Below are 55,333 nucleotides of genomic sequence, written 5' to 3' on the forward strand. Positions count from 1 at the left end.
AATCAACAGGATACGCCACCCTTCCTACCTCCTCCCATACACCAGACTTGAGCTTAACTCGGCCAGCCACCCAGAGCTCGCCGAAATTCTGATCACGGAGCACGGTGCGAAAGCAGGCCTGTGCCTGCTCCAGAATCTCCTTGCGGTGGGCGACTAACAGCAGCGGCACCCGACGTCCCTCCTGCTCGCAGCACCGTTGATAGTCCAGCGCCGAGATAACGGTTTTCCCGGTGCCGGTCGCCGCTACCACGAGGTTGCGCCAGGAGTCACGCTGACGCGCTGCCTCTAAGGCCTCCAGGATGCGCAACTGGAAAGGCCGCGGCGTGATCTCGGCGAAGAAAGCCGCCCCGCGGCGGTCGCGCTCCTTGTGGGCCGCGATCGCCTGCCTAAAGCGCGCGAAGTCGTCCAGAGTGTAGGGCTCGAACTCGTCGCTTTCCCAGTAGGCGGAGAATTCGGCGGCAAATCGGTCAAGGATATGTCCCATATCCTGCTCGGTGACCTTGACCGTCCATTCCAGGCCTTGGGTCATCGCCGAGTGGGACATGTTTGCCGAGCCGATATAGGCAGTGGAAAACCGGCTCGCACGCCGGAAGTGGTAGGCCTTGGCATGCAGCCGGGTGCCACCGGTGTCGTAGGAGACGCGCACGCTGACGTTGGGCTGATGAGCCAACCACTCCAGCGCCGTCGGATCACTGGCGCCCATGTAGCTCGTGGAGATCAGCCGCACCGGCACGTCGCGCTCGACCAAGCGCTCGAAGGCCGGCATCAAGAGCCTCAGGCCCGACCACTTGATAAAGGAGACCAGAATATCGACGCCGTCCGCCGTCGCCATTTCCGCTCGCAGCTCATGCTCCAGCGGCGGGTCATGGCCCAGGCCCGTCAGCAGCGTGCTAGTGGAGAGCGGGGTGGCGGGGCGCGGCAAGGAGCGGCTACCCTGCCCCACCTCAGTGAGCAGTGGTTTATCCGTGCTGAGCAGCCGCTTGCGGCTCACATAGTCGAGCCCATCCGTCGCCGATACCAGCTCGATGATGCGATTCAAGAGAGGAAGTCGCTGCTGGGCGTCAACGATGCGCAGCGCACGGTGCAGTAGCTGGCCGACAAACTGGGCGTAGGCATGGGGTGCCGTTTCATCATCCAGTGAGCGGAGCATTGGCTTCAGCTCGGGGTGCGCATCCAACTGCGCTTTCAGCTCTTCATCGAGTAGCCGTTCGTAAAGGCCTTCCGGTAGCCGATCCATGCCGTACCCTGATTTTCCTTTCGGATGCCGACCACGGTAGCAGCAATTGGCGAGTTATGGGGGCCTTTCGCTCAGCACAGCAGTGCTCCTTCAACGGAGGGCTCAGGCTCCAGAAAGCACACGGCCCCGCCTCTGGCGAGGCGGGGCCGTGGTGATGCCAGTCGTGACTGGGCGAGGAACGTCAGCTCAGCGAGATGGTGCTGTTGATGCCGCTGGAGACGTTCTCCGGCTCGTACCAGCGCGCGGTGACCGTCTTGGTCTGGGTCCAGAAGGCGATGGCCTGCTTGCCGTTGGGGCCCAGGTCGCCGAGCTTGGAGCCGCGCGAGCCGGTGAAGCTGAAGTAAGCCACCGGCACCGGAATCGGCACATTGATGCCCACCTGACCGACGTCGATGTCGGTCTCGAAGCGGCGCGCCACCCAGCCGGAGTTGGTGAAGATCGAGGTGCCGTTACCGTTGGGGTTGGCGTTGATGAACTCGATCGCCTCGTCCAGGGTGTCGACGCTGACCACGCAGAGTACCGGGCCGAAAACCTCTTCCTGGTAGATGGTCATCTCTGGCTTGACGTCGGCGAACACGGTGGGGCCGACGAAGTTGCCGTTCGGGTAGCCCTCCACCTCGCAGCCCCGGCCATCGACCAGCAGCTTGGCACCTTCCTGCTCGCCGGCTCCGATCAGGCGCTCCACCCGCTCCTTGGCCTGTGGCGAAACCAGCGGGCCGAGGTCGGCATCGGCCTGGGTGCCGGGGCCCACCTTCATGTTGCGGGCGCCCTCGACGATGTCGTCGAGCCACTCGCGGGCCTCGCCCACCAGCACCACCACGGAGTTGGCCATGCAGCGCTGGCCGGCGGCGCCGAAGGCCGAGCCCAGCAGGTTGTTGATGGCCTGGCTGCGGTTGGCATCGGGCATGACCACGCAGTGGTTCTTGGCCCCCATCATCGACTGCATGCGCTTGCCGGCGGCAGCGGCGCGGTTGTAGAGCAGCGAACCGACGTGGGTGGAGCCGATGAAGGAGAGCGCCTTGATGTCCTGGTGATCGGCAATCTGGTTGGCCACATCGGGACCGCCGTGCACCACGTTGAGCACCCCGGCGGGAATGCCCGCCTCGTGGGCCAGCTCGACGAGGCGAATGGTGGAGCTGGGGTCCTGCTCGGAGGGCTTGAGCACGAAGGTGTTGCCGGTGGCGATGGCCAGCGGGAACATGAAGCAGGGCAGCATGATCGGGAAGTTGAAGGCGGTGATGCCGGCGCCCACGCCCAGCGGCTGGTTGAGGGTGTAGACATCCACCTCGCTCGCCGCATTCTCGGCCAGCTCGCCGAGCTGCAGGGAGGTGATCGAGCAGGCGTGCTCCACCACCTCCAGGCCACGACCCACCTCGCCGGCGGCGTCGGGCAGCGTCTTGCCGTGCTCTTCGGTGATCAGGGCGGCCAGCTCGTCGGTGTTTTCGCGGATCAGCGCCTGGAACTTGAGCATGATGCGCTGACGCTTGGCCAGCGGCACCTTGCGCCACTCCTTGAAGGCTGCCTTGGCGCTGGCCACGGCGCGCTCGACCTCCTCGGCAGTGCAGAACGGCACCCGGGCGACCACTTCCTGGGTCGCCGGATTGACCACGTCGCGCCACTCCTGGCTCTGGGACGGGACGGCCTGGCCGTCGATGTATAGGGGAATCTCGCGAACGGACATGGTGGCGTGCTCCTCTCTCGAAAGGACTTGCTGTTGTTGTGGAACCTGTTGTGGAAACGGTTGTAGCGACTGTTGCGCTGACACGGCGTGCGATTAGACTTTATGTGTATAAAAACACGAACTTCGTTACCATCGAGTCTATCCAGAGGTCGGATGGCGTGACAACGGGCAGTCGGGCACATTGCTTGTGCGCCATTGCACAATAACGCCATGGGAGCCATGACATGCTCGACTGGCAGGATATTCACATCTTTCTCGAGGTGGCGCGCAGCCAGCGCCTCACCGATGCCGCCCGCCGCCTGGGGCTGGATCACTCCACGCTCTCCCGACGCACGCGCCGTTTCGAGCAGCAGCTCAACACCCAGCTCTTCGAGCGTAGCACCCACGGCTATCACCTGACCGAGGCGGGCCAGCAGCTGCTCGCCCATGCCGAAGAGATGGCCCGCCACGCCTTCGAGGCGAGCGAAAGCCTCACCGACAAGAACCATCAGATCAGCGGCCAGATCCGCCTGGGGGTGACCGAGGGTTTCGGCACCTGGGTGATCGCCCCGCTGCTCTCCGCCTTCTGCGCCCGCCACCCCGGCGTGACCCTGGACCTGCTCGCCCTGCCACGGGTGGTCAACCTGAGCCGCCACGAGGCGGATCTTGCCATCACCGTGGAGCGGCCGGCGAGTCCCGGCCTGGTCATCTCGCGGCTGTGCGACTACCGGCTGCGCCTCTACGGCAGCCGCGACTATCTCGCCCGCCACGGCAGGCCCGAGACCCTGGCCGCGCTGGGTCGGCATCGGCTGATCGGCTACGTGGACGACCTCATCTTCAGCGAGCAGCTCAACTACCTCGACCCGCTGCTCGACCCGGCGGTGGTCGGGCATCCCGGCCCGCACTTCGCCATGCGCAGCACCAGCGTGACCACCCAGCACGCCGCTTGCCTGCACGGCGCAGGGCTCGCCGTGCTGCCCTGCTTCATGGCGGAAACCAGTGCGCCGCTGGCCAGGGTGCTGGCCGACGAGGTGGCCATCGACCGCCAGTTCTGGATCACCGCCCGCCAGGAGCAGCGTCGCCTGGCGCGGGTACGGCTGCTGTGGGACTTCCTGCGCGATGCGCTGGACGCCAACCGCGCCTTCCTGATGGGCGAGGCACGCACCCTGGCGATGCCGGCTCTCGCTTCCAATAAACGATAGCTATCGACACGGTCGGTAATGTCACATTGAGCTAATGGACTGCCGAGGAGTAACTTGAAGTCACAGACCAAGACGCCCCAACCGTCACGCCGTTGGGTGACCGATGGTTGATCGGGCTCATTGTCCCGCAGGACTGCCATCGTCTATACACAGGTAGCAGTTCCCACAACGCAGCCAGATTGGAGAGCGATATGGGTGATCAGCAGAACGCCGGCAAGTGCCCTGTGATGCACGGCGCCATCACGTCGGAAAGTCGCGACAACATGGACTGGTGGCCGGAGGCGCTGAACCTCGACATCCTGCATCAGCACGACCGCAAGACCAACCCGATGGGCGAGGACTTCGACTATCGGCAAGAGGTCAAGAAGCTCGACTTCGACGCCCTCAAGAAGGACCTGCACGCCCTGATGACCGACAGCCAGGCGTGGTGGCCGGCCGACTGGGGCCACTACGGTGGCCTGATGATCCGCATGTCCTGGCACGCGGCGGGCACCTACCGCGTGGCCGACGGCCGCGGCGGCGGCGGCACCGGCAACCAGCGCTTCGCGCCGATCAGCTCCTGGCCGGACAACGCCAGCCTGGACAAGGCGCGTCGCCTGCTGTGGCCGATCAAGAAGAAGTACGGCAACAAGCTCAGCTGGGCCGACCTGATCATCCTGGCCGGCAACGTGGCCTACGAGTCCATGGGCTTGAAGACCTTCGGCTTCTCCTTCGGCCGCGAGGACATCTGGCACCCCGAGAAGGACACCTACTGGGGCGCCGAGAAGGAGTGGCTGGCCCCCTCCGACGAGCGCTACGGCAACGTCGACAAGCCCGACACCATGGAGAACCCCCTGGCCGCGGTGCAGATGGGCCTGATCTACGTCAACCCGGAAGGCGTGAACGGCAACCCCGATCCGCTCAAGACCGCCGAGCAGGTGCGCGAGACCTTCAAGCGGATGGCGATGAACGACGAGGAGACCGCGGCCCTGACCGCCGGCGGCCATACCGTGGGCAAGACCCACGGCAACGGCGATGCCGAAGCCCTCGGCCCGGAGCCCGAGGCGGCCGACGTCGAGGAGCAGGGCTTGGGCTGGAAGAACCCCAACATGCAGGGCAAGGCCGCCAACGCGGTGACCTCCGGCATCGAGGGCGCCTGGACCAAGTACCCGACGAAGTTCGACATGGGCTACTTCGACATGCTGCTCGACCACGAGTGGGAGCTGAAGAAGAGCCCCGCCGGTGCCAACCAGTGGGAGCCCGTCGACATCAAGGAGGAGGACAAGCCGGTCGATGCCAGCGACCCCTCCATTCGCCACAATCCCATCATGACCGATGCGGACATGGCGATGAAGATGGATCCCATCTACCGGGAGTACATGGAAGAGTTCCGCAAGGATCCCGAGTACTTCCAGGACGCCTTCGCCCGGGCGTGGTTCAAGCTGATCCACCGCGACATGGGGCCCAAGTCGCGCTACATCGGCCCGGAGGCCCCGGAGGAGGACCTGATCTGGCAGGATCCGGTGCCGGCCGGCAGCAGCGATTACTCCGTCGAGGCGGTCAAGAAGAAGATCGCCGAGAGCGGTCTGACCATCGGCGAGATGGTCGCTACCGCCTGGGACAGCGCGCGCACCTTCCGTGGCTCCGACATGCGCGGCGGCGCCAATGGCGCGCGCATCCGCCTGGCCCCGCAGAAGGACTGGGAAGGCAACGAGCCGGAGCGCCTGGCCAAGGTGCTGAATGTCTACGAGCAGATCGCCGCCGAGAGCGGTGCCAGCGTAGCCGATGTCATCGTGCTGGGCGGCAGCGTGGGCATCGAGCAGGCCGCTAAGGCCGCCGGCCACGACATCCTCGTGCCCTTCTCGCCGGGCCGCGGCGACGCCAGCGACGCAATGACCGACGCCGACTCCTTCCAGTACCTGGAGCCGCTGGCCGATGGCTTCCGCAACTGGCAGAAGAAGGAGTACGTGGTCAAGCCGGAGGAGCTGCTGCTCGACCGCGCTCAGCTGTTGGGCCTCACCGCCCCGGAGATGACCGTGCTGATCGGTGGCATGCGCATGCTGGGCACCAACCATGGCGGCACCCAGCACGGCGTGCTCACCGACCGGGAAGGTCAGCTGACCAACGACTTCTTCGTCAACCTGACCGACATGGGCAACGCCTGGAAGTCGGTGGGCAACAATCTCTACGAGATCCGCGACCGCCGGACCGACCAGGTGAAGTGGACCGCCAGCCGCATCGACCTGGTGTTCGGCTCCAACTCCATCCTGCGCTCCTACGCCGAGGTGTACGCCCAGGACGACAACCAGGAGAAGTTCGTCAAGGACTTCGTCGCCGCCTGGACCAAGGTGATGAACGCCGACCGCTTCGACCTGGAGAAGCTCCAGGGGTGATGACGGGCCAGGCCAGACGTCCCGCCTGGCCAAGCTGGCGAGACAAGCGAGACGCCCGGGTTTTCCCGGGCGTCTTTTTTTGCTTCATTGCAGAATTCAGGTGCCGCAGAAGGTGCGCAGCACCCGCTCCTTCGGCGCGGCCGGGCGGGTATACGCCTCTCGGCCGGGCTGCTCGGTGAAGGGGGCGGCCAGCACCTCGCGCAGTGTCTCGAAGGGGCCGAAGTCGTCCTCTTCGGCGGCAGTGATCGCCGCCTGCACCTGGTGGTTGCGGGGTATGTAGAGCGGATTGGCGGCCTCGAGGCGAGCGGCGATCTCGCTTGCCGCCACGTCTTCGCTTGCCAGGCGCCGGCGCCAGCGCACGAGCCACTCGCGGATGCCTTCCTCATCCGGAAAGAGCGTCAGCAGCGCCGGGGCATCCTCGCCCACCGCCTGGGCCAGGTAGCGGAAGCTCTGGGTGAAATCGGCCCGGGCGGTGTGCATCGTTTCCAGCAGCGCCTCGACCAGCTCGCGGTCGCCCTCCTCTTCACGCACGAGCCCCAGCTTGCGGCGCATCACCGCCAGCCACGCTGCCTCGTACTGCCCCTCATAGGCCTTGATCACCGCAGTGGCGCGTTCGATGGCGCGCTCCTGATCGCGGTCGATCAGCGGCAGCAGCGTCTCGGCAAAGCGCGCCAGGTTCCACTGGGTGATCCAGGGCTGATTGCGGTAGGCGTAGCGCCCGCCCTCGTCGATGGAGCTGAACACCGTCTGCGGATCGTAGCCCTCCATGAAGGCGCAGGGGCCGTAGTCGAGGGTCTCGCCGGCAATCGAGCAGTTGTCGGTGTTCATCACCCCGTGAATGAAGCCGAGCCCCATCCACTGGGCCGCGAGCGCCGCCTGGCGCTCGGCCACCGCCTCCAGCAGCGCCAGGTAGCGCTCGCCCTCCTCCCTGCCAGCCAACTCGGACTCGAGAAGGTGTGGAAAATGACGCTCGATGGCGTGGTCGGCCAGGGTGCGAATCGCCTCCTCGTCGCCCCGCGCGGCGAAGTACTGGAAGGTGCCCACCCGCAGGTGGCTCGCCGCCACCCGGGTGAGAATCGCCCCGGGCTCGGGCAAGGTGCGGAAGACCCGCTCGCCAGTGGTCACCGCCGCCAGGGCGCGGGTGGTGGGCACGCCCAGGGCGTGCATCCCCTCGCTGACCAGGTACTCACGCAGCACCGGCCCCAGCGGCGCCCGGCCGTCAGCGCCCCGCGAGAAGGGCGTGGCCCCGGCGCCCTTGAGCTGGATATCGCGCAGCCGCCCGTGGCGGTCGGTCACCTCGCCGAGCAGCACGGCGCGGCCGTCGCCCAGGCGCGGCACGAAATTGCCGAACTGATGGCCGGCATACGCCTGGGCGACGGGCTCGGCCCCGCGTGGAACCACGTTGCCGGCGAACCACACCGCCGCCTCCTCGGCATCGAAAGCCGCTAGATCGAAGCCCAGTTCCTCGGCCAGCGGGCGGTTGAAGGCGATCAGGCGCGGCTCGGGCACCGGCAGCGGCGTGAAGGGCGCGTAGAAGCGTTCAGGCAAGCGGGCATAGCGCAGGGTGAACTCGGGGAACATGATGGCTCCAGTCGGCAGCTGAGCGACAATCGATGGCTGAATAACCGAGTATATCGCTCGGGTTTGTCCCTATCGACCCATGACCCGGGGCTGCGGGTTCCCCGGCATGGTGCTCAGCCTTCGGGCGAGAGCTGCTCGCGGATCAGCTCGGCGAGCCGCCGGGCCGGCTCGGTGGGCCGGCGCGCCGCGCGGTGCAGGGCCAGTTCCACCGCCGGCAACGGCGGCAAGCCGCTGCTCTCGTCCAGGGCCCGCAGCGGCGGGCTGAGCATGTTGCGCGTCACCACCACGATGGCCAGCCCCGCCTGCACCACCGGGGCCAGGCCGGCCATGGACTGGCTGGTATAGGCCACCCGCCAGTCGCGGCCCGCGGCAGCCAGCGCCTGCTCGGCCACCTCGCGGAACAGGTCGGCGCCCGGGGAGTAGAGCGCCAGCGGCAGCGGGTCGGAGAGGGCGGGTTGACGCTCCAGCCCCACCGCCCAGGCCAGCGGCTCGCGGCGGATCATCTCGCCGCCCGGCGAGTGACGCTGGCGGGTCACCAGGGCCAGGTCCAGTTCGTCGGCGCGCACCTGCGCCACCAGGTGAGCGCTGGTGCCGCATGTCACCTGCAGGCGCACGTCGGGATAGAGCTGGTGGAACCAGGAGAAGACCGCGGTGAGCAGCGGCGCATAGTCCTCGGGAATGCCCAGATTGAGCTCGCCGGCGATCCGCCGCGCACGCATGTCGGCAAGTGCCTCGTCGTTGAGCGCCAGCAGTCTCCGGGCATGGCCCAGCAGTCGCTCCCCCTCGGCGGTGAAGCGCAGTCGTCGCCCCTCCCGCTCGTGCAGGGTCACGCCCAGCGCGCGCTCCAGCCGGCCAAGCTGCATGCTCACCGTGGACTGGGTGTAGGCGAGGCGCCGAGCGGCGGCGGTGACGCTGCCGGTATCGGCAACCGCCACCAGGGTGCGCAGCAGGCTCAGGTCGAGGGTCGGAGCGCGCATCGATACATCACCAGACTTGATGGATTAGATCAATAAAGATCGATTTTGTGATGATTGTGCACCGGTTAGGCTGGCCGCGTCATCCCAAGGCAAGGAGGTCACGCCATGCAGATCCAGACGCCCCTTCTCGACCGTTCCACCCGGTTCGGCGCCGGCGCGGCGGCGCTGGCGGTGGTGCTCTGGGCGCTGGTGCCGCTGCTGGTGACCGCCGCCGGAGCCGTGCCGCCCCTGCGGCTGTCGGCGCTGGTGCTGCTTGCCGGTGCGCTGGCCACCCTGCCCATGGCGCACCGCCATCGCCACGACGCCGCGCCGCTCCCCCGGACCCAGGGAGTCGTGATCTACGGGGGCGTCTCGCTGCTGGTGGCAGGGGCGGTGGGTGCCTGCTTCGCCAGCCTGTCGCTGGCGCCGGCCGCCGAGGCGGCGCTGATCACCTACACCTGGCCGGTGCTCTTCCTGCTGGCGAGCCAGTGGCTGACAGAGCGCCGCCTGACCCCGACCACCCTTGGCGGGGCCGGGCTGGCCTTCTCGGGCGCCGCCCTACTGGTGGCGCCCCAGGCGCTTGCCGGCGGGCTCTCCGGGGCCTGGGAGGGCTATCTGCTGGCGCTGGTGGCGGCGCTGTGCTGGGCGCTCTATTCGCTGGCCTGCCAGGTACCGGGGTGGCAGCTCGCCGCGCGCATGCCGCATCTGCTGCTGGTTGCCAGCCTGATCACCGGTGCGGCCAGCCTTCCGCTGGAGGGGGTGAGCGCGCTGCCCTCACCCGCGGCGCTGCTGGCCCTGGCCGCCCTGGGGCTGGGCCCCTACGGCATCGCCATGCTGGCCTGGGATCGCGCCCTGAAAGCGCCGCACGGCCAGCGCCTGGGCAACCTGGCCCACGCCGTACCGGTGCTCGCCACCCTCTTTCTGGTGCTGGCCGGGGTCGCCGCCCCCGACTGGCGACTGCCGGTGGCCGCCGGCCTGGTGGTGTGGGGCAGTCTGACGGCGACCCGGTAGGCCCCGGTTCCGCGTAAGGCCGGTTCAGCGGCCGATCAGGGCGTTGGTCAGCCACGGCTGCCAGGCCAGCAGCACCAGGGTGGCCAAGCTCGCCAGCAGGAAGGGCAGCAACGCGCGGAAGATGCGCAGCGGCGGGGTGCCGGTCATCGACGAGGCGATGTAGAGCCCCGCCCCCACCGGCGGCGTGAGCAGGCCCAGCACCAGGGTCAGGCACACCACCACGCCGAACTGGTAGGGGCTGACCCCGAACTGCTGCTCGGCGATGGGCAGCAGGATCGGCACCACCAGGATCAGCGCAGCAATGCCGTCGATGATCATGCCCACCAGCAGCAGCACGCCCACCAGCAACAGCAGGAAGAGGAAGGGGTCGGTGGTCAGGGCGGCGATCCAGGCCGCGGCGAGCTGGGGCAGCTCCTCGTAGACGATCACCCAGCCGAACACCCCGGCGGCGGCGATCAGCATGATCACCAGCCCCGCGTTCACCGCCGTGCGCTGCAGCACCGCCGGCAGGCTCGCCAGGCGCAGCTCGCCGTAGAGAAAGCGCCCCAGCAGCAGCGCGGCGAGCGAGGCCAGCGCCGCCGATTCGGTGGGGGTGGCCAGCCCCAGCAGGATGCCGCCGATGATGATCAGCGGGATGGCGAGCGCCGGCACACCCATCACCAGCGCCCGGCGCGCCTCGGCGCGGCTCGGCCAGCGCCCCTTGGGGTACTGCTGGGTGAAGCCCACCACGGCGATGGTGAGAAAGAAGGCCAGGCCGAGCAGCAACCCCGGCAGGATGCCGGCGATGAACATCTCGGCGATGGGCACCTGGGCCATCACCCCGAACAGCACGAAGAGCATCGAGGGCGGGATGATCGGCGAGAGCAGCCCGCCGGCGGCGGTGATCGCCGCGCTGTAGGGGCGGTCGTAGCCCTCCGCCTCCATGGCCGGGACCATGGCCCGCGACATGATGGCGATCTGCGAGGCCGCCGAGCCGACGATCGCCGCCATCATCATGTTGGCCACCAGGTTGATATAGGCCAGCCCGCCGCGAAAGCCGCCCACCAGCAGCCGCGCCAGGTCGATCAGCCGGCGAGTCACCCCGCCCTCGTTCATCAGCTCGCCGGCGAGCATGAACAGCGGGATCGCCAGCAGGCCGTAGCTCTCGATGGCGGCGAACAGCTGCTGGGGATACGACTCGAACAGCACCGTGTTGCCCGAGGCCTGGATGTAGACCATGGCGGTGAGCCCCAGCACCAGGGCGATGGGCACGGCGCCCAGCAGCAGCAGCACAAAGACGGCGATCGTCATGGCGTCGCTCCCGGCGGCCGGGGCGCGCGACTCGGGTCGCGCAGGCCACGCAGCGCCTCACCCAGGTTGACCAGGCCGTGGAAGGTCAGCGAGGCGGCGAACCAGGGTACCACCAGCCACACCCAGAACTTCTTGATGCCCAGGGTCTGGGTGTTCTCGGCGTAGATGAAGTTGAAAGTCTCGCCCTGGAAGGCGCCGACGTCGAAGCTCAGCCGGGCCAGGGTGAGCGGCTGGAACCAACGCCAGCACAGCCACAGCAGCAGGACGGCGAACAGTAGCACGGCGAGGTCCACGAACGCCGTCAGCAGGCGCTGACCGAAGCTCGGCAGCGCCTCGGCGAGCAGCGTCACGGCGATGCCGCGGCGCCGCTTGAGCACCGCCGCGGCGATCAGGAAGGTCATCCAGATCATGGCGTAGATGGCCAGCTCGCTGACCCAGTAGAGCGGGCTGCCCGCGGCGCGAAAGGCCACGTTGAGCAGGATCAGCAAGGTGACCGCCGCGGCCAGGGCAGCGGCGACGATCTCCTCCAGGCGCGCCAGGCGGTCGGAAAGGCGAGACAGCATCGGCTCCCCTTACTGGCGCAGCCGCTCGGCTTCCTCGCGCAGCGCCTCGAGCATCGGCGCCTTCTCGGCCCAGATGCTCTCCCACTCGGCGATGGCCTCCGAGAAGAACGCGGCGTCGGCCTCGACGATATTGAGGTCGAGCTGGCGAATCTCCGCCTCCTGGTCGGCATCCATCTGCTGGAAGCCGGCCAGCACGTTCTCCAGGTGCTCCGACATGGCGGTGTCGATCAGCTCGCGGTCGTCGTCGGAGAGCTCGCGCCATACGCGGCCGGAGACCACGCCCACCATGGGGAACATCATGTGGTTGGAGATCAGCAGGTTCTCGGCCTGCTCATAGAATTTGAGGATCAGGATGGAATCGAAGTCCATGTCGATGGCGTCCACCTGGCCGTTGGCCAGGGCGTCGTAGACCTCGAGCAGCGGCATGGGCGCCGGCGCCGCCCCAGCGGCGGTGTAGAAGTCGCGGATCGGCTCGAAGGGGGTGATGCGCAGGCGCAGCCCCTCGAGGTCCTCGGCGCGCTCGATGGGCTCGCGGGAGAGCACCTGGCGCATGCCCACCATGCCGTAGCCCAGCCCCACCAGGCCCACGCCCTGCGGCATCAACTCGAGCAGTTCACCGGCGGTGTCGGAGCGCAGCAGGGCCGCGGCGTGATCCACGTCGTCCACCAGGTAGGGGGCGTAGAGCGCACCGAAGTCGGGGATGCGGTTGGAGATTTCGGCGATGGTCAGAAAGGCCATGTCGAGCGCGCCGGTCTGCAGCTGCTGGACCATCTGCGCCTCGTTGCCCAGCTGCTGGGCGGGAAAGACGCTGACGCTGTGCTCGCCGTCGGAGCGCTCGGCGAGCGTCTCGGCGAAAGCTTCGGCCTCGGTGGACCACAGGTGCTGCGGCGGCGTGATCAGCCCCAGGCGGAAGTCCCGCGCCTGGGCGGTGAACGAAGAAGCGGCCAGGGCGGTGGCGGCCACGGCCAGGGTCAGCGTCTTGATGCGGTTCATGGCAGGAAGTCCCTTGTCGGTCCAGCTCGGCGGGCAGACATGCCCTTGTCGTTATCGGGACTTCGAGAGTACCGCAAGCCAGGCGTTGATGGCACCTGCCCCCTACGCACTCGCCCCGCCGCGAGGGCGACGGGGGCGAGTGCACCGTGTCGCGGCCCTGGCGAGCCGGACACTATTCGTCGGCGTCGTCGGCGAAGCTGGTGCAGACGGGCGCCTGCTCAGCGGGGTCGTGGCCCACCTCGAGGTCGACTGCCTCGCTGATGTCGGCCAGCGCCACGCGCCACTGGTGATCCACGTTCACCGGGTCGCAGCTGCCCTCGCTGCCGCCGCCGAAGTTGGAGTCGATCCAGTAGTGCACGTCGTAGAGCCGGCCCTCCTCGAGCACACCCTCGAAGCTGACGGAAAAGGCCGGCTCTGCGGTCTGCTCGACGGTGGTGGACTGGGTGGCCACCACCTCTCCGGCCGCCACGTCATACACCGCCACCTGGACCGTCTGGCCGCCGTGGGGCGTGTTGAAGGTGCCGTCGCCGGCGAAGGTGAGATCGTGGCCGTTGCTCGCCAGGGCCACCGGCGCCGCGCACAGCAGCGCCGCGCACAGCAGCGCGGCGGGCAGCAGGCGCCGCGCGCGGTGGCCAAGCTGGGGCAGCGGCTTCGTGGCATACGTCCTGTTCATGACATACCTCCTGTAGAAATTCCGGTGAACGGAAAGGCCGGGAAGGCCTGTTTCCTCAGCATAGTTCACAGTGCCCGCCATGCCTGACGCGCCACCAACGGCCGGAGCGATGCCCGCCCCCGGCATCACGGTCTACACTGCGAGAAGCCAATCCGGAGGCTCAACCATGACCGCGACGATCACCTACTACTACACCCACGCCTCGCCCTGGAGCTACCTGGGCCATGCGCGCCTCGGTGAGATCGCCGCCCGGCATGGCGCCCGCATCGACTACGTGCCGATCACCCTGAGCGCCATCTTCCCCAAGACCGGCGGCGTACCGCTGCCCAAGCGCGCCCCCGAGCGTCAGGCCTACCGCCTGGTGGAGCTGCGCCGCTGGGCCCCGCGCCTGGGCCTGCCCCTCAACCCGGAGCCCAAGCACTTCCCCACCGACGACCGCCCCGCGGCGCGCCTGGCGCTCACCGCCAAGGCCCGCGGCCACGACATCGCCGCGCTGTCGCTGGGCGTGATGCAGGCCTGCTGGGTCGAGGAGCGCGACATCGCCGACCCGGCCACCCTGGTCGAGATCGCCAACGCCTGCGGGCTGGAGGGCCAGGCCCTGCACGACGAGGCGGAGAGCGAGGCCGGCCAGCAGCGCCTGGACGCCGCCTGCCAGGCCGCCCTGGCCGACGGCTGCTTCGGCGCGCCCTGGTACATGGTCGACGGCGAGCCCTTCTGGGGGCAGGACCGCCTCGACATGGTGGAAGAGGCGCTGCGCACGCCTTGAACGCGGCCCGGTCGCGCGTCGGCGCTCCGGCGCGCGTCATCGCCAGGCCCGATTCCGGCGAGTGGCGGCGAGAATGCGCGATACACTGGGGACATGCCGCCCACTGCGCAGCGAGTCGTCCGCCATGCTCGACCCCGATCTCTGCCGCCGTGCCCGTCTGGCCCGCGATGCCCGCTTCGACGGCCGCTTCGTCACCGCGGTGCTCACCACCGGCATCTACTGCCGGCCGATCTGTCCGGCCACCCCGCCTCGGGAGCGCAACGTGCGCTACTACGAGAGCGCCCTCGCCGCCGCCGCGGCGGGCTTTCGCCCCTGCCTGCGCTGCCGCCCGGACAGCGCCCCGGACTCCCCGGGCTGGCGCGGCACTCAGACCACCCTGGAGCGGGCCCTGCACCTGATCGACGAGGGGGCCCTGGAAACGGGCTCGCTGGGCACGCTCTGCGAGCGGCTGGGCATCGGCGAGCGCTACCTGCGCCGGCTCTTCCAGGAACGCGTCGGCGTCTCGCCCAAAAGCTACGCCCTGCACCGGCAGTGCCTGTTCGCCAAGCAGCTGCTCCACCAGACGTGCCTGCCGATCACCGAGGTGGCCTACGCCAGCGGCTTTCGCAGCCTGCGCCGCTTCAACGACGCCTTTCGCCGCCACATCGGCCGGGCCCCGCGGGAGCTGCGACGCCGCGCCGGAACCCCGGACGAGGCGCTGACGCTGACCCTCGCCTATCGCCCGCCCTACGCCTGGGCGGCGCTGCGCGACTTCCTCGCCGGCCGGGCCATCGACGGCCTGGAGTGGGTCGGCGAGGGGCACTATGGCCGCACCCTCCGCCGGGGAGAGGCCCGCGGACACTTCACCGCCGAGCATTGCCCCGAGCATCACGCCTTTCGGGTGCGGCTCGCCCTGGATGACCTGAGCGCCCTGGCCCCGGTGGTACGCCGCATCCGCCGCCTGCTCGACCTGGATGCCGACACCGCCACCATCGAGGCCCACCTGCATCAGGCCGCTCCCTCCCTGCCGCTGATCGAGGGGCTGAGGCTGCCCGGCACCTGGAGCCCCTTCGAGGCCGGGGTGCGCGCCCTCCTCGGCCAGCAGATCTCGGTCACGGCCGCCCGGCGCCTGGTCGAGACGCTGGTGACGACCCTGGGCGAGCCGCTGGCGAATCACCGGTGCTTTCCCACGCCCGAGGTCATCGCGGCGAGCGACCTGGCCTTTCTCGGCATGCCCGAGTCCCGCCGCGCCACCCTGCGGCGCTTCGCGGCCTGGTATGCTGCCGGTGAGGCCGGCGATGACCCAGCCGCCTGGACGACGCTCAAGGGCATCGGGCTCTGGACGGCCCACTACGCCGCCCTGCGCGGCACCGGCCATCCCGACATCTGGCTGGCCGGCGACGCCGGGGTGCGTCGTGCCCTGCCGCGCCTGGGGGACGCCGACCCGACCGCGGCCGCCCCCTGGCGCAGCTACCTGACCCTGCAGCTCTGGTGTCACGATCGGGTGTCAAGAACCACCATGGAGCCAACACCATGACCACCGAGGTCTCTTTCGCCAACGCTCTCGCCAACTCTCTCGATAACCCTATCGACAATGCGCTGGACTACTACCGTCCGCCCTGTGCCGATGCCCTGGGCTGGATCCGCCTCCGCGCCAACGCGGCCGGCCTCACCGAGGTCGAGTTCGTCGCCGCCGAGGACGAAGCCCCACGCCCGAGCGCGCTCACGGCACGAGCCAGGGCGCAACTCGAGGAGTACTTCGCCGGCACTCGCCGCGCCTTCGACCTGCCGCTCGCCCCCCGGGGCACCGACTTCCAGCGCCGGGTATGGGCGGCGCTCGCCACCATCCCCTTCGGCGAGACCCGCAGCTACGCCGAGATCGCCGAGCAGCTGCGCTGCAAGGGCGGCCAGCGCGCCGTGGGCGCGGCCAACGGCAAGAACCCCATCGCCATCGTGGTGCCCTGCCACCGGGTGATCGGCAGCGACGGGCGCCTGACCGGCTACGCCGGCGGCATCGGCCGCAAGCAGTGGCTGCTGGCCCACGAGGCCGGTGAGGTGCCGCTGGGGCTGGTCTGACGATTTGTGGCACCATGCTCCTTCGCCATCGCGAAGGAACCGCTCCATGCCCCTCACCACTCTCCAGGGCCCCGAACTCGAACCCGGCTTCATGGTCATTCACGGCAACCGCCTGGAGGCCCTGCGCGGCCTGGCGGAGGAGTGGATGACCCGCCACCCGCTGGGGCCGCTGGAGAACGAGACGATCCTGGTACAGAGCAACGGCATCGCCCAGTGGCTGAAGCTGGCCCTGGCCGAGGACGCCGCCGACGGTGGCGCGGGCATCGCCGCCGCGCTGGACGTCACCCTGCCGGCGCGCTTCCTGTGGCAGGCCTACCGCGCGGTGCTGGAGCAGGCAGAAGGCAGCGCCGAGGCGGTGCCCGCCACCTCGCCCTTCGACAAGACGCGCCTGGTGTGGCGGCTGCTGCGCCTACTCCCGGGCCTGATGGATGAGCCCGCCTTCGCACCCCTGGCACGCTTCCTGGCGGACGACGCCGACCTGCGCCGCCACCACCAGCTCGCCGAGCGCCTGGCCGACCTGTTCGACCAGTACCAGGTCTACCGCGCCGACTGGCTGGACGCCTGGGCGGCGGGCGAGGACGTGGTGATCTCCGCCCGCGGCGAGGCCCGGCCGCTGGACGAGGCCCAGCGCTGGCAGCCGGCGCTATGGCGAGCCATCTGCCACGATGTGGCAGAACAACAGCGGCGCGCCATCGGCGACGACGTGGCTGCCACCCACGGGCCGGCGGGCATCGACGCCAGCCGCGCCCGGGTGCATCGGCGCTTTCTCGCCGCCGCCGAATCGCTCACGGCGGAGAATCGGCCCCGCGGACTGCCGCGTCGGGTGGTGGTGTTCGGCATCTCCTCGCTGCCCCAGCAGACCCTCGAAGCGCTGGCCGCCATCGCCCGGGTCAGTCAGGTGTTGCTGTGCGTGCACAACCCCTGCGAGCACTACTGGGCCGACATCATCGAGCACAAGGAACTGCTGCGCGCCCAGCGCCGCCGTCAACGGCGCCGTGCCGGCATGCCCGAGCGCCTCGACGTACTGGGCGACGGCGACGGAGAAGAGGCGTTGCACCTGCACGCCCAGCCGCTGCTGGCCGCCTGGGGCAAGCAGGGCCGCGACTACCTGCGCCTGCTCGACGAGCACGACGACGCCGGCGCCTACCAGGGGCTGTTCGAGCGCGAGGCGCTGCGCATCGACCTCTTCGAACCCTGCGTGCCCGACGATGGCCCGGGCCTTCTGCTGCAGCAACTGCAGGACGACATCCGCGCGCTGCGCCCGCTGGCCGAGACCCGCGACACCTGGCCGGCGGTGGACTCGAGCCGCGACGACTCCATCGTCTTTCACGTCGCCCACGGGCCACAGCGCGAAGTGGAGATCCTCCACGACCAGTTGCTCGACGCCTTCAGCAAGGATCCGACGCTCCGGCCCCGGGACGTGATCGTCATGGTGCCGGACATCGACCACTACGCCCCGCACATCCAGGCCGTCTTTGGTCAATACGGGCATGACCAGTACGCGACCGACGACCCGCGCCATATCCCCTTCACCCTCTCCGACCAGGCCGACCGCCACCGCGCGGCGCTGCTGGTGGCCCTGGAAACGCTGCTGCGCCTGCCGGAGTTGCGCTTCGCGGTGAGCGACCTGCTCGACCTGCTGGAGGTGCCGGCGCTGCGTGGGCGCTTCGAGCTCGCCGAGGCGGACCTGCCCACGCTGGCCCGCTGGATCGAAGGGGCCGGCATTCGCTGGGGCCTCGACGCCCGCCAGCGCGGCAGCCTCGACCTGCCCGAGGGCATGGAGCAGAACACCTGGGCCTTCGGCCTGCGCCGGCTGCTGCTCGGCTATGCGGTGGGCAACAGCGGCGGCGCCTGGCAGGGCATCGAGCCCTTCGACGACATCGGCGGCCTGGAGGCGAGCCTGGCCGGCCCCCTGGCGCAGTTGCTGGAGACCCTCGAAGTCCAGTGGCAGCGGCTGCGCGAACCGCACGACGTGGACGACTGGGTGGCGATACTGCGCGAACTGCTGGAGGCCTGCTTCCAGGCCGACGACGCCGCCGACAGCCTGCTGCTCTCGCGTCTCGAGCAGGGCCTGCAGACGTTCCAGGAGAGCGCCCACGAGGCCGGCCTGACCCGCAAACTGCCGCTCTCGGTGGTCCGCGAGCACTGGCTTGCGCAGATCGACGAACACAGCCTGTCGCAGCGCTTCCTGGCCGGCGCGGTCAACTTCGCCACCCTGATGCCGATGCGCGCCATCCCCTTCCAGCGGGTCTGCCTGCTGGGCATGAACGATGGCGACTACCCGCGCAGCCAGCCGCCGCTGGACATCGACCTGATGCACGGCGACTACCGCCCCGGCGACCGCTCGCGCCGCGAGGACGACCGCTACCTGTTCCTCGAGGCGCTGCTTTCGGCGCGCCGCCAGCTCTACGTCAGTTGGGTGGGGCGCAGCATCGTCGACAACGCCAAGAAGCCGCCCTCGGTGCTGGTCGGCCAGCTGCGCGACCACCTCGCCGCCGGCTGGCAGGTCGAGGGGGAAGCGGAAAGCGACGGCCTGCTCGCCGCGCTGACCACCGAGCACCCGCTGCAGCCGTTCAGCCGCGCCTATTTCCCGACCCCCGAGGAAGCGGCTCAACGCAGCGTTTCCCAGCGACGCCTGTTCACCTACGCCCACGAGTGGCGAGACGTGCATGGCGATTCCCAATCCCCTGCTGCGCCACGCGAGAAAGCCGCAAACCTGGATGACATCGAGCAGGAGAACCCGCTCACCCTGGCCCAGCTGGGCAATTTCCTGCGCGACCCCGCGAAAGCCTTCTTCAATACCCGCCTGAAGGTCTTCCTCGAACGCGAGGACATCACCAGCCTCGACCACGAACCCTTCACCCTCGACGGCCTGACCCACTGGCAGCTGCAGGACGCCCTGATTCAGGCCCAGCGCCGCGCCATCGACGCGGGCGAGCCTCGCGAGCCGGCGCTGCACGACACCCTGGCCCGCCTGGAAGGCCAGGGGGTACTCGCCATGGGCGCCTTCGCCAACCGCATGCGCGAAAGCCTCGCCGAGCCCATGGAAGCGCTGTTCCAGGCCTACCGAGAAGCGCTCGACGCCTGGCCCCATGCGGTAGAGGAGCCCGAGGCGGTGCGTCTCGACCTGCCCACTCGCACCGCCCCGCCGCTGGAAGACTGGCTGGACCAGCTGCGCAGGGACGACGCAGGCCGCCGCTGCCGCCTGCTGCTCTCCAGCAGCAGCCTGATCAGCCAGAGCCGCGGCCGGGGCCAGTACCGCTGGGCCCAGCTGGTGCGCCCCTGGGTCGCCCACCTGGCCGGCAACCTCGCTGCGCCGCTGACCACCGAGCTGCTCTCCAAGGCCGGCCACGTCACCCTGCCGCCGCTGGAAGCGGAGACGGCACGAGAACGGCTCGGCCAAGTGATCGCCGCCTGGCAGGCCGGCATGCGCCAGCCGCTGCCACTGGCCTGCGACACCGCCTTCGCCTGGCTCGGCAAGGTCGACAAGCACGACGGATCCCAGTCGGCCAACGGCCCCGACAGCGACGCCTGGCAGGCCGCCCGCAAGGCCTACGAGGGCGACGGCTTTTCCAGCGGCGAGGGCGAACGCAATGCGTATCTCGCCCGCCAGTGGCCCGACTTCGCCGCCCTGATGGCCAGCGCATCGGACGATGGCGACGACTTCGCCGCGCTCGCCGCACGGCTGCTGGCGCCGCTCTATCTGGCAGTCAAAGGGAATGGCAACCGGGGAGGTGGCCAATGAGCAGCCTGCAACGCAGTGATTCGTCCGCGCAGCCCGTAGAGCTGGATGCATTGACGTTTCCGCTCCATGGCAGCCGCCTGATCGAAGCCAGCGCCGGCACTGGCAAGACTTTCACCATCGCCCTGCTCTACGTGCGCCTGGTGCTCGGCGCCCGCTCGACCGAGGACGAGACGGCCTTCTCAAGCCCCCTGACACCGCCGGAAATCCTGGTGGTGACCTTCACCAACGCCGCCACCCAGGAGCTCCGCGAGCGCATCCGCACGCGCCTGGTGGAGGCGGCCGAGGTGTTTCTCGCCGAGACACCTAGCACAGAGATCAAGCAGAACGCAGGGGCGCCGGGGGCAGCTCCATCACCTCACGACCCGCTCTTGGTGAAGCTCCGCGACCAATATGACCCGGCCAGTTGGCCCGCCTGCGCCCGCCGCCTGCAGTTGGCCGCCGAGTGGATGGACGAGGCCGCCGTCTCCACCATCCACAGCTGGTGCTACCGCATGCTGCGCGAGCACGCCTTCGACAGCGGCAGCCTGTTCTCGCTGGAGCTGGAGACCGACCAGAGCGAACTCGAGCAGGAAGTGGTGCGCGACTATTGGCGCAGCTTCTACTACCCGCTGGACGCCGAGGCGCTGGCCGAGATCACCCAGTACTGGGATGCCCCCACCGAGGGCCGGTGCCCGCTCTACGCCGCCGTGCGCCCGCTGCTGCCCCATAGCGAAGCGCTTTATAGAAATAGAGACGACGCCCTCGATCACGACGCCCCGCCCCCCGCCGAGACCCTGGCCGCCGCCCGGGCCGAGCGCGACGCGCGCCTGGCCGAGCTCAAGGCGCACTGGGCCGCCTGGCTCGATGAACTCGAACCGGCCCTGGAAGACGCCGCCCAGCGCAAGGCCTTCAAAGGGCAGAGCTTCAACGCCAAGAGCCGCGCCAACTGGCTGGGCGCACTGCGCGAGTGGGCCGAGGGCGAGGCGATTCGCCCGGCGCTGACCCCCGCGGCCTGGAGACGCCTCACCCCCGAAGGCATGACGGAGATCTGGAAAGAAGGCACGCCGCCCGTGCCGGAGGCCTGGGAGGCGCTGGCCGCCCTGCCCGAAGCGCTGGCCACCCTGCCCGAACCTCGCGCCGACCTGCTGATCCACGCCGTGCAATGGTGCCGGACACGCCTGGAGCGCGAGCAGGAGCGCCGCGCCGAGATGGGCCCCAACGACCTGCTCATCCATCTCGACCGGGCCCTGAATGGCCCCAGCGCCGAGGCCCTGGCCCAGCGCATTCGCCAGCAGTTCCCGGTGGCGCTGGTCGACGAATTCCAGGACACCGACCCGGTGCAGTACCGCATCTTCGACCGGGTCTACCGCTTGGCCGAGAATTCGCCGGAGACCGGCGTCTTCCTGATCGGCGACCCCAAGCAGGCGATCTACGCGTTCCGCGGCGCCGACATCCACACCTACCTGCAAGCGCGCCGCGACACCGCCGGCCGCCATGTCACCCTGGGCACCAACTACCGCTCCAGCGCCGCCATGGTCGCCGCGGTGAATCGCTGCTTCGAATTCGCAGAAGCTCACCCGCCCGGCGCCTTCCTGTTCAAGGAAAGCGATGGCAACAATCCCGTTCCTTTCACAGAGGTGAAAGCCAAAGGCAGACAGGACGCCCTGGTCGTCGACGGACAGCCTCAGCCGGCCATGACCCTCTGGCAGCTGGAGGCCAACGCTCCCCTCGGCAAGGGCGCCTACATGGGAGAGATGGCCGAGCGCTGCGCCTCGCGGATGGTCGCCCTGCTGGAGCGGGGCCGACGCTTCGATGCGGGCTTCGATGACGGCGAACGCTTCCGGGCGCTGGCTCCCTCGGACATGGCGGTGCTGGTCAACGGCATCAACGAGGCCCGCGAGATCCGCCGCGCCCTGGCCCGGCGCGGGGTGAAGAACGTCTACCTCTCCGACAAGGACAAGGTGTTCGCCTCGCCCATGGCCGGCGAGCTCGAGGCCTGGCTGCGCGCCTGCGCCGACCCCGAGGACGACCGGCTGCTGCGCGCGGCCCTGGCCACCCCCAGCCTGGGGCTGGATCTCGCCGACCTGGACCGCCTGCAGCAGGACGAGCTGGCCTGGGAAGCGCGGGTGCTGCAGTTCCGCGACTACCACCGGCTGTGGCAGCGCCAGGGCGTACTGCCGCTGGTGCGCCGGCTGATGAGCGACTTCGAGGTGCCCGGTCGACTGCTGGCCGCTGAGTCGGCGGGCGACGGCGAGCGCTACCTCACGGACCTTCTGCATCTTGGCGAGTTATTGCAGCACGCCAGCCAGGAGCTGGACGGCGAACACGCGCTGATCCGTTTCCTGGCCGAGGCCATCGCCGACCCCGACGACCAGGGCGAGGCCCACAAGCTGCGCCTGGAGAGCGACGCCCACCTGGTGCAGGTGATCACCATCCACAAGTCCAAGGGGCTGGAGTACCCGCTGGTGTTCCTACCGTTCATCGGCAACCACCGCCCCACTAAACCCGACGACTCGCCGCTGCGCTGGCACGACGCCGAAGGGCAACTGCGCCTGAGCCTCACCGCCGACGAGACGACGCTCGCCATCGCCGAGCGCGAGCGCCTGGGCGAAGACCTGCGCAAGCTCTACGTGGCGCTGACCCGCGCCCGCCACGCCACCTGGCTGGGCATCGCCCCGCTCAAGGGGCTGGAAGCCAGCGCCCTGGGCCAGCTGCTCAGCAACGGCGAGTCGCTGACGCCGGAGAATCTCGGTGACAAACTGACCGCTCTCAGAGGCAACGAGCCCGCCATCGCCATTCAACCGGCACCGCCGGCCACCGCCGAGCGCTTTACCCCGGCGCAGGGCGACGGCGAGCTGGGCGAGGCACGGCTGCCCACACGCCCGGCCCGCGAGCAGTGGTGGATCGCCAGCTACTCGGCACTGCGCATCGGTGGCACCCTGCTCGAACCCCAGGCCGCCCCAGCGAGCACTGACTCACTCCACAGCGCCCCGACCATGGCGCCCGAGAGCCCCGATGAGAGCGAGACGCTCCCCGAACCCACCACCCCGCTGGAGGCTACCGCCTTCGAGGTGATGGACGAGCCCCGCGACGCCGCCGCGGCTCTGCAGCACCCGCCCCAGGTCCATAGCCTCCACCGCTTTCCGCGGGGCCCCGGGCCCGGCACCTTCCTCCACGGCCTGCTGGAATGGGCCGGCCAGCACGGCTTCGCCCGCGCCGCAGAGGACGCCACCCAGCGCGAGGACATGCTCGCCCGCCGCACCCAACTGCGCGGCTGGACCGGCTGGCTGGAAACGCTCGACGGCTGGCTGGGCGGGCTGCTTTCCACCCCGCTGCCGCTGCCCGACGCCGGCCCGATGCGGCTCAGCGAACTCACCGACTACCAGGTGGAGATGGAATTCTGGTTCGCCGCGCACCGCGTTTCGACTCAGGCGCTGGAGGCCCCCGTAAGCGCTCACACACTCGCCGGCGCCCCGCGCCCGGCGCTGGATGCCGACACCCTCAACGGCATGCTCAAGGGCTTCATCGATCTGGTCTTCGAACACCGGGGGCGCTACTACGTGCTCGACTGGAAATCCAACCACCTGGGGCCGGACGACGACGCCTACACGCCCGACGCCATGCGGGGCGCCATGGCCGAGAAGCGCTACGACCTGCAGGCCGCGCTCTACCTGCTGGCCCTGCACCGGTTGCTCGCCGCGCGCCTGCCGGACTACGACTACGACCGCCACATCGGCGGCTCGCTGACCGTCTTCCTGCGCGGCATCGGCCCCGCCACGGCCAGCGACGGCCGCGGTGTGCACGCCGAGCGCCCACCCCGCGCACTGATCGAAACGCTGAATGCGCTCTTCCAGGGCCACGGGCCAACAGCGACCGCTCACTCCACGGACGCGGAGGCGCCGGCATGAAAGAGATGAACGACCTGTTCGACGACCTGCCCGAGCCACCCGAGGCCCACCCCGCCCTGGAGGACACCGCAGCATTGCTCGCCCTGCTCGAGCGCTGGGTAGCGCGCGGCTGGCTGCGCGCCCTGGACCGCGCCCTGGCGCTGTTCCTGCAGCGCGAGGTACCCGACGCCCCCGCGCCGCTGCTGCTCGCCGCGGCACTGGCCAGCCACCAGCTCGGCCGCGGTCATGTGTGTCTCGACCTGGCGGCGACCCTGGCCGCTCCCGACCTCGCCCTCTCGATGCCGCCGGAGGGCGACGACCTCAGCGACCCGCCGCCGCTGCCAAGCGAGGTGCTCGGCGGTCTGACCCTGGAACGCTGGCAGCAAGCACTCGCTCACCCCGAACTGGTCGCCGATGCCGCCCAGGGCGCCCCCGGCCACACCCCTCTGGTGCGCGGCGCCGCCACGCCCGATCATCCACACCAAGGCCCCCGCCTCTACCTACGCCGCTACTGGCAGTACGAGCAGGAGATCCGCAGCCGCATCGCCGCCCGGCTCGGCCGCACCGAAGCTGCACCGGATGCCGACACCCTGGCCACCGCCCTGGACGCCCTCTTCTCCACCAACGTGGAGATCGACTGGCAGAAGGCCGCCTGCGCCCTGGCCGCCCGCTCGCCCTTCGCGGTGATCACCGGCGGCCCCGGCACCGGCAAGACCACCACCGTGGTCAAGCTGCTCGCCCTGCTTCAGGCGTTGGCCCTTGGCAGCCCCGAGCCGGACAGCACCCGAGCGCTGCGCATTCGCCTGGCCGCCCCCACCGGCAAGGCCGCCGCGCGCCTCAACGACTCCATCGCCGGGCAGGTCAAGGACCTCTCGCTGGTGGAACTGGCCGGCGCCGTGGGCCAACAGGGTGTGGATATCCCAACCCTGCGCAGCAGCATCCCCACTGAAGTCACCACGCTGCACCGATTATTGGGCTCGCGCCCGGACACCCGCCACTTCCGCCACCACACCGACAACCCCCTGGCGCTGGACGTGCTGGTGATCGACGAAGCCTCGATGGTAGACATCGAAATGATGGCTGCCGTGCTCAGCGCCCTGCCCAGCCGCGCGCGGCTGGTGCTGCTCGGCGACAAGGACCAGCTCGCCTCCGTGGAGGCCGGCGCCGTGCTCGGCGACCTGTGCCAGCGCGCCGAAGGCGGCCACTACACCCCGGCCACCTGCGACTGGCTGGAACGAATGACCGGCACGCCGGTTCCCGAGCGGTACGAGGACGCAGGCGGCCAGCCGCTGGACCAGGCCATCGCCATGCTGCGGGTAAGCCACCGCTTCGATGCGCAAAGCGGCATCGGCCGGCTCGCCGAAGCGGTCAACCGCCCGCTTGGCCTCCAGGATCAACAAGAGTCACAGAACGAGAAAGCGGCGCAGAAAGCGAAGAAGCGCGCGGTGCGCGAGATCTTCCAGCAGGGTTACGCCGACATCGCCCGCCTTGCCCTGGCGGACGCCGACGACCCGGCGCTGGATCGCCTGGTGGTGAGCGGCGACCCGGCCGGCTTCGCCAACAGCGGCGAAGGCCGAACCGACCGCCGCGGCGAGCCCATTGCCCCGCCGCTGGGCTACTGCCACTACCTGGAAATGCTGCGCAGCAAACGCCCCGACTCGAGCACCTTCGGCGAAGGCGAAGCGCGCCAACCCTTCGACGACTGGGCCCGCGCCGTGCTCGAAGCCCACGGCCGCTTCCAGCTGCTCTGCGCACTGAGAAAGGGCCCCTGGGGCATCGAAGGCCTGAACCCACGCATCGGCCGCGCCTTGCGCCGTGCCGGCTGGCTCCAGGCCAGCGACCAGAAACTGGAACGGGGCTGGTTCGAAGGCCGCCCGGTGCTGGTCACCCGCAACGACTATGGCCTGGGGCTGATGAACGGCGACATCGGCATCGCCCTCGCCGTGCCCGACGCCCGCCAGCCGGGCAGAAAGCTACTGCGCGTCGCCTTCCCGGCCTCCGATGGCAGCGGCAAAATCAAGTGGGTGCTGCCCAGCCGCCTGCAAGCGGTGGAGACCGTTTTCGCCATGACGGTACACAAGTCCCAGGGCACGGAATTCACCCACACCACCCTGCTGCTCCCCGACGCCCCCAATCCCATCCTCACCCGGGAGCTGGTCTACACCGGCATCACCCGCGCCCGCGACTGGCTCACCGTGGTGGAAACCGGCCGCGGTATGTTGGATGAAGCGGTGACCAGGGAAGTGATGCGGGTGAGTGGGTTGGGGAGGTTGTAGATGAGCTGACATCGCCAAGGGTTGAGATATCAGCTATCGGGCAGTGGGTGACTGTTTCGGAGGGATTCAGCAGATCCATCCGTACGTCGTCGCGGGGAATGTACTGGCGCGGCGGATAACCGCGTTCACGGAGCTCGATGGCGCGGGTGGTGTCGGCAAGCAGGGTGCCGTCGATGACGACACTCACCCGGCGGTCGTGCGGGTGCAGGGTGATGCGGGGCTCGGAGGAAGCCGGTGCCATGGTGCCATCCCTTGCGTACGGGTTGTGTCGTTATGGTGTTATGAGATTCAGCCTAGCACCGAAGGATGTTTTGCCCCATGCGTTGGATCAACGGAATGGCCGGGACAGTACACTCAGCGAGGTGACCCATGGCATGGCAAGCCGCGTCGATGAACCACACCATGGCTCCTGGAGATGCTAGGGTTCGAGTGAATCCTTCCCAATGGCTCAGCGACCATGTCCCACGTCGACATCACCGTGATCTCCGATGCCATCTGCCCATGGTGTTTCATCGGCAAGCGCCACCTCGATCTCGCCCTGGCCGAACTGCCCGAGGAAATCGGCGTATCGGTGGCCTGGCACCCCTTCGAGCTCAACCCCGACATGCCCGCCGAGGGCCTGTCGCGGCGCGACTATCGCACCGCCAAGTTCGGCTCCTGGGAGCGCTCCCAGGCTCTCGACGCCCAGGTGGAGGCCGCTGCCGCCCAGGCCGGTCTCGAGATCCATCACGAACGCATGACGCGAACGCCCAACACCTTCGATGCCCACCGGCTGATCTGGCTCGCCGGGGAACATGGCGTCCAGTCGGCCGTGGTCGACGCGCTTTTCCGGTACTACTTCGTCGAAGGGCAGGACATCGGTGACAGCGCGGTACTGGCCCACGCTGCCCGAGACGGTGGACTGGTGGATATCGACATACCCGCCTTCCTGGCGAGCGACCAGGGCCGCAGCGAGGTAAGAGCCGGCCTCGACGAGACGTGGCGACTGGGTGTGAGCGGTGTGCCCACCTTCATCATCAATGATGCAGTGGGTCTGGCGGGCGCCCAACCGCCCGAGGCCCTGTGCCAGGCGATTCTCGAGATGATCGGCAAGCGCTGAGGGCCCCGCATCCCGACGATCTCGAGGGCGACTTCCGTCGCTTATCGCGACATGGCCGCTTCGCCGTTGGGCTTCGAGAAGCCTGTTCCTGGCGGTTGGCGTTCATTGGTTCGCTTCGCTGTTGTCTTGTGAAGGGTTGCCGTCTTCGACGATCAGGTTCATCACCAGGCGCACCATCAGTTCCTTGGCCTTGGGGTCGCTCTCGGCGATCAGCAGGGTCAGGGCCGTCAGACCCTGCTCGTTCAGGGTCAGGCGCATGCCTTCCTGGCGCAGGTAGAGCAGGAAGAGGAAGGCACCGGAGCGCTTGTTGCCGTCCGAGAAGGGGTGGTTCTTGATCACGAAATACAACAGGTGGGCGGCGCGCTCCTCGCGGGTCTTGTACAGCGCCTCGCCGAACATGCTCTGTTCCAGGTTGCCCAGGATCGAGGCAAGCCCGTCGCTCCGGTCGCGTGCGAACAACTCGCTGGCCTCGCCACGGTCGCGCAGCTCACTGGCCAGGGCATCCAGGGCGCGCCGGGCTTCTTCCGCTCTCAGCACACCCCGGGCCGGCCGAGCCCCCGGAGGCATGCCCAGCGCGTCCTCGTCGTAGTCCTGCAGAAGCCGCCAGGTGCGGGCGTAGCCCAGGATCAGGCTCACCACCTCCTGGCCGAGGTCCGATACCAGTTCCTGCCGTGTGAGCGTCTGGCCGAGCAGCTCCACGGCCTGCTCCAGCTCGGTGAGGCCCTGCTGGGCCAGGCGGTACTCGTTGAGGCTGTAGCCCTGAGTCAGGTGCTCGCGGAGGACTCGGGTGGCCCACTGGCGGAAGCGCACGCCTCGGTGGGATTTGACCCGGTAGCCCACGGAAATGATGACATCGAGGTTGTAGTGCTCAATGGCGCGCTGGACCTGCCGCTTGCCCTCCTGACGAACTATCCGGAATTTCCGGATAGTTCCCTCTCGGTCCAGCTCGCCCTCTTCGTACACATTACCGATGTGCTCGCTGACGGTGCGCAGATCCTTGCCGAACAGCTCTGCCATCTGCTTCTGGGTGAGCCAGACCGTCTCGCCTTCCAGGCGGACCTCCACCGGCTGGCGGGCATCCTCGAAAATCACGATCTCACTCATACAGCCCCCTGCGGTTCATGCCGGCGCAACCGTCTCGTGCTTTCACGCCCAGGTTGCGGGTATCCACCGGGAACGGCATGCGCTTGGCTCCGGCGTGCTTGAGCAGGCGGTAGATGCTGGTGAGAGCGGTGAAGGTCTTGCCCGCGCCGATTGAACGTCAGCCTAGCACCGAAGCATGACTTGGCCCATAGGCGGTTCGGTCGAGGCGCCAGCGACGGCTCGCCATCGCACATCAGTATCCTCAGGCAGTAAACTGAGCCCAAGAGACCCATGACAAGGCAATCCGCATCGATGAAGAACTCCCGTACCCGTGACTCCCAAGCCCTTGCAACCGAGGCGCCCCAGTTGACGACACTGGGCGGCCGCCACGTGCTTTTCGTGATGGCGGCCGAGGCCGAGTACGGTCCGCATCTCAGGCAGCGTTTCACCCCGCTCATGACCGGCGTCGGCCCCGTGGAGGCAGCGGTGGAGCTTACCGCTGCGCTGGCCGCCCTCGCCCAGCAGGAGCGCCTGCCGGACCTGGTGGTGTCGCTGGGCTCGGCGGGCAGCCGGGTGCTGGAGCAGACCGAGGTCTATCAGGCGACCTCCGTCGCTTACCGCGACATGGACGCCACGCCGCTGGGCTTCGAAAAGGGCGTCACGCCCTTTCTCGATCTGCCGGCGACGCTGCCACTGCCCCTACGCATACCCGGCATTCGCGAGGCGACGCTTTCCACCGGCGCCGATATCGTCTCGGGCGCAGCCTATGACGCCATCGCCGCCGAAATGGTGGATATGGAGAGTTACGCCTGCCTGCGCGCCTGCACCCGCTTCGACGTGCCGCTGGTGGTGCTGCGCGGCATCTCGGACGGCAAGGCGGAGCTGCACCACGTGGATGACTGGACGGAGACCCTGCATATCATCGACGAGAAACTCGCCGCCGCCGTGGATCGCCTTGACGACGCCAGGTCATGACTACAGACACGGCATTTTTCACTGAATACAGGACAGGGAGAGTCGGCCTTTGTCGTCGCCAATAACGAGAGACTCGCTCAACTGGCTGACCGGCCAGTTTCGCCAGCCAAGCAGGGAAGCGATGTATCGGCGTGACATCGATTCCAGAGTTCGCCTCGAAACCTGTCTGGCCCTCAGCGTAGCTGCCCTGGTTTTTGGCATGTTTGCCATTTCGGACTACTACTATACCGGCGTGAGCACCGAGCTTTACCTGCTGCTTGCCATGCGAATCCTGGTGGTCGTCTCATGCCTGGCTCTGGCATTCATGATCGGGCGCTGGGGAAACTATTCACGCAAGGTCTGGCTGCATGCCTTGCCACTCTGGATACTGGCGACGGGCATCATCTTGATCGTTCCCTTGCGTCCCGAGAGCCTCTCAACACAGGTCACCGCTGTGGTGGTAGCCACCATGGCTTTCTACCTGCTGATCCCCAACCTGCTCCCCGTCGTGGCAATCGCCAGCCTCTATTTGAGCCTGGGCTTCCTGGCCTCAGCGGTGATGGTGGCCGATATTCCTGCCGTGGTCGCACTGCGCATATTGCTGTTGCTTATCATGACCAATGTCGTGGGTTTCTTCGCGTTGCTGCGTCTTGAAAAACTGCAGCGAAAGCAGTTCGCGCTCCTGCAGGAAGAACGTGTTCAAAACCACCAGCTGGTCGAGGAAATCTCTCACCGAAAATCGCTGGAAGCACAGCTGCGCATGGTCGCCGAGCGGGACGCGTTGACGGGTCTGGACAGTCGGAATCACTTCATGACGCGAGCCCAGGCGCTGCTGCTACGCTCGCAGCATGAAAATGCGCCCTTCAGCCTGTTCATGATCGATGTGGATCATTTCAAGGCCATCAACGATACCTGGGGGCACATCCAGGGGGATCGTGTGCTTGCCGCAATCGCGAAAACCTGCACAAGGTCCCTCAGGCCCCAGGATGTGATCGGGCGTTTCGGGGGCGAGGAGTTCATCGTGGCCTTGCCGGAGACCCACCTGAAAGACGCGAAAATGGTGGCGGAGCGCCTGCAGAGGAAGGTCACCGAACTGCCGGTGATGGAAGACATGCCCGACCACCGCCTCACCGTCACCATCGGTATCGCCGGGGTCCTCGACGAGGAGACCGACCTGGACGACCTGATCCAGCAGGCCGACCGGGCCCTGTACGCCGGCAAGCACGGCGGCAGGAACCGGGTCGTGATGAGCCACGAAGGAAGAAACGTGACTTGAGGGAAAGAGATGCTGCTTCATCACCCATCCTCACCCGGGAGCTGGTCTACACCGGCATCACCCGCGCACGGAACTGGCTAACATTAGTGGAAACCGGACGAGGGATGCTGGATGAGGCGGTGACGAGGGAAGTGATACGGGTGAGTGGGCTGGCCATAAATAAAACATAAGGAAAATAACACCAAATATTTAACCAGCCTGACTAAATCAAACACCAAGAATGCAAACACTCAAGCAACCAGGAAACATATGAGCAAAGACAGCGGAAGTGAAATCATAAAAACCATGTTTGGCGATTACACCCGAGAAGAAATGGAGAGCGGCGAATGCTTAATCATGTTCGACTACGACAGGAAAAATGAGAATAAAAAAACATCAAACTTAGAAACAAAAATAGGCATATTTGATACAATTTTCTGCGCAGCTATTACTCCATTTTCTGCACTCAGCCAATGGCTAGACGAACAGCTCGATGATGAAAGCAACACTGGCTTAGAGCTAGAAAGCGAAGAAGAACTGGCAGCATTGGTTGCTCTCGAACAAGAAGCAACTCACAGCACAGAGGACAAAACCTCCTCTCCGAAGCGGTCCCTATCATCCATTCCAGAAATCAATCTGACAAGCGACGACAGAAATAGCGATAGCGAACTATCATTTATCATTCGCTCATCACGGCTCGCAGAAAAAATACTAAAAGAAGATTTAGGCGCAACAGGCACTGGGCTTCATGAACTTATAACTAGTATCAGCGATACCTTGGGCGATCCTTTAGTAAAGCGCATGAGGTATATGGCAGCAATACGCAACAAAGCGGCTCATGAAGATTCATTCGAATTATCCGAAGAAGGATTTAAAAGTTATTATGAAGCGACCCTATGGATTTACAAAAATCTAGATGAGATGCGCTAAGAAGCGAAGCAGCTACCAAAAAGCAATAAGGTCAAGCGGATTGGAAAGTTTCAGGCATGCCGACATTACCATATTTGGTACTGTCGGCTTTTAGCTGTAGGGTCCTGCGAATGTAAGCGATCTAACATAAAAAGAAACGACGCTGTGTCCGACTTCCCTGCGCCTTTGCTAGTTATGCTTCAACCTTTGCGCCGACTCTTATCACCTCCTTTCTGAGCAGGTGTTCTGTCGTCTCCCTTGTTCGTTCTATGGTCGTGTCCACCATTGTTTTATTGCGACCAGACGTTATCACTCCACTGCGACCTCCTGATCCACCTTTGTCACCACCGGCCAGCTTATCAAACAAACCCATTTCAGATCTCCTTGGTAGTTTTTAAACATAGCACGGGTAAGCATGCTCTCGTGATTTTCCGCACAGGAACTTTGGGTCGACAACCGTCATTCGCTTGCTCCCTCATAAAACGCCAGCCTCCCAGCAATCGCCGCCATCCCCTCCAACGGCTGCTCATAGCTCCACGCGATGTCTTGGTGCTCGCCGAACGAGAAATACGAAGCATCACCCTTGAACGGGCAGTGGGTCACCGTCTCGGAAGGCGTCAGCAAGTCCATGCGTACGTCGTCACGGGGTATGTATTGCCGCGGCGGGTAGCCGCGTTCGCGGAGTTCGATGGCGCGGGTGGTGTCGGCGATTAAGGTGCCGTCGATGATGGCGTGCACCCGACGGTCGTGCGGGTGCAGGGTGATGCGGGATTCGGAGGGCGCCGTTGCCATACTGCTGTCCCTTGCGTATCGGCAGTGTCGTTATGCTTGTCTGGTCTTCAGGTTAATACTGAAGGATGATTTGTCCCACGTGCCGGAGCAACGGAACCCGACGACGAAGAGGCGCTATGGCTCCGGGAAGCGTATTGCCTCCACCCGCGCGCGGAAGAAAGGGAAATAGCTCTCCGTGCCGAAGTGGTTGCCGCCGTCGATCGTCGTGGGCAGGGTGAAGCCGTCGAAGTGTTGGAAGTCGTCCAGGTAGCCGCCGAACGGCTGGTACCGCCATTCACCTTCCAGGTTCGCGTTGCTCCAGCGTTGGAGCTTCACCCAGAGCGGCCGGCCATCCTCGGCCACGGCGATCTCTATCGATTGCTCCAGACTGCCGTGCGTGATGACCGCCCGTGCCCGATCCGGCGCGTCGGTGTCTTCCCAGCGCACGCCATGCTGGGGGAGCAAGGCGGCCGGCGCCCAGAAGGAGGCTTCTGCCACCGCGCGACCGAACGATGAGTGCAGGTGATTCTCGTCGCTCCCGGCCCTGACGACGGGAAGCGTCCCATTCAGCCAGAAGCGGGTCCAGGTGCGGCCGTCCGCCATGCCGTCCGAGCCACTCATGCGCATGGCGCCCGAACCAGCCTTGAGCCGCCAGACGAAGCCATGGGGTGGCGCCAGTAGCTGGTGGGCCTGCATCGGGCGGTAGCCGGGGGCGGCCTTATTGCCAAGCCCGATCTCGCCCGTCATGCGGACCTCACTGACCACGTGGAGTGGCGTGCCCGGTGCGATGGTGTAGAGGAAATAGCGCCGTGCCGCGTCGGGCAGGTCGGCGACCACGGCCGGGTCGAAACCCTCGACGGAGGCTGGCGCCTTGGATTGCAGCCAGGCCCAAGCCGAATCCGCCGCCCGGTTATCGGCCAAACGCCAGGCCTGCACCGCCAGTAGTACGATCGACAGTAGGCCAACGACCACCCCCGCATAGGCCATCCCGTGTCTCCTGCGTGTCATCCGGTTGCGCTTCGTTCCAGTGAGGCATTGCCTGCCCAGCCGCTGTGGCCGCGCGCTCAAGACAGTACACTGCGACGAAGCAACCCATGGCAAGGCAAGCAGCGTCGATGAAGAACTCCCGTACCCGTGACTCCCTGGCCCCTGCAACCGATGTGCCCACGCTGACGGACATGGGCGGCAGCCACATCCTCTTCGCGATGGCGGCCGATGCCGAATATGGCCCGCATCTCAAGCGGCGAATCACGCCACTCATGACCGGCGTCGGCCCGGTCGAGGCGGCCGTCGAGCTCACCGCGGCCCTGGCCGGGCTGGAGGCGCGCGGGCGCCTGCCGAATCTGGCGGTGTCGCTGGGCTCGGCCGGCAGCCGAGTGCTCGAGCAGACTGAGATTTATCAGGCGACCTCGGTCGCCTACCGCGACATGGACGCCACCCCGCTGGGTTTCGAGGCGGGCGTCACGCCCTTCCTGGACCTGCCGGCGACCCTGCCGCTACCGTTGCGCATTCCCGGCATTCGCGAGGCGACGCTCTCCACCGGCGCCAATATCGTCTCGGGCGCGGCCTATGACGCCATCGCCGCCGAGATGGTGGACATGGAAAGCTACGCTTGCCTGCGCGCCTGCATGCGCTTCGACGTGCCGCTGGTCGTGCTGCGCGGCATCTCGGACGGCAAGACGGAGCTGCACCACGTGGATGACTGGACGGAGTACCTCCACATCATCGACGAGAAGCTGGCCACAGCTGTCGACCGTCTCGGCGAGGCGATTGCCGAAGGGCTGTTAAGGCGCTGATGCACCAGATGGTTGTACCCGCGTTGCCAGTGCAGGGTAGAACGTGGCGCGCTGGTTTGCAGCGGCCTTGCCCGCCACCGGTGAAGGTGTCATCGTCACTCGGATCCCCTTGCGCGGCCAACCACGAGGAGCGAGTACCGTGTTCATCGCCATGAATCGTTTTCGGGTCAACCCCGAGAGAACGGACGAGTTCGAGCAGATCTGGCTGGAGCGGGAGACCCACCTGCAGGGCCTGCCCGGCTTCGTCGAGTTTCACATGCTGCGTGGCCCCGAGGAGGAGGATCACGTCCTCTACGCCTCGCACACCATCTGGCGCTCGCGCGACGACTTCGAGGCCTGGACGCACTCCGAGGCGTTCCGTGCCGCCCATGCCAACGCCGGCCAGAGCCGCCGCGAGGGGCTCTACCTGGGCCCGCCGAAGTTCGAGGGCTTCGAGGTCATCCAGACGATCGGCGAGTCGAACGACGCCTGAACGCCCCGAGGCCTGCCAAACGGAAGCCTGCCATGCGAAAAATCGTGCTCGTCGATAACGGCTCCCTGCGCCCGCAGGCCACGCTCAATCTGCGTCGCCTGGCCCATGCCCTGAGCCAGGCCACCGGCGAGGCGGTCGAGGCCGCTTCCCTGCTGCACTCCTTCAAGATCCCCGCCGAGAAGCTCGACGGCCGCAAGGCCGTGTCGCTGGGGCCGCTGGCCGAGCGCTATGCCCAGCAGGGCGTTACCGAGCTGCTCATCCTGCCCTTCTTCTTCGGCCCCAGCCAGGCACTGACCGGCTACCTGCCCAAGCGCCTGGGCGAGGTGCAGGCCAGCTACCCGGAGCTCGGCGTCAAGGTGGCCCTGCCCCTGGTCGACAGCCAGACGACGGTCGACCTGCGCCTGGTACGGCTGCTGGCCGACAACGTGCGTGAAAGGATGGCGGGCCTGTCGCGGCCGAAGGTCGTGCTGGTCGATCACGGCAGCCCGAACCCGGAGGTCACGTCGGTGCGCAACTACCTCGCCGGCCAGTTGAGCGTGCTGCTGGCCGATGAAGCGAGCTGCGTCACCTTCGCTTCCATGGAGCGCCGCGACGGCGAGGCCTATCGCTTCAACGAGCCGCTACTGGTCGATTTGCTGGCCTCACCGGCGATGGCCCAGGGCGACGTGATCCTCGCCATGCTGTTCCTCTCCCCGGGACGCCACGCCGGCGAAGGAGGCGATATCGCCGAGATCTGCCAAGCGGCGATGGCGCGCTCGCCCGGTCTGAATGTGACCGCGACGCGGCTGGTCGGTGAGCATGACGCCATCGTGGATATCCTGGCGACCCGCCTGCAGCAGGCCCTGGCCGGCGAGCCGCTGCTGACTGAACTGCCGCCCGGCGGCGCCAGCCTCACACCGGACTGAGCCCCGACACCCCCACTCCCTGTCGTACTGCCCTGCCAGGGCTATCGCAGTTATTTTGTGGGAGGGACGGTTCGACGCCTCGACTTCAGCTCGCGAAGCAGCGCGCAGCGCTGCCCGATCTGGGCGCCTTTCGGCGCCTTCGCCCGGCAGAGCCGGCCTCCCACTTTGCCCCTCTCTACTCAACTGCGATAGCCCTGGCTGCCCAGCGGAATCGTTTGACACCGCTGGGTGCGCTGTACTTAGATAGGCCTACATTTAGATAGATCGGTCTATACAGGAGCATCCATCGATGCCCGCGTCCAAGCGCGACCAGCTGCTCGCCACGGCCGAGCGCCTCTTCTATGAGCAGGGATTCCACGCTACCGGCATCGACCGCATCGTGGCGGCTGCCGGGGTGGTGCGCATGACGCTCTACAATCACTTCGCCTCCAAGGAGGCCCTGGTGGCGGCCGTCCTGAAGGCACGCCATGAGCGCTTCATGGCCAGCCTGGATGCGGCAGCGGCCGCCGCCTCGCCGGGCCAGGCGACACGCGCCCTGGTCGAGGCGCATGGCCGCTGGCTGGAGCAGTACAGCCAGCATGGCTGCATCATGGCCAAGGCGATGGGTGAGTACGCCGAACACAGCGCCGAGATTCATGCCCTGGCGACGACCGCCAAGACCGACCTGCTGGCACGACTGGGAGCCGCCGTGGCCCGCGACGGGCTGGACCACCACGACGGCCTGGCACGACGCCTCTTCATGGTGCTGGAAGGCAGCAATACGGCAGTGGCGGTGCTGGGCGCGGAGACAGCCCTGGCCGACACCCGGGCGGTGGCCGACGCCCTCCTCGCAACGGCCCGGAGCGAGACCCCATGAAGTCCCTGTCCCCCCTCGGCATGGCGACCCTCGGCAGCGGGGTCATTGCCATTACCTACGGGCTGGCCCGGTTCGTGTTCGGGCTCTTCCTGCCCGCGATGCGCGACGAGCTGACGATCTCTGCGACCATGGCGGGGGTGATCGGCGCCCTGCCCTTTCTAAGCTTCGTCTTCGCGATCCTCGCCGCCCCCTGGGTGACGAGCCGCCTCGGGATTCGCCGCGCGGGGGTCGCGGCCGCCGGCCTCGCCGGGATCGGGCTGATGACGATCGCCCAGGCGCCGTCATCGCTGGCACTCGCCGCCGGCGTGCTGATCTGCGGGATCAGCACCGGGCTGTCGTCGCCGGTGATGGCGCAGGCGGTTCACCGGGTCGTGCCGCCCGGCCTGCGCGGGCGGGTCAACGCCATCATCAATGCGGGCACGAGCCTGGGGATTGCGCTCGCCATGCCCGCGGTGCTGGTCTGGGCGGAGGCCTGGCGCAGCGCCTATATCGGCTTCGCGGCCCTGGCGGTTCTGGGCGCCCTGGGGGCCTTCTGCTATCTGCCTCGGGATGAGCAACGCCCCTCACCCTCGCGGCTCAGCCCGGCCGCCGTGCCGGTGAGCCGGGCGCAATGGCTCGCGATCGGCCGGTTGAGCGGCATGGCCGGGGTCATGGGGTGCGTGAGCGCGGCCTACTGGGTGTTTGCCCCCGATGCGGTGATCACCGCCGGAGGGCTCGCGCCGAGCCAGACCGCCTGGATGTGGCTGGCGGTCGGCCTCGGGGGGCTGTCGGGTGGTGTCGCCGGAGATCTCATCGCACGCTTCGGGCCGGCCCTGAGCCATGCCGGCGGCCTCACCGTGATGTCCGCCGCCATTGCGCTGCTGGCCGTCGATCCTGCCAACTTCGCCCTCGTCCTGACCTCCGCGGCCCTCTTCGGCGCCGGCTACATGATCCTTACCGGCTTCTATCTGGTCAGGAGCACCCAGATCATGGCCCAGGCGCCCGCCTTCGCCCCGGTGCTGCCGCTGCTCGCCACCTCGGTCGGCCAGGTCGCGGGCTCTCCGCTGGCCGGCTGGCTGGTCGGGGCCGAGGGCCATGCCGCTGCCTTCGTGCTCTTCGCCATCCTGGGCGTCGCTGTCGCCTGGCTGGGGTCGTGGTTGCTGAACGAGCGGGTCGCCGCCTCGGCATCCGGGCCTCGGTCAGCCGAGACTGCTGACCGGGGATGACGACAGGGGCTGGAAACCGGTTCCCTCGCAGCTTGTTTTGCGCCGGCTCCACTATAAGTGACTAGGAAGGTCAACGCGTTCCGGGTCACCCTCCTTTCGGCCGCCCTTGGGACTACATGGTCGACGATCCGGCCACCCCCACCGAGGAGGCCCACTTCTTCGAGGCGCACTACGATCAGCACCTGTGGTTCCGCGACAACCCCAACGGCAACCTCGAGCCCTTCAACCCGACGGTGACCTGCAGGCACCACAAGTCGTGACACTCGGCGGCCGGGTCTCCCAGGGCCCGGCCGCAGCCTTCATTCGCCAGGCCGGCAAGCTTCCCGATGCGCACCGGCGCTGCCCCCAGCCGATGACCAGACGAGACGCGCCGCGCTCGCCCGTCAGGCCAGGGCGATGAGGATCAGCAGGCACATGGCGAACAGGCATAGGATGCCGACGCCCCCTTGAGCTTCACCTAGCCGGCGGCGATGCAGTAGTCGTCCTTCTGCGCCGACTTCACCCGGTACATCGCCATGTCGGCGCGGTGGATGATGTCGGTGGCGTCCATGCCGGGGTAGGGGAAGAGACACACCCCGATGCTCGCCCGTAGCGTCGGAGTGCCCGGCAAGCCGCAAAAGGGCTCTCTCAGCGAGGCGAGGAGCTTGCCGGCCAGGAGGTGGATATCCTGCTCGCCGGCCAGGTCGCGGGCCAGCACGAAGAACTCGTCGCCGCCGATCCGCGCCACCGTGTCAACGCCGCGCACGCAGCCGCTCAAGCGCGCGGCCACCTGCTCCAGCAGCTGGTCCCCCACCCGATGGCCCAGGTGGTCGTTGAGGTGCTTGAAGCCGTCCAGGTCGATGAAGAGCCCGCCCTGCAGTCGCCGGTGGCGTCGACCGGCGGCCATCGCCTGCTCAATGCGATCCCCCAGCAGCTCGCGATTGGGCAGCCCGGTCAGCGGGTCGTGCAGCGAGCGCTCGCGGTGGTACTGGCGCTCCTGCTCGAGTTCCTGTTCCCTCAGGTAGAGCAACCGCCCCTGACGCTCCACCAGGTAGCCGGTGGTCCCCGCGATCAGGTTGGCGGAGACGATGAAGACGTCGTGACCGAAGAGGATATGGCCGGGGTAGTCAAGCAGGCCGCTGAACACCAGGTTGTAGCCGACCAGCAGCAGGGCATCGATCGCCAGCGCATAGGGAAAACGCACGCCGATGAAGTTGTAGGTATAGAAGGTCACCATCACCATGGCCGGGTAGTAGTAGGCCGAGCTCTCGACCGGCACCTGGGACTGGATGGCGATCAGGCCAAAGCCGGCGGCCAAGCAGACGGCGGCGAGCAGCGCCTGGGAGAGCTGCCGAAAGACCGCGGTGAAGCTGAGCAGCAGCACCAGGGCCGGCACCGTCAGGGCGGTGAGGCGCGCCTGCCAAACCCCCGCCGCAGCCTCGGCCGGCACGTGCCAGATATCCAGCAGGCCGCACAGCAGGTAGACGACCATGCCGACGACGATCGCCATGCGCCCATGGGTGCGGATACGCGGCAGCGAGGCGTGCCGGTAAGCGCGCTCCAACTGGGGGTCGCGAAAGCGCAGCGTAGCGCGCTCTAGGGTGTGGGTGGCTCCCTGCTCGGTGGCCTTCATGGGGTCGGGGGCTCGCTCGTTCTTCTGCTCTTTTTTCGCTGTCGGGTCGGCGCGGGAATGCCACGCCCACGCCGCTGCCGCGCTCCGCGCATGGTCTGACCAATAGTGCAGTTTACGGATGACAGTGTCGAGTCCGTCGCCATCGCACGCGGAGCCTTTCCTCCATCCCCTGTCCCACCGCGATCTTGCGGCAGCCCCGGCGAACTATGCCATGCTGCTTAGCAGGCGTGCCCCTATCGGCTCGAAGGCTCGCCCTCTCGACGGTTCCCCTCTCTCAGACGAACACCCTCTCTCTCACGAACAGGAGTGCCCCATGAGCAACCGGGAAGTCTACGAGCAGAAGCTGCAGGCCAAGCTGGACGAGTGGCAGGCGGAGATCGACAAGTTGAAGGCGCGCGCCAGGGGCGCCGAGGCCGACGCCCGGATCGAGCACGAAAAGGAGATCGACGATCTCGAGGCGCGGCGCGACGAGGCCCGGCAGAAGCTCTCCGAGTTGCGCGAGGCCGGTGACGACGCCTGGGAGGACGTGAAGGCCGGCGCCGAGCGCGCCTGGGACTCCCTGAGCGAATCCCTCAAGAACGCGCGTTCGCGCTTCAAGTAGCCGCGCTCACAGCGGCAGGTGCAGGATGGCACCGCGCAGGCCGCGCGCGTCGGCCCAGAGCCGGCCCAGGGTGATCGGCAGGCGAAAGCGGCGCTTGCCGGCCGCGCCGGGGTTGAAGAGCAGCCGGCCTTTCTGCCACGCGTGGCGGGGCTTGTGGGAGTGGCCGTGGAGCACGGCGTCGCAGGGCGTGGCCGGGTCGAAGTCGTCCAGGCGATGGATCAGGTGCAGACGCCAGCCGTTGACGAGGATGTCGCGCGTGATGGGCAGCGCCTCGGCCCAGGCGGCGGTGTCGATATTGCCGCGCACCGCCTTCACCGGCGCCAGCTCCCCCAGCCGCTCGAGGATGGCGGCGTCTTCGTCCCGGCTGCCCACGTCGCCCAGGTGCAGGATCAGCCCGCAGCCCGCGAGCATCGTCAGCGCCTCGGGGCGCAGAAGCCCGTGGGTGTCGCTGACGACGCCGATCGGTCGCTCGAGGGTGATGGGCTGCATGGGCACCTCCCTCAGGCGAGCACCTCGGCGAAGGAGCGCTCGCCGTCGAGCAGCACGAACTCGCGGTCGACGAGGCCGCCGGCCTTGATCAGGTGCAGCAGGGCGTGGGCGACGTTGCCGCGCGAGACGCGGTTCTCGCCGCCGGTTTCCTCGAGCGAGGCGGCCACCCGCTCGGTGGCGGGCTCGTCGGTGAGCCGCCCCGGCTTGAGGATCAGGTAGGGCACGCCGGAGGTGCGCAGGTAGGCATCGGCGGCGAACTTGGCGGCCATGTACGGGCGCAGCTTCTCGGGGGCGGCCTGGGGATCCTCGGCGCGCATGGCGCTGACCATCAGAAAGCGTGAGACGCCTCGCTCGCGGGCCAGGTCGGCCGCGCGGATGGCGCCGTAGAGATCGATCAGCAGGGTCTTGTCGGGCCCGGTGTGCGGGCCGGAGCCGGCGGTGAAGAGCACCTGGTCGCAGCCGTCGAAGGCGTGGCTGAAATCCTTTTCCAGGTCGGCGATCACCGTCTCGATGCCGCGCTCCGCGAACCAGGGCTGCTGGGACGGGTCGCGAAGCATGGCACGGATGGGCTCGCCAGCATCCATGGCGAGTGCGCAGAACTGGCGGCCGATCTGGCCGTTGGCGCCGATTACCAGGGTCGTCATGGGGTCTCCTTGTCGTCGTGGGGGGCGGGGCGGCAGCGTCACCTAGCGTCAACCAAAGCCGCAGACAGGGGCTGGGGGCGTGCCCCTTAGGCGGCATCGAAAGGAATCGGCTCCACCGTATCCAGGTCGACCTCGCGGCGCGCCACCCAGAGATCGTACTGATCCTGCATGGCCAGCCAGCTTTCCGGTGAGCGTCCCAGCGCCTTGGAGAGGCGCAGCGCCATCTCGGGGCTGACCCCGCTGACGCCCTTGATAACCCGGGAAAGCGTCGAGGGGGAAACCCCGAGCTTTTCGGCAAGCTGGCGAGAACTGAGGCCAAAGGGCTCCAGGTAAACCTCACGGATGAATTCGCCGGGATGAGGGGGATGATGCATGGCCATTAGTGATAGTCCTCGTAGTCGAGCACGTAGGCGTTGCCATCTCGAAACTCGAAGGTCAGGCGCCAGTTGCCGTTGACCCAGATGGACCAACGCGCCTTGTCGCGACCTTTCAGGCGGTGCAGGCGGAACCCGGGTATGTCCATGTCATCAACTGACGCTGCCGTATGCAACGCAGCCAGCTGCATGCGCAGACGCTTGGCGTGCGAGGACTGGAACCCTGCCGTCGTGCCCGTTTCGAAGAACCGACGCAGTCCCTTGTGTCGGAAGGAGACGATCATGGTTCCAGAGTAGCCTGATGCGTGTTGCGCAACAAGCCATCTGAGATCAGCACGTCAACCCGCGCGCGACACCGCCCGGCAAGCAGCAGAAGGCGGTGATCATAACGCTCCCGACGAGGTGGGGATGGCGGGCTCTGGCTATCGGCTCATGGCCGTCGGCTGCCCGGGGAGGATCCCCGGGCGGCCAATGCCTGGGTGAACTCCTCCCGATACGCCGCCGCCTGTCGCCCCGGGTCAGCGGGAAAGCGGCCGAGTTCGACGGCCAGGTCGAAAAAGCCCTGCTGCGGCAGGTCGCCGCGACGGCTGACCACCAGTGCCGCGATGAAGGGCCGGCCCCGGTCGGCGTCTTCCCGCATCAAGGCCTCCAGCGCCCGGGCGGTGCGCTGAATGGTGCGCGGCGGCGCGAGGCCCAGCGCGTCGGCGAGCTGCTGGTAGGTCAGCGGCAGCGTGGCCTCGGGCGCCGCCTCCAGAAGGCAGCGCGCCCAGGCGCTGAGGGCAGCGTCGTGGGTCATGGTCGTGCCTCTCTCTCGCGGCGTCTCACGAGGGGTGCTTCTGCTGGTGACGGCCCTCCTCGGCCTTCTCCTCTTCGGGCTTGGCCGCGCCCTGATGCGCCAGCGCGCTGGCCTCGTCCAGCCGCGGGTGGTTGTCGAGGAATTCGCGGTGCGGATCGGGCAGGGCGTCCAGCGCCTGCAGGCTGCGCGTCAGGACGTGGATGGCGGCCAGCACGTCCTGGGTGTTGCCGCTCTCGGAGATGGTGTGCATGTTGCGGATCGGAAAGCCGATGGAGGTGGCGGCGCAGTCCACCGCGGCGAGCACCCCGGCCATGCCGTCGGTGCCGGTGTCCACGCCCACGATGTCGCGCTGCAGGGGGATGGCGTGCTCCCGGGCGGTGCTCTCGATGATGCGATTGAGCTGCTCGCTGGCGATCGAGCCCACCGACAGGGTGAAGCCCTTGCCCATCTCCAGCGGCTGCATGCGTCGATCGCCGATGCCGGGGGCCGCCACGTAGTCGTGGTTGACGTCCACGCCGATCACCACGTCGGGCTCGAGTTCACCGGCCAGCACCCGACTGCCGAAGCGGCCGATCTCCTCGTAGCTGGCGATGGCGAACAGCACGCGCACCTGCTCGGTGCCGCCCGCCTCGGCGATCAGCCGCGCCACCTCGGCGGTGACGAAGCAGCCCAGGCCATTGTCCAGGTAGGCGCCGTAGAAGGTGTCGGGGCTGAAGCCGGGGCGGATGGGCCGGTCGAGCAGGATGGTGTCGCCGGGGCGCACGCCGAGGTTCTCGACCTGCTGCTTCTTGTCCTCGCCGTGTATCTGCAGGTCGAGGTAGATCTGCTCTTTCTTGATGCCCTTGCTGCCATCGCGCTGTGCCGGGTCGGAGAAGTGGATGGCGCCCAGGGCTTCCACCGTGCCACCCTGAATGATGCGATAGCTGCCGGGCTTGGCCGGGTCTTCACTGAACAGCTTCACCTCGTGGCCGATCAGCACCGTGGGCAGGAAGGAGTCGGTGTTGATCCATATCTTGCCGTCGTCGCCGATGGAGCGCACCTGCATGCGGATCTTGTCGGCGTGGCCGATGATCATCACCTTGAAGAGGTCGTCGCGGCCGGGATGGGTATCCAGCACCACACCGGCGTGCCCCTTGAACTGGTGCAACTGCCACTCCTTCGGCGCGAAGCTCTCGAAGTGGGGCTTGAGCACCCCGTAGGTCATGGCACCTTCCAGGCCCACGGGGCTCGGGGCGTCCAGAATCCGGCGCATCAGGGCAAACTGCGATTCCGGCATGGGTTGGGTCCAGGGCTGATTCACATCGCTCATGGTGTCTCTCGCTCTGTCAGGGAAACGTGCCCCCAGTCTGCCAGATTCCGGCAGCGACGGTGCGACATCACACCCAGGACCGCATCCATCAGAAGAACGTGAAATGCTAGTGCCCCCTCAGGCGCCGAACACGGTATGCTGGGGCCTATTCCACCAACCGGGAGGCCACATGTCGAACTTCACCCTGAGACCGCATCCGCGCGGTGGCCGCTGGCCGGTGGTGCCGGCCTGGCTCGGCGTCGTCTTGCTGGCCGTCGCGGCACTGATGATGGGCGGTGCCGGGCCGGCCTATCGCCTGGGGGTGCTGCCGCTGGACACCGCCTTCGACCTGCTGCAGTTGGGCGCCTATGTAGCCGTCGGCGGGGCGGGGCTGGGACTTCTGGCCCTGCTGATCGCTGCCCTGTGCCGGCGCTGGCGACCGGCCCTGGTGGGGGTGATGGTGGTCGTGGCGGTGGGCGCCATGATCGTGGTGCCCTGGGAGATGATGCATCGCGCCCAGCGCGTGCCGCCCATCCATGACATCACCACCGACACCCAGAACCCGCCCGAATTCGAGGCGTTGGCCGAGGCACGCCGCGCCGCCCCCAACGCGGTGGCGTACCCCGGCGAGTCCTTCGCCCGTCGCCAGCGCAGCGCCTATCCCTGGGTACAGCCGATCACCCTGCCCATGCCGCTGGCCGAGGTCCGCGAGGCCGCGGAAGCCACGGCTCGCGAGATGGGTTGGGAGCTCGCCGTGGTGGAGGAGCGCCGCATCGAGGCCACGGCCACCACCCGCTGGTTCGGGTTCAAGGACGACGTGGCGATCCGGCTGACGCCGGTGGACGAAGGCGTACGCGTCGACGTGCGCTCCGCCTCGCGCCTGGGCCAGGGCGATCTGGGCACCAACGCCGGGCGCATCCACGACTACCTGACGGCACTCCACGCCCGAGTGGAGTGACGCTATGGTAGCCTGTGGCCACACTCGCAAGTCCGGACGAATCACGCCATGCTGCGCATCTCCAACGCCGTGGAACTGGGCGACTGGGAAATCGAGATCAGTCAGATCCGCGCCCAGGGCGCGGGCGGCCAGAACGTCAACAAGGTCGCCAGCGCCGTGCATCTGCGCTTCGACATCCCGCGCTCCAGCCTGCCGCCCTTCTACAAGGAGCGGCTGATGGCGCTGTCCGACCAGCGCATCAGCAAGGAGGGCGTGGTAGTGATCAAGGCGCAACGCTTCCGCACCCTGGAGCAGAACCGCGAAGATGCCCTCGAGCGCCTGCGCGAGCTGATCCGCGAGGCGATCCGGCAGCGCAAGGCACGCAAACCGACCAAGCCGACCAAGGGCTCCCAGCGCCGCCGTCTCGACAAGAAGACGCGCCAAGGCCAGATCAAGGCGCTGCGCGGCAAGGTTCGGGAGTGATCCCTGAGAGCGTGACGGCCATGACGACGACCCCCTCCCCAGAACGCCCCGCCTCCCCGTGCATCCATGTCTGCCGGATCGAGGAGACCACGGGGCTGTGCGCCGGCTGCCGGCGCACCCTGGAGGAGATCGCCCGCTGGTCGAACATGAGCGAGACAGAGCGCACCGCGGTATGGGCGCGCCTGGCCGGGGAGGATCACTCCGGCGTGTGATGCCCGCTGGTGATGATGTGGTGCAACCCGGCACAATTCACCAGCGGGTCCTCGCAGTTGACGACGATCTCCGAGCGGGCGAGCACATGGCTCTTGCCGGTGATGTTGTTGTCCACCACCTGGTGGGTGCCCTCGCGGTGCGTACCGGTGAACTCGCCGATGAAGCCGGTCTCGCGCAGCGAGACGGTCTCCAGCCGATCGCCCGGCTGGATACGCCCCTCGTGGTGCATCAGTGCCAGCCGCGCCGAGGTGCCGGTGCCGGTGGTGCTGCGGCAGATCACCCCGGGGTGCACGTAGGTGGTCGAGCGGGAGCGGTAGAAGTCGTCGGCCACCTGCTCCACCGGCCCCATGAAGTGCAGGAAGGGCAGCGGCCCCACGTCGCCCAGGGTGTAGTGGGAGAAGCCGCGCTCGGCCTGGATCGCCTCGACGATCTTGGAGGCGCAGGCCGCCAGGTCGCGCTCCTCGTCGCGGGTGAGGTCGAAGCCCAGTTCGGCGGCCTCGACCAGGGCATAGAAACCGCCGCTGTAGGCCACCGAGTAGGTCACGTCCCCGATGGTCGGCACGTGGATACTGGCGCGGTAGGTGTCGATGTAGCTGGGCAGCCCCTTGCAGGTAATCGCCTCGACCACGTCGTTCTCCACCAGCGCCTCGATGTGCACCAGGCCCGCGGGCGACTCCAGCACGAAGCGCTGGCGTCCCTCCTGCTTGGGCACCAGGCCGAGCTCCAGCACCGCCGTGGCGGTGCAGATGGTGTTGGAGCCGGAATAGATGGGATAGCCCATCACCTCCATGATGATGTAACCCACCGCGGCCTCGGGATGGGAGGGGGGCACGAGCAGGTTCACCGACATCTCGGGGATGCCGTAGGGCTCGTCGAGCAGCAGCTTGCGCAGCCCGTCGGCGTCGTCGCGCAAGTAGTGCATCTGGTCGCGCACCGTGGCGCCCGGCAGCCGGTCGATGCCACCGGTGACGATACGACTGACGTCGCCGCCGGCGTGAGTGTCCATCAGTTGGAAGACGAGTTCTTCCTTCATGCTTCTCCCTCGAGGGCAAAGCGCGCCCCGTGCGCGTCCCATTGGCTGTCGGGCACGATCACGATCTTGCCCAGGTAGTTGCTGCCGCGCGCGACGAAGTAACGCTCCGCCTCGTGCAGCTCCGAGAGCTTGAACGCCGCATGCAGCACCGGCTTGAGCTGGCCGTCGCGAATCCACGCCACCAGCTGCTCGGCCTCCTCGCGGGTGCCGTGGGAGACGCCGAACAGCTGCACCTGGTAGAGGTAGATGCGCGTCCACATGATCTCGCTGAGGTTGCCGCCGCTGGCCCCGGCGATGGAGAGCCGCGGGTAGGTGCTGCGCGCCTTCATGTCGGCGATCATGGTGTCGATGAAGCGATCGGTCATCTCGCCGCCGACCAGGTCCATCACCGCATCGATGGGCGCGCCGCCGGTGGCCGAGAGCGTGCGCTCGACGAAGGTCGAGAGGTCGCCGCGGTCGATCACCGCCTCGGCGCCCAGCGCCAGCAGCGCCTCGGCCTTCTCTGGCTGGCTCACCGCATAGGGAATCGCCCCCACGATACGGCACAGCTGGATGAGTGCGGTGCCCACGCCGCCGCTGGCGCCGGTGACGAGAACCCGTTCACCGGCGCTCACCCGGGCGGAGGTCATCATGTGGTAGGCGGTCTGGTAGGAACACATCCCCATGGCGGCGAGCTCGGCGTCGGCGAGCTGCGGGTTGGGCACGTGGTGAAACTGATCCGAGGGCACGGCGACATACTCGGCGAAGCCGCCGTCGGCACCGTGGCCGTAGTAGTCGGGCAGCAGGTTGAGGTCGCGCCGGGCATCGGGGTAGAGGTTGAAATCGAGCAGGCCGCGCTCGCCGATGCGCCCGGCATCGACGCCCTCGCCCACGGCCACCACCCGGCCGGCCACGTCGGCGCCCTGGATGCGCGGAAAGGTCAGGGTCGCCTCGCCGCCCATGGCGAACGAGGTCACCTCCCCCTTCTCCTTGGTCGGGTAGAGCCCCTCGCGCGCCTTGCGGTCGGTGTTGTTCTTGGCCGTGGCGGTGACCTGCACCAGCACTTCGCCCGGCCCCGGTTGCGGGGTGGGCACGTCCTGGCGATAGACCAGCTTGTCGATGCCGCCATGCCCGGTCAGCACCATGGCGGCCATGGTGTCGGGCACGGTGTCCGGAAGGGGTGCAGTACCCATGGGCTGCCTCCTCAGTGTTGAGCCGTTTCACTGCGCGACGATAGGGCACAGGGCCCGCCGGTGAAAAGAGCGGTTTGTTCTTGATTTGCCCCGTTTTCTCGTGACTTTTTCTGCTGCCGCCCGGCAGCGCCGGGTGACGAACCCGGGCTACAGCCAGCGCTTGCGCCGAAACAACCACAAGAGCCCCACCCCGATGGCCAGCATTACCGCCAACACCACGAAGTAGCCGTAACGATAGGCGAGCTCGGGCATGTGCGCGAAGTTCATGCCGTAGATGCCGGCGATGAAGGTCAGGGGCACGAAGATGGCGGTGATCACCGTGAGCACGCGCATGGTGATGTTGAGCTGGTGCGAGGAGAGCGAGATATAGCCGTCCACCAGGTCGCCGCAGATCTCGTAGTACATCTGGGTCAGGCTGTGCAGGCGCTCGAAACGCTCGTGCACGTCGTTGATGGCATGGAAGGTGTCCTCGTTGCCGCGCGGCAGATGCGCGTAGTCGTAGGCGGTGAGGTCCTGGGTGATGCCCACGTGGTAGTTGAACACCCGGCGCATCTTCACCAGCCGCGAGCGGTAGGCGATGATGCGGCGCATCAGGGCGTCGCTGCCCTCATCGAGCAGGGCGTCTTCCAGGTCGCTCAGGGCGTTCTCGAACTCGAGCAGGCTGTCGAGGTAGTAGCCGGCGGAGAGATACATCACGCGCAGCGCCACGTGCTCCGGCGAGCGGCGCAGCAGCACGCCGCCCTCGGCGCCGAACAGGCGGTCAATGCTCAGCGCCTTGCCGGGATGCAGGGTGATCAGAAAGCGCTCGCCGAGAAAGAAGGCCACCTGCTGGGGCGTGTAGTCGAGCTCGGCATCGAAGGAGGAGATGCCGCGGTAGAGAATCAGGGTGTGGTTCTCGAACTCCTCGATCTTGGGCGGGTGACGCTCGCGGTGGGCGTCCTCGATGGCCAGGGGGTGACAGCCGAAGGCCTCCAGCAGCTCGCGCTCCCGCGCCATCGGCTCGCCCTGCAGATCGATCCAGATATGCCCCTGCGGGGCCGCCTGCCAGGCGGCGATCAGTTCCTCGCCGCCCAGCTGTTCCCGGCCGTCTACGTCCAGCAGTCGCGTGCGTATCATCGTGGCTCCCTCCTTGTCGCACCCTGTCCGATCGAGCGTGTGTGCGGCGTCCGCCCTCAGTGGTTCTTCACCCGCCAGATCCGCCATGCCAGCAGGCCGATGATCAGCACCCCGAGCGGCCCCAGCACGGCGGCGGCGGTATAGGGGGCGATTTCGATGCCCAGCGCGCCGAGACTCTCCAGGGAGAGCTTGAACAGGCTGAAGATATAGTAGCTGATGACGATGATCGACAGCCCCTCCACGGCCTTCTGGATCTTCAGCTGGCTGCTGGCGCGCTCGTTGAGGCTGTGCAGGATGGCCGAGTTCTGCTCTTCGATCTCCACCTGGGCGCGGGTGCGCAGCAGGTCGTTGAGGCGTGCCACGCTCTCGGCCAGGCGCGACTGGCGCCGGTCGATCGCCGCGCAGTAGCGCACCGTGGGGCGGAAGCGGCGCAGGATGAAGGTGCCGAACCGGGGGCGATCGCCCACGCGGCTCTCGCGCAGCTCCTCGATGCGGGTGAAGACGATGCGCGCATAGGCCTCGGTGGCGCTGAAGCGCTGCCGCGAACGGGCACCGCTGCGCTCCAGGCGCGCCGACAGCGCCGAGAGATCGGCAAGCAGCGGGCGTGAGTCCTCCTGCTGGCCCTCGGCATTGCGGTCAGAGAGCTCGCCGAGCTCGCGCTCGTGCGCCTCCAGCTCGACACCCAGCTCCTTGGCCAGGGGCAGCGACAGCGAGGCCATCATGCGGTAGGTCTCGATCTCCAGCAGGCGCCGCACCATACGCCCCAGGCGGAAGTCGTTGAGGGCCTGATTGACCAGCAGCAGGCGATTGACGCCATCCGGCGCCAGGCGAAAGTCGCTCCACACGGTGGCGTCGCCGCCGCCCACCAGCGAACCCGCCGGGTCGTTGAAACCGTAGGCCACGGTCTTGCCCAGCCAGCCCTGCTCCGACTCGACGAGGACCAGGGTGGCGCTGATCAGCGCCGCGTCATGGGCGGCGATGAGGTCTGCCAGCGGCGGCGGCGGTGCCGGCCACAGCTCGCCCCCCGCCGGTTTCGGTACCAGCAGGGTGAGGGTGAAGAACTCGGTATGCCGCTCCCACTTCAGGGTCTGGTCGCCGAAGGTCAGGATACCCTGCACGGCGTCGGGGTCCGGCGGGGTGCCCGTGATCTCGGCGAGCAGGTCGTCACAGCTCCCGGTCGTGTCGAGGAAGGCGTAGTGGTGCAGGTGCGCCGGTTCCGAGAAGTAGATCGACGGACGCGCATGCAGTTCGTTGTGCAGTCGTTCGCGCTGGGGATGCATGTCAGGGGCCAGGTGGGTAAGGGGAAACCCCGAGACTAAGCGCTGCTGCCGGACTCGCCAAGCCCGCCGCTCAACGCCCGCCCTACCCTCGGCCGAGGCGAGATGGCAGACGCCGAGCCCCCAACTGCGCTAGGCTTGAGTAGCCGTGTTCGACTGTCAGGGAGTTCTGCGATGAGTGAGCGCGTTTCGCTCGTGATCGTGCCGGTGGACGGGTCTCCCACCGCCACGGCCGCCACACGCCATGCCGCCATGCTGGCCCGCCTGCTGGACGCTCGCCTGCAGCTGCTGCACGTGATGCCACTCAACCCCGCCGAACTCAGCGACGTGCCGGCCAACCGCCAGGTCGAGAGCGACCACGATCGCGCCCGTCGCCTGCAGTCGGCCAGCGACGCCTTTGCGCGGGCCCGCGAGGCGATCGACCCACCGATGAGCCCCGCCCCCGAGGAAGTGACCCTGGAGGATGACACCTTCGTGCGCCACCCCGCCCGCACCATCGTCGGCCACGTCCGGGGCCAGCGCGACAGCCTGCTGGTGATCGGCGCGCGCCACCTCAGCGACATGGGCAAGTTCGTCGAGGGCAGCGTCAGCAACGAGGTAGTGCACCGGGCGAACTTCCCGGTCACGGTGGTGCACGCCGAGTCGGCGCCCGAAGACGTGCAGCGCATCGGCCGGGTGCTGCTGCCGGTGGACGGCTCGCGCCACAGCGACCAGGCCGCGGTCCTGGCGGGCGACCTGGCGCGCAGCGCCGGGGCCGGCGTGGAACTGCTGTTCTGCCACCCGCCGGGGCTGGCAGCGAAAGGCGATGCCACGCCGGACGACGAGGCCGAGCAAGTCTTCCAGCGCGCCCGTAAAGCGCTCGGCGAGGTGTCGGCCGGCGTGGTGGAGCAGGTGCTCTCGGGCACCGACTACGCCGGGGCGATTGTCGCCCAGGCAAGCCGCTACGAAGACTACCCGATGATCATCATGGGGCGCCGCGGACTGGGCACCTGGCGGGAGAAGCTGCTGGGCAGCGTGAGCCATCGGGTGATCGACCAGGCGCCCTGTCCGGTGACCGTGGTGGTGTAGGGGTTAGACTCCCGCCTCGTAGGCCGCCTTGAGGCGATAGAACTCGGTGACCACCTCTTCCATGGCGGCGGGGTCGTAGTCGCACAGCCCACTCACCACCAGCTTCTTGGTACCGCTGCCCACGGTTTCGCCGGCGTCGGTGATGCGGAATTCCAGGCGCACGTCGCCGCGCTTGCCGTTGACCGCAAGCGACGAGTCGACGAGTTCCAGCGCCGGGCGTTCGAGGTCGAGCCGCTCCAGCGAGAAACCCATGCTGTCGTAGACCACCAGCGGGCGCCGGGGGTTGAACATCACCCCCTCGGCTTCCATCAGCGGCTTGAGCACGTGGGGAAAGTTCCTGCCCGAGAAGGCCACGTAGCGCCGGGTGAAGGCCTCGATCACGCCGGCGTCCGCGGTATGCTCGCCGCGACGCGCCACTTCCAGGTACCGCTTGCCGTCGTCATCGCTGACCTCGATGTGGGCGTCGTCGAGCGCCTCCAGGCGCAGCGGCACCTCGGCGCCCACCATGCTGCGGAAGCGAAAGTCCATGTGCCGGGAGAGCCCGAACCGCGACAGCACCAGGGCGAAGAGCAGGTCGCCCGGCACGCAGAAGCGTCGGGCGTCGGCGTCATGGATGGGATTGAAGTCGCCGGCGACTCGCTTGGCGAAATCGCTGGCCTGCCGTGCGGAGATACGAACCCGCGACGCCGTCCGCGTGTGGTAGGGATCGAGAAACATGCCTGGTCTTGCCTGCTCTGGAGTAAGTTAGCGCCCGGGGCCGGACGCCAGTACAAGGCCCGATGATGCCACAAATCACCACCGGACGTATCCATGACCCACTGCAGCAAAAAAGATGTTGCGCCGCAATATTATTGATATAATTAGGCCGCTTACTACCCCCCCCTCCCTCCCCTGACGGAATTCGGACTCCATGGCTACCCTGCGACGCTTCACTCCAGGCCATCGGCACCCTGCCCGATGGTCTTTTTGGTTCATCGCTCTCGTTCTCTCCCTGGGTCTCACCACGCCCCTCCATGCCGCCACCGGCCCGCTGGACCTGACCTCTTCGGCGGTCGGCGTGTTTGCCGTGGCGCTCTTCGTGCTCGCCTACCTGCTGGTGATGGCCGAAGAGAAGATCCACATGCGCAAGTCCAAGCCGGTGCTGGTCGCAGCCGGCATCATCTGGGCGTTGATCGGCTGGGTCTACGTGAATGCCGGTCTCTCGACCGAGTCCGAGCACGCTTTCCGCGAAACCCTGCTCGAGTTCACCGAGCTGATGCTCTTCCTGCTAGTGGCGATGACCTACATCAACGCCATGGAGGAACGGCGGGTGTTCGATGCCCTGCGCTCCTGGATGATCCGCAAGGGCTTCAGCTACAAGCAGCTGTTCTGGCTCACCGGTAGCCTTGCCTTCGTCATCTCGCCGGTGGCGGACAACCTCACCACGGCGCTGCTGATGTGTGCGGTGGTGACCAAGGTCGCCGAGGGCGACAAGCGCTTCATCAACCTGTGCTGCATCAACATCGTGGTGGCGGCCAACGCCGGCGGCGCCTTCAGTCCCTTCGGCGACATCACCACGCTCATGGTGTGGCAGGCCGGCATGGTGGAGTTCTACGAGTTCCTCTCGCTGTTCGTGCCCTCGCTGGTCAACTTCCTGATTCCGGCAGTGGTGATGAGCCTGTTCATCAACAACCGCAAGCCGGAAGGGGTCTACGAGGACGTCTGGCTCAAGCGCGGCGCACGCCGCATCATTGCCCTCTTCCTGCTCACCGTGGCCACGGCGGTAGCCGGCCATACCCTGCTCCACCTGCCCCCGGTGCTGGGCATGATGACCGGGCTTGGCTACCTGCAGTTCTTCGGTTTCTACCTGCGCCGCAGTCTGCCGCGCTCGCTGGAGCGCAAGCGCGTGCGCTACACCCGCCGCGGCGACTACAAGAAGCTCGAGCAGCTGGGCAGCGTGGTGCCCTTCGACGTCTTCACCCGGGTGGCGCGCGCCGAGTGGGATACCCTGCTGTTCTTCTACGGCGTGGTGATGTGCGTCGGCGGCCTGGGCTTCATGGGCTACCTGGCACTGGTGTCGGAACTGCTCTACACCCAGTCGGACGCCACCTGGGCCAACATCGCCCTGGGCCTGATCTCGGCGGTGGTCGACAACATCCCGGTGATGTTCGCGGTGCTCACCATGGAGCCCGAGATGTCCCACGGCCACTGGCTGCTGATCACCCTCACCGCCGGCGTCGGCGGCAGCCTGCTGTCGGTGGGCTCGGCCGCCGGCGTGGCGGTGATGGGCCAGTCGCGCGGCGCCTATACCTTCATGGGCCACCTGCGCTGGATGCCGGTGATCCTGCTCGGCTATATCGCCAGCATCGCCGTCCACCTGTGGCTCAATGCCGCCAGTTTCACGGTCATGCACTGAGCCTTTCTGCACTGCCCCACCCTCGCACCCGGCGGCCCTGCCGCCGGGTGCGCGCAAGCCTCCTTCCGATAGCTACCCTTGCGGCGTGCCGGAGCCTCGTCGCGGCTTGTCGGGGCGAATCATGCGCACGCGCACCTTGGGTCGCCCCGGCTCGGCCGGCGGCCGCGATGCCTCGCCGGCGTCATCGGGCGCCCCTTTCCGACCCGCCCCACGCGGCTCGACCGAGCGCGGTATCACCACCCAGGCGAAGGTCGGCAGGGCAAGCCGCCAATGGATCGCCGCCAGGCGCAGGCCCAGGGTCACCGCCAGCCCCGTCAGGATCGGCACCAGCGCGGGCGCGCCCAGGGTTTCGAGCACCACATACGCCATGCCGCCGGCGATCGACGCCGTGGCATACACCTCCTGCCTGAGCACCATGGGCACGCGACGCGCCAGCACGTCGCGCACCATGCCGCCGGCTACCCCGGTGAGCAGGCCCATGAGCACCGCCACGATACCCGGCGCCTCCAGCAGCAGCGCCTTGTGCGCACCGATCACCGTGAACAGTGCCAGGCCGAAAGCATCCGCCACCGGCAGAAAGCCCCGTGACAGGCGATGGATGTAGTGGAAGCCGAGGATCGACAGCGCCACCGTGGCCAGGATCACCCACAGGTAAGTGGGATCGCTGACCCAGAACACCGGCCGCACGCCCAGCACCAGGTCGCGCAGGGTGCCGCCCCCGATGCCGGTCACCGCCGCCAGCACCAGCATGCCGAAGGGGTCCATGCGCGAGCGGCAGGCGAGTATCACCCCCGACAGGGCGAAGACGATCACCCCCGCCATGTCCAGCCAGTAGACCAGCGCCGTCACTTACTCGCTCCTCCTTGCCTCACTGGTAGGTCACCACCAGAAAGCCCACCAGCTCGGTGTCGCCGGTGTTCTCGATGGTGTGCTCGAGGTCGGCATGGTAGTGGGCCGAGTCCCCCGGGCCGAGCTCGCAGCGGTTGTCGCCGGCCTGGATGCGCGCCCGCCCCTCGGTGACCGTCAAGAGCTCCCGGGTGCCCTCGAAGTGGGGAGCGCTCGCCAGCCGCGCCCGCGCCGCGAGGCGCACCTCGTAGAACTCCACGTTCTTCTCCAGGTGCAGCGGCGAGAGCGTGCGGATGCGGCACTCGCGGTCGTCGCGGAACAGCTGGCTGGCGTCGTCGCTGCGCACCACCTCGATGCGCGACGCTGCCCAGGGCTGGTCGACCAGCTCGCCGATGTTGAGCCCGAAGGCCTGGGCGATGCGCAGGGTGACGGCCAGGGTGGGATTGGCCCGCCCGCGCTCGATCTGGCTGAGCATGGAGCGACTCACCCCCGAGGCCGCCGCCAGCTGCTCCAGGGTGAGGCCGCGCTTCTTGCGCAGCTCGATCACCCGACTCGACAGCACCTGGCTGCCGGCATCGCCGACCGCCGGCCCCGTCGCCGTTGTGTCGTTCACGGCCACTCTCCTCTATACCGATACAAGGCAGCGACCCGGCCGCTGCCCGCAATATTCCATGATGAAGGAATTATTTCTTGAATGATGGAATGTTTCTGCGATACTGGAAGCTATTCCTTCATCCTAAACACATTGCCGTGAATTGCCAGGGGCCCGCCCCGGGAGCCATCGACACAGGCCGTCAGGAGGCAGCATGCAAGCACTGGTCAAGAGAGAGGCCGCACCGGGCCTCTGGCTGGAAGAGGTACCGATGCCCGAGATCGGCATCAACGACGTGCTGATCCGCGTCAAGCGCACCGCCATCTGCGGCACCGACATGCACATCTACCAGTGGGACAGCTGGGCGCAGAAGACCATCCCCGTGCCCATGGTGGTGGGACACGAGTTCGTCGGCGAGATCGTCGAGGTCGGCTCCAACGTCAACGACTTCCACCCCGGCCAGCTCGTCTCCGGCGAGGGCCACGTGGTGTGCGGGCGCTGTCGCAACTGCCTGGCCGGGCGTCGCCACCTGTGCGCCCACACCAGCGGCGTCGGGGTCAACCGCCCCGGCGCCTTCGCCGAATACGTGGCCCTGCCCATGTCCAACGTCTGGGAGCACCGCCCGGGCATCGACCTGGACGTCGCCGCGCTGTTCGACCCGCTGGGCAACGCCGTGCACACGGCCCTGCAGTACGATCTGCTGGGCGAGGACGTGCTGATCACCGGCGCCGGCCCCATCGGCGTGATGGCCGCGGCGGTATGCCGCCACGCCGGGGCGCGCCACGTGGTGGTCACCGACCTCAACCCCGGCCGCCTGGCCCTGGCCAGCCGCCTGGGGGCCTCCCG

General features: G+C 67.6%; 52 protein-coding genes (1 of these 52 cut by a window edge). 26 read left to right on the top strand and 26 right to left on the bottom strand.

Annotated elements, in window-relative coordinates:
* Together FEF15_RS05645 and FEF15_RS05650 are read right to left on the bottom strand one after the other, a co-directional pair.
* Positions 1-1,237 (bottom strand): DEAD/DEAH box helicase family protein (locus FEF15_RS05645; RefSeq protein ID WP_163558186.1); only part of this gene is annotated, 1,237 nt, incomplete at its 3' end.
* 181 nt (positions 1,238-1,418) lie between these two features.
* The gene (locus FEF15_RS05650) at positions 1,419-2,918 is read right to left on the bottom strand and encodes a CoA-acylating methylmalonate-semialdehyde dehydrogenase (protein WP_163558187.1); all 1,500 of its coding nucleotides are present in this window, start codon (positions 2,916-2,918) and stop codon (positions 1,419-1,421) included.
* 224 nt (positions 2,919-3,142) lie between these two features.
* On the opposite strand from FEF15_RS05650, the gene FEF15_RS05655 reads away from it, so the two are divergent.
* Complete coding sequence (locus tag FEF15_RS05655) at positions 3,143-4,099, top strand: LysR family transcriptional regulator (protein ID WP_163558188.1); 957 nt, start codon at positions 3,143-3,145, stop codon at positions 4,097-4,099.
* A gap of 191 nt (positions 4,100-4,290) precedes the next feature.
* A complete protein-coding gene (gene katG / locus FEF15_RS05660; RefSeq protein WP_163558189.1) occupies positions 4,291-6,471 on the top strand; it encodes a catalase/peroxidase HPI in 2,181 nt (726 codons plus the stop codon).
* Positions 6,472-6,567: 96 nt separating this feature from the next.
* Here katG and FEF15_RS05665 read toward each other — a convergent pair whose 3' ends face one another.
* Together FEF15_RS05665 and FEF15_RS05670 are read right to left on the bottom strand one after the other, a co-directional pair.
* Positions 6,568-8,052, bottom strand: a complete 1,485-nt coding sequence (locus tag FEF15_RS05665; protein WP_163558190.1) for a protein adenylyltransferase SelO — start codon at positions 8,050-8,052, stop codon at positions 6,568-6,570.
* Between the two features lie 113 nt (positions 8,053-8,165).
* Positions 8,166-9,029, bottom strand: coding sequence for a LysR substrate-binding domain-containing protein (locus FEF15_RS05670; RefSeq protein ID WP_163558191.1), 864 nt, complete (start codon positions 9,027-9,029; stop codon positions 8,166-8,168).
* Between the two features lie 105 nt (positions 9,030-9,134).
* On the opposite strand from FEF15_RS05670, the gene FEF15_RS05675 reads away from it, so the two are divergent.
* Positions 9,135-10,019 carry a DMT family transporter gene (locus FEF15_RS05675; RefSeq protein ID WP_163558192.1) on the top strand — a complete coding sequence of 295 codons (885 nt, stop codon included), beginning with the start codon at positions 9,135-9,137 and terminating at the stop codon, positions 10,017-10,019.
* A 24-nt stretch (positions 10,020-10,043) separates the two neighbouring features.
* Here the strand turns inward: FEF15_RS05675 and FEF15_RS05680 are convergent, their stop codons facing one another.
* The 4 genes from FEF15_RS05680 to FEF15_RS05695 all read right to left on the bottom strand — a co-directional run bounded on the left by FEF15_RS05680 (position 10,044) and on the right by FEF15_RS05695 (position 13,538).
* Entirely contained in the window at positions 10,044-11,309 is a 1,266-nt protein-coding gene (locus tag FEF15_RS05680; protein ID WP_163558193.1) for a TRAP transporter large permease, read from the bottom strand.
* Positions 11,306-11,872, bottom strand: a complete 567-nt coding sequence (locus tag FEF15_RS05685) for a TRAP transporter small permease subunit (protein WP_163558194.1) — start codon at positions 11,870-11,872, stop codon at positions 11,306-11,308. The genes FEF15_RS05680 and FEF15_RS05685 overlap by 4 nt, the downstream gene beginning before the upstream one ends.
* Before the next feature lie 9 nt (positions 11,873-11,881).
* Entirely contained in the window at positions 11,882-12,865 is a 984-nt protein-coding gene (locus tag FEF15_RS05690) for a TRAP transporter substrate-binding protein (RefSeq protein WP_163558195.1), read from the bottom strand.
* A gap of 172 nt (positions 12,866-13,037) precedes the next feature.
* Positions 13,038-13,538: a hypothetical protein gene (locus tag FEF15_RS05695; protein ID WP_240454077.1), complete on the bottom strand. Its 501-nt coding sequence runs from the start codon at positions 13,536-13,538 to the stop codon at positions 13,038-13,040.
* A gap of 166 nt (positions 13,539-13,704) precedes the next feature.
* Between FEF15_RS05695 and FEF15_RS05700 the strand changes: the two genes are divergently transcribed.
* The 6 genes from FEF15_RS05700 to recD all read left to right on the top strand — a co-directional run bounded on the left by FEF15_RS05700 (position 13,705) and on the right by recD (position 26,246).
* Positions 13,705-14,304, top strand: coding sequence for a 2-hydroxychromene-2-carboxylate isomerase (locus FEF15_RS05700; protein ID WP_163558196.1), 600 nt, complete (start codon positions 13,705-13,707; stop codon positions 14,302-14,304).
* Positions 14,305-14,377: 73 nt separating this feature from the next.
* Positions 14,378-15,820, top strand: a complete 1,443-nt coding sequence (locus tag FEF15_RS05705; RefSeq protein ID WP_240454078.1) for an AlkA N-terminal domain-containing protein — start codon at positions 14,378-14,380, stop codon at positions 15,818-15,820.
* The gene (locus FEF15_RS05710; RefSeq protein WP_240454079.1) at positions 15,817-16,359 is read left to right on the top strand and encodes a methylated-DNA--[protein]-cysteine S-methyltransferase; all 543 of its coding nucleotides are present in this window, start codon (positions 15,817-15,819) and stop codon (positions 16,357-16,359) included. The genes FEF15_RS05705 and FEF15_RS05710 overlap by 4 nt, the downstream gene beginning before the upstream one ends.
* A 46-nt stretch (positions 16,360-16,405) precedes the next feature.
* A complete protein-coding gene (gene recC, locus FEF15_RS05715) occupies positions 16,406-20,104 on the top strand; it encodes an exodeoxyribonuclease V subunit gamma (protein ID WP_163558197.1) in 3,699 nt (1,232 codons plus the stop codon).
* A complete protein-coding gene (recB, locus tag FEF15_RS05720; RefSeq protein ID WP_163558198.1) occupies positions 20,101-23,991 on the top strand; it encodes an exodeoxyribonuclease V subunit beta in 3,891 nt (1,296 codons plus the stop codon). The genes recC and recB overlap by 4 nt, the downstream gene beginning before the upstream one ends.
* Positions 23,988-26,246 (top strand): exodeoxyribonuclease V subunit alpha, encoded by a 2,259-nt coding sequence (gene recD, locus FEF15_RS05725; RefSeq protein ID WP_240454080.1) that lies wholly within the window; start codon positions 23,988-23,990, stop codon positions 26,244-26,246. Before recB ends, recD begins: the two co-directional genes overlap by 4 nt.
* Here recD and FEF15_RS05730 read toward each other — a convergent pair.
* Positions 26,161-26,487, bottom strand: coding sequence for a DUF427 domain-containing protein (locus FEF15_RS05730; protein ID WP_163558199.1), 327 nt, complete (start codon positions 26,485-26,487; stop codon positions 26,161-26,163). The genes recD and FEF15_RS05730 overlap by 86 nt on opposite strands.
* A gap of 216 nt (positions 26,488-26,703) precedes the next feature.
* On the opposite strand from FEF15_RS05730, the gene FEF15_RS05735 reads away from it, so the two are divergent.
* On the top strand, positions 26,704-27,345 hold the full coding sequence (locus FEF15_RS05735; protein ID WP_163558200.1) for a DsbA family oxidoreductase: 642 nt from the start codon (positions 26,704-26,706) through the stop codon (positions 27,343-27,345).
* A 102-nt stretch (positions 27,346-27,447) separates the two neighbouring features.
* Here the strand turns inward: FEF15_RS05735 and rhuM are convergent, their stop codons facing one another.
* Complete coding sequence (gene rhuM / locus FEF15_RS05740; protein WP_163558201.1) at positions 27,448-28,449, bottom strand: RhuM family protein; 1,002 nt, start codon at positions 28,447-28,449, stop codon at positions 27,448-27,450.
* 291 nt (positions 28,450-28,740) lie between these two features.
* Here rhuM and FEF15_RS05745 point away from each other — a divergent pair, with 291 nt between their 5' ends.
* From FEF15_RS05745 to FEF15_RS05755, 3 genes are all read left to right on the top strand, one after another.
* A complete protein-coding gene (locus tag FEF15_RS05745) occupies positions 28,741-29,403 on the top strand; it encodes a 5'-methylthioadenosine/S-adenosylhomocysteine nucleosidase (RefSeq protein WP_163558353.1) in 663 nt (220 codons plus the stop codon).
* A 121-nt stretch (positions 29,404-29,524) separates the two neighbouring features.
* Complete coding sequence (locus tag FEF15_RS05750; RefSeq protein WP_163558202.1) at positions 29,525-30,658, top strand: GGDEF domain-containing protein; 1,134 nt, start codon at positions 29,525-29,527, stop codon at positions 30,656-30,658.
* Positions 30,659-30,907: 249 nt separating this feature from the next.
* The gene (locus FEF15_RS05755; protein WP_163558203.1) at positions 30,908-31,567 is read left to right on the top strand and encodes a hypothetical protein; all 660 of its coding nucleotides are present in this window, start codon (positions 30,908-30,910) and stop codon (positions 31,565-31,567) included.
* Positions 31,568-32,005: 438 nt separating this feature from the next.
* On the opposite strand, the gene FEF15_RS05760 is transcribed toward FEF15_RS05755, so the two are convergent.
* Positions 32,006-32,338, bottom strand: coding sequence for a DUF427 domain-containing protein (locus FEF15_RS05760; protein ID WP_163558204.1), 333 nt, complete (start codon positions 32,336-32,338; stop codon positions 32,006-32,008).
* Between the two features lie 114 nt (positions 32,339-32,452).
* Positions 32,453-33,304 (bottom strand): DUF6544 family protein, encoded by an 852-nt coding sequence (locus FEF15_RS05765; protein ID WP_163558205.1) that lies wholly within the window; start codon positions 33,302-33,304, stop codon positions 32,453-32,455.
* Positions 33,305-33,411: 107 nt separating this feature from the next.
* On the opposite strand from FEF15_RS05765, the gene FEF15_RS05770 reads away from it, so the two are divergent.
* The 6 genes from FEF15_RS05770 to FEF15_RS05795 all read left to right on the top strand — a co-directional run bounded on the left by FEF15_RS05770 (position 33,412) and on the right by FEF15_RS05795 (position 37,811).
* The gene (locus tag FEF15_RS05770; RefSeq protein WP_240454081.1) at positions 33,412-34,113 is read left to right on the top strand and encodes a 5'-methylthioadenosine/S-adenosylhomocysteine nucleosidase; all 702 of its coding nucleotides are present in this window, start codon (positions 33,412-33,414) and stop codon (positions 34,111-34,113) included.
* 139 nt (positions 34,114-34,252) lie between these two features.
* Complete coding sequence (locus FEF15_RS05775) at positions 34,253-34,585, top strand: antibiotic biosynthesis monooxygenase (protein ID WP_163558206.1); 333 nt, start codon at positions 34,253-34,255, stop codon at positions 34,583-34,585.
* 32 nt (positions 34,586-34,617) lie between these two features.
* Positions 34,618-35,490, top strand: coding sequence for a CbiX/SirB N-terminal domain-containing protein (locus FEF15_RS05780; RefSeq protein ID WP_163558207.1), 873 nt, complete (start codon positions 34,618-34,620; stop codon positions 35,488-35,490).
* Positions 35,491-35,779: 289 nt separating this feature from the next.
* Complete coding sequence (locus FEF15_RS05785; RefSeq protein ID WP_163558208.1) at positions 35,780-36,346, top strand: TetR/AcrR family transcriptional regulator; 567 nt, start codon at positions 35,780-35,782, stop codon at positions 36,344-36,346.
* Positions 36,343-37,551 (top strand): MFS transporter, encoded by a 1,209-nt coding sequence (locus FEF15_RS05790; RefSeq protein ID WP_163558209.1) that lies wholly within the window; start codon positions 36,343-36,345, stop codon positions 37,549-37,551. Before FEF15_RS05785 ends, FEF15_RS05790 begins: the two co-directional genes overlap by 4 nt.
* Before the next feature lie 116 nt (positions 37,552-37,667).
* Complete coding sequence (locus FEF15_RS05795) at positions 37,668-37,811, top strand: hypothetical protein (RefSeq protein ID WP_163558210.1); 144 nt, start codon at positions 37,668-37,670, stop codon at positions 37,809-37,811.
* Positions 37,812-38,008: 197 nt separating this feature from the next.
* On the opposite strand, the gene FEF15_RS05800 is transcribed toward FEF15_RS05795, so the two are convergent.
* The gene (locus tag FEF15_RS05800; protein ID WP_163558211.1) at positions 38,009-39,163 is read right to left on the bottom strand and encodes a GGDEF domain-containing protein; all 1,155 of its coding nucleotides are present in this window, start codon (positions 39,161-39,163) and stop codon (positions 38,009-38,011) included.
* Positions 39,164-39,476: 313 nt separating this feature from the next.
* On the opposite strand from FEF15_RS05800, the gene FEF15_RS05805 reads away from it, so the two are divergent.
* Positions 39,477-39,764, top strand: coding sequence for a coiled coil domain-containing protein (locus FEF15_RS05805; protein WP_163558212.1), 288 nt, complete (start codon positions 39,477-39,479; stop codon positions 39,762-39,764).
* Positions 39,765-39,770: 6 nt separating this feature from the next.
* Here FEF15_RS05805 and FEF15_RS05810 read toward each other — a convergent pair whose 3' ends face one another.
* From FEF15_RS05810 to FEF15_RS05835, 6 genes are all read right to left on the bottom strand, one after another.
* Positions 39,771-40,253 carry a metallophosphoesterase family protein gene (locus FEF15_RS05810; protein ID WP_163558213.1) on the bottom strand — a complete coding sequence of 161 codons (483 nt, stop codon included), beginning with the start codon at positions 40,251-40,253 and terminating at the stop codon, positions 39,771-39,773.
* Between the two features lie 11 nt (positions 40,254-40,264).
* Positions 40,265-40,897 (bottom strand): SDR family oxidoreductase, encoded by a 633-nt coding sequence (locus FEF15_RS05815; RefSeq protein ID WP_163558214.1) that lies wholly within the window; start codon positions 40,895-40,897, stop codon positions 40,265-40,267.
* A gap of 86 nt (positions 40,898-40,983) precedes the next feature.
* Complete coding sequence (locus tag FEF15_RS05820; RefSeq protein ID WP_163558215.1) at positions 40,984-41,277, bottom strand: HigA family addiction module antitoxin; 294 nt, start codon at positions 41,275-41,277, stop codon at positions 40,984-40,986.
* A complete protein-coding gene (locus FEF15_RS05825) occupies positions 41,277-41,555 on the bottom strand; it encodes a type II toxin-antitoxin system RelE/ParE family toxin (protein ID WP_163558216.1) in 279 nt (92 codons plus the stop codon). Before FEF15_RS05825 ends, FEF15_RS05820 begins: the two co-directional genes overlap by 1 nt.
* A gap of 146 nt (positions 41,556-41,701) precedes the next feature.
* A complete protein-coding gene (locus FEF15_RS05830; RefSeq protein WP_163558217.1) occupies positions 41,702-42,067 on the bottom strand; it encodes a hypothetical protein in 366 nt (121 codons plus the stop codon).
* Between the two features lie 25 nt (positions 42,068-42,092).
* Positions 42,093-43,376, bottom strand: a complete 1,284-nt coding sequence (locus FEF15_RS05835; RefSeq protein ID WP_163558218.1) for a M20/M25/M40 family metallo-hydrolase — start codon at positions 43,374-43,376, stop codon at positions 42,093-42,095.
* Positions 43,377-43,545: 169 nt separating this feature from the next.
* Between FEF15_RS05835 and FEF15_RS05840 the strand changes: the two genes are divergently transcribed.
* From FEF15_RS05840 to FEF15_RS05850, 3 genes are read left to right on the top strand one after another with little or no spacing between them, the layout of a single operon-like run.
* Positions 43,546-44,313: a DUF1499 domain-containing protein gene (locus tag FEF15_RS05840; RefSeq protein WP_163558219.1), complete on the top strand. Its 768-nt coding sequence runs from the start codon at positions 43,546-43,548 to the stop codon at positions 44,311-44,313.
* A gap of 48 nt (positions 44,314-44,361) precedes the next feature.
* A complete protein-coding gene (gene arfB / locus FEF15_RS05845; protein ID WP_163558220.1) occupies positions 44,362-44,775 on the top strand; it encodes an alternative ribosome rescue aminoacyl-tRNA hydrolase ArfB in 414 nt (137 codons plus the stop codon).
* A gap of 20 nt (positions 44,776-44,795) precedes the next feature.
* Positions 44,796-44,987: a DUF1289 domain-containing protein gene (locus FEF15_RS05850; protein ID WP_163558221.1), complete on the top strand. Its 192-nt coding sequence runs from the start codon at positions 44,796-44,798 to the stop codon at positions 44,985-44,987.
* Here FEF15_RS05850 and FEF15_RS05855 read toward each other — a convergent pair.
* The 4 genes from FEF15_RS05855 to FEF15_RS05870 form a co-directional block, all read right to left on the bottom strand.
* Positions 44,972-46,021 (bottom strand): proline racemase family protein, encoded by a 1,050-nt coding sequence (locus tag FEF15_RS05855; protein WP_163558222.1) that lies wholly within the window; start codon positions 46,019-46,021, stop codon positions 44,972-44,974. The genes FEF15_RS05850 and FEF15_RS05855 overlap by 16 nt on opposite strands.
* On the bottom strand, positions 46,018-47,193 hold the full coding sequence (locus FEF15_RS05860) for a zinc-binding dehydrogenase (protein WP_163558223.1): 1,176 nt from the start codon (positions 47,191-47,193) through the stop codon (positions 46,018-46,020). Before FEF15_RS05860 ends, FEF15_RS05855 begins: the two co-directional genes overlap by 4 nt.
* Before the next feature lie 147 nt (positions 47,194-47,340).
* Positions 47,341-48,309, bottom strand: a complete 969-nt coding sequence (locus tag FEF15_RS05865; RefSeq protein ID WP_163558224.1) for a magnesium transporter CorA family protein — start codon at positions 48,307-48,309, stop codon at positions 47,341-47,343.
* Between the two features lie 56 nt (positions 48,310-48,365).
* Positions 48,366-49,589 carry a DUF3422 domain-containing protein gene (locus FEF15_RS05870; protein WP_163558225.1) on the bottom strand — a complete coding sequence of 408 codons (1,224 nt, stop codon included), beginning with the start codon at positions 49,587-49,589 and terminating at the stop codon, positions 48,366-48,368.
* A gap of 171 nt (positions 49,590-49,760) precedes the next feature.
* Between FEF15_RS05870 and FEF15_RS05875 the strand changes: the two genes are divergently transcribed.
* Positions 49,761-50,654, top strand: a complete 894-nt coding sequence (locus FEF15_RS05875) for a universal stress protein (RefSeq protein ID WP_163558226.1) — start codon at positions 49,761-49,763, stop codon at positions 50,652-50,654.
* Positions 50,655-50,657: 3 nt separating this feature from the next.
* Here the strand turns inward: FEF15_RS05875 and FEF15_RS05880 are convergent, their stop codons facing one another.
* Positions 50,658-51,371 carry a DUF3581 family protein gene (locus FEF15_RS05880; protein WP_163558227.1) on the bottom strand — a complete coding sequence of 238 codons (714 nt, stop codon included), beginning with the start codon at positions 51,369-51,371 and terminating at the stop codon, positions 50,658-50,660.
* A 193-nt stretch (positions 51,372-51,564) separates the two neighbouring features.
* On the opposite strand from FEF15_RS05880, the gene nhaD reads away from it, so the two are divergent.
* Positions 51,565-53,049, top strand: a complete 1,485-nt coding sequence (gene nhaD, locus FEF15_RS05885) for a sodium:proton antiporter NhaD (RefSeq protein WP_163558228.1) — start codon at positions 51,565-51,567, stop codon at positions 53,047-53,049.
* A gap of 72 nt (positions 53,050-53,121) precedes the next feature.
* On the opposite strand, the gene FEF15_RS05890 is transcribed toward nhaD, so the two are convergent.
* Positions 53,122-53,898 carry a trimeric intracellular cation channel family protein gene (locus FEF15_RS05890; protein ID WP_163558229.1) on the bottom strand — a complete coding sequence of 259 codons (777 nt, stop codon included), beginning with the start codon at positions 53,896-53,898 and terminating at the stop codon, positions 53,122-53,124.
* A gap of 19 nt (positions 53,899-53,917) precedes the next feature.
* Positions 53,918-54,508, bottom strand: coding sequence for an XRE family transcriptional regulator (locus FEF15_RS05895; RefSeq protein ID WP_240454082.1), 591 nt, complete (start codon positions 54,506-54,508; stop codon positions 53,918-53,920).
* A 193-nt stretch (positions 54,509-54,701) separates the two neighbouring features.
* Here FEF15_RS05895 and tdh point away from each other — a divergent pair, with 193 nt between their 5' ends.
* A protein-coding gene (tdh, locus tag FEF15_RS05900; RefSeq protein WP_163558230.1) for an L-threonine 3-dehydrogenase crosses the window boundary here: on the top strand, positions 54,702-55,333 show its 5' portion. 394 nt of this gene lie beyond the right edge of the window; only the first 632 of its 1,026 coding nucleotides appear in the window; its start codon is at positions 54,702-54,704; its stop codon lies off the right edge, out of view.

The organism is Halomonas sp. NO4, assembly GCF_010994375.1.
Lineage (GTDB): Bacteria > Pseudomonadota > Gammaproteobacteria > Pseudomonadales > Halomonadaceae > Halomonas.

Bases quoted from the DNA above. Each gene is read 5' to 3' on its own strand.
- FEF15_RS05860 (WP_163558223.1), bottom strand. From the start codon at position 47,193: ATGGGTACTGCACCCCTTCCGGACACCGTGCCCGACACCATGGCCGCC.
- nhaD (WP_163558228.1), top strand. From the start codon at position 51,565: ATGGCTACCCTGCGACGCTTCACTCCAGGCCATCGGCACCCTGCCCGA.
- FEF15_RS05835 (WP_163558218.1), bottom strand. From the start codon at position 43,376: ATGAGCGATGTGAATCAGCCCTGGACCCAACCCATGCCGGAATCGCAG.
- FEF15_RS05655 (WP_163558188.1), top strand. From the start codon at position 3,143: ATGCTCGACTGGCAGGATATTCACATCTTTCTCGAGGTGGCGCGCAGC.
- FEF15_RS05830 (WP_163558217.1), bottom strand. From the start codon at position 42,067: ATGACCCACGACGCTGCCCTCAGCGCCTGGGCGCGCTGCCTTCTGGAG.
- FEF15_RS05855 (WP_163558222.1), bottom strand. From the start codon at position 46,021: ATGAAGGAAGAACTCGTCTTCCAACTGATGGACACTCACGCCGGCGGC.
- FEF15_RS05760 (WP_163558204.1), bottom strand. From the start codon at position 32,338: ATGGCAACGGCGCCCTCCGAATCCCGCATCACCCTGCACCCGCACGAC.
- FEF15_RS05770 (WP_240454081.1), top strand. From the start codon at position 33,412: ATGGCAAGGCAAGCAGCGTCGATGAAGAACTCCCGTACCCGTGACTCC.
- FEF15_RS05735 (WP_163558200.1), top strand. From the start codon at position 26,704: ATGTCCCACGTCGACATCACCGTGATCTCCGATGCCATCTGCCCATGG.
- FEF15_RS05685 (WP_163558194.1), bottom strand. From the start codon at position 11,872: ATGCTGTCTCGCCTTTCCGACCGCCTGGCGCGCCTGGAGGAGATCGTC.
- FEF15_RS05710 (WP_240454079.1), top strand. From the start codon at position 15,817: ATGACCACCGAGGTCTCTTTCGCCAACGCTCTCGCCAACTCTCTCGAT.
- FEF15_RS05810 (WP_163558213.1), bottom strand. From the start codon at position 40,253: ATGCAGCCCATCACCCTCGAGCGACCGATCGGCGTCGTCAGCGACACC.
- FEF15_RS05680 (WP_163558193.1), bottom strand. From the start codon at position 11,309: ATGACGATCGCCGTCTTTGTGCTGCTGCTGCTGGGCGCCGTGCCCATC.
- FEF15_RS05795 (WP_163558210.1), top strand. From the start codon at position 37,668: ATGGTCGACGATCCGGCCACCCCCACCGAGGAGGCCCACTTCTTCGAG.
- FEF15_RS05805 (WP_163558212.1), top strand. From the start codon at position 39,477: ATGAGCAACCGGGAAGTCTACGAGCAGAAGCTGCAGGCCAAGCTGGAC.
- FEF15_RS05765 (WP_163558205.1), bottom strand. From the start codon at position 33,304: ATGGCCTATGCGGGGGTGGTCGTTGGCCTACTGTCGATCGTACTACTG.
- FEF15_RS05840 (WP_163558219.1), top strand. From the start codon at position 43,546: ATGTCGAACTTCACCCTGAGACCGCATCCGCGCGGTGGCCGCTGGCCG.
- rhuM (WP_163558201.1), bottom strand. From the start codon at position 28,449: ATGAGTGAGATCGTGATTTTCGAGGATGCCCGCCAGCCGGTGGAGGTC.
- FEF15_RS05780 (WP_163558207.1), top strand. From the start codon at position 34,618: ATGCGAAAAATCGTGCTCGTCGATAACGGCTCCCTGCGCCCGCAGGCC.
- FEF15_RS05815 (WP_163558214.1), bottom strand. From the start codon at position 40,897: ATGACGACCCTGGTAATCGGCGCCAACGGCCAGATCGGCCGCCAGTTC.
- FEF15_RS05825 (WP_163558216.1), bottom strand. From the start codon at position 41,555: ATGATCGTCTCCTTCCGACACAAGGGACTGCGTCGGTTCTTCGAAACG.
- FEF15_RS05790 (WP_163558209.1), top strand. From the start codon at position 36,343: ATGAAGTCCCTGTCCCCCCTCGGCATGGCGACCCTCGGCAGCGGGGTC.
- FEF15_RS05750 (WP_163558202.1), top strand. From the start codon at position 29,525: ATGTATCGGCGTGACATCGATTCCAGAGTTCGCCTCGAAACCTGTCTG.
- arfB (WP_163558220.1), top strand. From the start codon at position 44,362: ATGCTGCGCATCTCCAACGCCGTGGAACTGGGCGACTGGGAAATCGAG.
- FEF15_RS05695 (WP_240454077.1), bottom strand. From the start codon at position 13,538: ATGAACAGGACGTATGCCACGAAGCCGCTGCCCCAGCTTGGCCACCGC.
- FEF15_RS05705 (WP_240454078.1), top strand. From the start codon at position 14,378: ATGCGCGATACACTGGGGACATGCCGCCCACTGCGCAGCGAGTCGTCC.
- FEF15_RS05850 (WP_163558221.1), top strand. From the start codon at position 44,796: ATGACGACGACCCCCTCCCCAGAACGCCCCGCCTCCCCGTGCATCCAT.
- FEF15_RS05755 (WP_163558203.1), top strand. From the start codon at position 30,908: ATGAGCAAAGACAGCGGAAGTGAAATCATAAAAACCATGTTTGGCGAT.
- recD (WP_240454080.1), top strand. From the start codon at position 23,988: ATGAAAGAGATGAACGACCTGTTCGACGACCTGCCCGAGCCACCCGAG.
- FEF15_RS05870 (WP_163558225.1), bottom strand. From the start codon at position 49,589: ATGCATCCCCAGCGCGAACGACTGCACAACGAACTGCATGCGCGTCCG.
- FEF15_RS05650 (WP_163558187.1), bottom strand. From the start codon at position 2,918: ATGTCCGTTCGCGAGATTCCCCTATACATCGACGGCCAGGCCGTCCCG.
- FEF15_RS05745 (WP_163558353.1), top strand. From the start codon at position 28,741: ATGAAGAACTCCCGTACCCGTGACTCCCAAGCCCTTGCAACCGAGGCG.
- FEF15_RS05800 (WP_163558211.1), bottom strand. From the start codon at position 39,163: ATGAAGGCCACCGAGCAGGGAGCCACCCACACCCTAGAGCGCGCTACG.
- FEF15_RS05670 (WP_163558191.1), bottom strand. From the start codon at position 9,029: ATGCGCGCTCCGACCCTCGACCTGAGCCTGCTGCGCACCCTGGTGGCG.
- FEF15_RS05675 (WP_163558192.1), top strand. From the start codon at position 9,135: ATGCAGATCCAGACGCCCCTTCTCGACCGTTCCACCCGGTTCGGCGCC.
- FEF15_RS05820 (WP_163558215.1), bottom strand. From the start codon at position 41,277: ATGGCCATGCATCATCCCCCTCATCCCGGCGAATTCATCCGTGAGGTT.
- FEF15_RS05880 (WP_163558227.1), bottom strand. From the start codon at position 51,371: ATGTTTCTCGATCCCTACCACACGCGGACGGCGTCGCGGGTTCGTATC.
- FEF15_RS05690 (WP_163558195.1), bottom strand. From the start codon at position 12,865: ATGAACCGCATCAAGACGCTGACCCTGGCCGTGGCCGCCACCGCCCTG.
- FEF15_RS05730 (WP_163558199.1), bottom strand. From the start codon at position 26,487: ATGGCACCGGCTTCCTCCGAGCCCCGCATCACCCTGCACCCGCACGAC.
- FEF15_RS05875 (WP_163558226.1), top strand. From the start codon at position 49,761: ATGAGTGAGCGCGTTTCGCTCGTGATCGTGCCGGTGGACGGGTCTCCC.
- recB (WP_163558198.1), top strand. From the start codon at position 20,101: ATGAGCAGCCTGCAACGCAGTGATTCGTCCGCGCAGCCCGTAGAGCTG.
- FEF15_RS05865 (WP_163558224.1), bottom strand. From the start codon at position 48,309: ATGATACGCACGCGACTGCTGGACGTAGACGGCCGGGAACAGCTGGGC.
- recC (WP_163558197.1), top strand. From the start codon at position 16,406: ATGCCCCTCACCACTCTCCAGGGCCCCGAACTCGAACCCGGCTTCATG.
- katG (WP_163558189.1), top strand. From the start codon at position 4,291: ATGGGTGATCAGCAGAACGCCGGCAAGTGCCCTGTGATGCACGGCGCC.
- FEF15_RS05785 (WP_163558208.1), top strand. From the start codon at position 35,780: ATGCCCGCGTCCAAGCGCGACCAGCTGCTCGCCACGGCCGAGCGCCTC.
- FEF15_RS05700 (WP_163558196.1), top strand. From the start codon at position 13,705: ATGACCGCGACGATCACCTACTACTACACCCACGCCTCGCCCTGGAGC.
- FEF15_RS05665 (WP_163558190.1), bottom strand. From the start codon at position 8,052: ATGTTCCCCGAGTTCACCCTGCGCTATGCCCGCTTGCCTGAACGCTTC.